Here is a 57,671-nt window from a genome sequence, read left to right as displayed (position 1 = left end):
CCGTTATCGTCGTTATCCACGCCGTTGTCCAAAAGCACCGTCGAAGCACTCGACAACGGATGTGACTGAGGAGGCACGGGCAGACGCACGTAGTATTTGCCTGGAGCCAGGGCCACGAAGTTATAAGCGCCGCCATCCTGAGTGGTGGTGGTGTCCAGTTTCTGGTCATCCGTGCCGCCGATGAGGCTATCTGCACCTGCGCTCCAGACCTCCAGGGCAATGCCATCCAGTCCAGGCTCTCCAACGTCTCGCAGACCATTGTCGTTGGTGTCTTCCCACACGAGATTGCCCAAGCTCAGACCGCGATAGAGACCGAAGTCGATGGTGTAGTCAGTATCGGCATCTGCATCATCTGCGGTCGGCTCACCGCCGGAAGTCAGTTGGATCACCGGACCATAAATCACCGTGCCAGGACCACCCGGCTGGCTGGCGGAGTTATTGTCGGAATCGACGCCGTTGTCTGCATTCACCGGATTTCCGCCCGGGATCGCCAGTTCCGACGGAGGAATCACACGCACATAGTAGTAACCAGGCAGGAGACTGGAGAAAGCATATTTGCCCTGCGCATTCGTGGTGATGTCCGCCCCGATCTGCACATCCGCATTGGGCCCAGAGCCGCCGATCGCATGATCCGCACCCGGATCCCAAAGCTGAACCGTCACGTTCTGGACGCCAGGCTCACCCGCATCACGCAAGCCATTGAAATTCGCATCTTCATAAACGGTATCACCAATGGCTAGGCCCTTCACCGTCAGAGAGTAATTCTTGGTCACCGAACAGCCGTAGATATCGGTAGCTCGAGCGCTGAAAGTGGCGGCGCCAAAAGCAGTCGATGTGCCGCTCAGCACACCGGCTGAAGACAGGCTGATGCCCGCTGGAGGCGATCCAGCCACCACCGTCCACACATAAGGCCCGGTGCCACCCGAAGCGGTGAGTGAGCGTGAATAGGCAACCCCGTAATAGGCATTCTCCAGCGTATCTGGAGTGATCGTGAGCGTTGGACACACGGTGGTCAGAGAATAACTGCGCGTTCCCACACAGCCATACACGTCTTCAGATCTCACGGTGAAAGCCGTCGTGGTGGCCACGGTGGCGGTGCCGGAAATCAAGCCTGAACTTGAAAGCGTGAGCCCTGCGGGCAAGGCACCTGCCGAGATCGAGTACGTAAAGGGTGCCGTGCCGGAGGAGGAAGTCAGGCCGCGTGAATAGGCCGTGCCCACGGTGGCATTCGTCAGAGATGATGGGCTGAGCGTGATGGTGGGGCAGGTCACGGTCAGCGTGTAAGTATAGCTTCCGGAGCAACTCAAGCTCGAGTCAGTGGCCCTAACCGTAAAGGTGTAAACTCCAGGTGCCGATGTGGGTGCTCCTGAGATCACACCTCCCGAGGAAAGGCTCATGCCCGATGGCAAAGAACCATCGATCCGTGACCACGTGTAAGGGGCTGTGCCACCGCTGGCGGTGAGCGTCTGGCTGTAGTCCACATTGTTCTGAGCCTCAGGCAACGAGGCGGGTGTGATGGTGATGACCGGGCAGCCGATATTCAAGGTGTACGAACGTGAGCCTGTGCATCCACTGGAATCTTGTGCCGTGAATGTCAGGCTGAAGTTACCGATTTGCAGCGGAGTGCCGCTGAGAACACCACTGGATGAGAAGGTCATGCCCAAAGGCAGTGTGCCTGCTGTGCGTGTCCACGTGTAGGGGCTGCTGCCTCCGCTAGCCGTCAAGGTCTGGCTGTAACTGGCGAACTGGCTTCCACTCGGCAAGCTGGTGGGAGAAACCGTGATGGTGGGGCAGTTCACGACCAAGGCGTAAGCCTTGGTGGATTGGCAGTTGTAGGCATCGGTGGCGCGCACCGTGATGTTGTAGGTGCCCGGGGTCCCGGTCGGTGTGCCAGAGAGCACCCCACCCGTGGATAGGCTCATGCCGGTCGGAAGGGAGCCCGCGCTGATGGCCCAAACGTAAGGCTGTGTGCCGCCCGTTGCCGTCAAGGTTTGGGCCGAGTAAGCGACGTTCTGTGTCGCTGCAGGCAGCGAGGCTGGTGACAGCGTGAAGGTTCCGCAATTAACCGTGACGGTATAACCACGATTGGCGGAGCAACCGTTGGCATCGGTGACCACAGCGGCAAAGCTGTAGCTACCGGGAGCACCCCCAGGTGTACCCGAGATCACGCCAGCCGAAGACAGCCCTAAACCAGACGGCAGCGTGCCTGTAGCAGACCAGGAATAAGGTGCGGTGCCGCCCGTTGCCGTCAGCGTCACTGGACCGTAGGCGCTGTTAAGTGTGGGTGAGGAGAGGGTCGTCGGCGTGATGCTGATGGCTGGACATTGAATCGACACTGTGTAAGCACGCTCCGCCTGACAGCTACGCGCATCAGTGGCACGAATGGTGAAGCTGTAATTGCCCGGTGCCGTTGGTGAGCCGCTCAGCACACCTGCTGTGGAAAGATTCAGTCCTGTGGGCAGGGCTCCAACCACCACGGACCAAGTGTAAGCAGCCGTGCCGCCGGTGGCCGAAAGAGTCTGGGAATACGCCGCCCCTTGTGTGCCAGCCGGTAAGGTCGTTGGGTTGATCGTGATCGTTGGGCAAACGACCGTCAATGTGTAACTCCGTGTGGTGATACAACCTGAGGCATCCACAGCGCGGGCTGTGAACGTGTAAATCCCCGTAGCCGCAGAGGATGTGCCGCTCAGCACGCCGCTGGAACTCAATGTGATGCTCGAAGGCAAGCTGCCGCTTGTCACTTTCCAGGTATAAGGTGAATTGCCCCCACTGGCGGTCAATGTGGCGCTATAGGCGACCTGCTGTGTCACCAGAGGTAGTGACGTCGGTGAAATCGTAATGGCAGGGCAGCCACGCAAACCAAAGTCAATCGTCGTTTCGGTATTGGTGGCTCCGGTGCTACCAGGTTCAGCTCCTGCGGTTAAGGCAAAAACCATGCTGTTGATCGAGCTTCCGGCCCCCTCGGGCTGACTGCCGTTGTTATCGTTGTTCACTCCATTGTCAGTGGTCACCACCACGCTGCTCGCCAGGGATAGTGAAGCGGTGGGGGTGAGACGGACATAGTAGTTCCCAGGCGTGTAGATGCGGAAGCTGTAGATACCGCTGCTATTCGTCGTGGTGGTTTGAAGAACCGTATCTGCGTCGCCACCACTGCCACCAACGGCGTTGTCGGCACCTGGATTCATCAACTCAACCGTGACACCACTCACCCCCGATTCACCGGTATCCCTGAGGCCGTTGTTATTGAGATCACTCCAAACCAGATCCCCAAGGCTAAATCCAGACCACAGACCGAAGTCTATCGTGGCGTCGCCACTGGTGCCGTCGGCATCGATGGTGGCATTCGGTTCGGCATTGACAGCCAGATCAATCACCGGGCTGTAAAGTGGCGTTCCCACCCCGTCAGGCTGACTGCCGTTGTTGTCATTGTTCACGCCATTGTCTAGGGTGACTACCACACCGCCAGTAAGTGGGAAAGACGCGAGCGGGGTCACTTTCACATAATACTTCCCAGGGATTAAGTTGGTAAAGCTGTAGGCACCGGAGCTGGACGTAACAACAGAGGTTCCGACCTGGACATCTGCATTCGTATCCGTGCCACCGATGGCGTTATCGGCCCCAGGGCTGAAGAGCTGCACGGTGGCGCCGCTGACGCCAATCTCATTGCTATCCTTCAGACCGTTGTTGTTGGTGTCACTCCAAACGAGGTTCCCCACACTAACCCAAGGTGAAACCGAGCATGGTTCCGTAATGATGGTGGCGACACCTGAAGGATCCGTTTCAAAACTTCCCTCGGTGGTGCTTCCTGGCGTGTAGTTGAAAGCGGAGAGAGCTCCGGTTTCCGAATACGTCGGTGCGGATGTCAGATCCACCGTGCGGAGCACCATTCCCGCGCCGCCGCCCATGAGCAGGCCTTCCCAGGAACCGCTGCCGATCCCCATTCCCGACCAATTGGCGGCGTTATTCACCCGGCTTACATCCAGCACGAACTGGAAGCGCACCGTCGAGCCATCTTCAGTGACTTTATTTTGCAGGAAATCCCCAGCGGTGGCACTGCCACTGGCGGTGCTTACCATGAGGTTGGATGCTGTCTGCCAACTCTGATGGCCGAGGGATGGATCATAACGATAGATGGTGCAGACAGGAGAAGCCCGGTTGAACCCATCCATGTAAATGACTGCATGCTCACGACTTGCGGGATCAGCCCCGGTGCTCACCAGGAGCCATAGCGCATCCACCTTGCGACCCGAAATCTGAGTCAACGAAGCATCGAAGACGAGGCGCTTCAGAGCCGCGTCATAGATCATATCCAACTGATCCACATAAGCCACATTGGCGGCATAGTTGAAATCATAAGGCTGATCCGGCACCCACTCCGAGACTTGGGCTAAAACACCGTCGTGGTTCGCATCCGTGAAGGCAAAGTGGTAGCAGCCGGTCGCGCTCGGCCCGGCAGCTTTGAAACCAAAGTCCACGGTCATGTTCCCGTTATCGTCATCGCTGTCATCGAGCGTGTTTCGGAAGCCGGTTTCGCCAGTGCTGTTGGTCGGCAAAGCATTATCCGCCAGCGTGATGAGAGGACTGGTGATGCCGTAGATTGCAGGGTTGGCATTATCCACCCCGCTGTCGCCGCCAGCATCATCGTCATCACGTGCATCATCGGCAGGGGATGCCGGTGTCAGGGACAGCGTATTGGCCAGCGCCTTGCTGCCAGCAAACTCAGTAGCAGGAATGCGCACATAGTAGTTCCCTGGCAAGACATCCGTGAATTGGTAAGTTCCCCGGGTGCTGCCGCTGTTGTTCGTCGTGGTGGTGCGCAGGAAGATGCCATTCGCATCGAGGAGATCCACTCGCACATTGCCCACCCCTTCCCCGCTATCATAGACGTTGTTGTTGTTCCCGTCTTTGAACACAAGGTTACCGACCTGCGTGAAGATCGGCCGCAAACCGAAGTCGATCGTTGTTTCGGCATTGGTTCCGAACGGAGCGATCAGATTCCCTGGCTCTGTCAAGGTGGACAGATTGACCATCATCGAATAGATCGGCGCTCCGGCGGCAGCTTGAGTGACACCATTGTTGTCATTGTCCACGCCATTGTCTTGGCTACTGCTGACTGAGCTGCGCTGTGGATGACTCGGCGGAGGCGTCAGTTTGATGTAGTATTTACCACTGGTTAGGCCGCTAAAGAGATAAGCCCCTGAATCATTGGTCACGATGGTGTCACCGACTTTGACATCGTCGTCATCGTTCACCACGGTGTTCGAGGAGAAGTAGAGTTCCACCCGAGCCCCGGCGACACCATTTTCCCCCACATCCACCTGACCATCGTTATCGTTATCGCTCCAAACAAGATTGCCGATGGAGAGAGACGCGCAGAAGCCGAAATCCACGGTCATCTCCTGGTTGGTTCCGCCAGTGGTTTTCTGGCCAGGCTCAGCCCCGAGTGCCAGGTCAATGACCGGACTATGAACGGCAGTGCTGGAGCCTCCAGGCTGGATACCATTGCTATCCCCATCCTCACCATTGTCCTGCGTATCCGAAGGGCTAGCCAAGGGCCATGCAGCATCCGGTGTGGGGATTTTGATGAAATACTTTCCGGCCGTTAGTCCTGAGAACAGGTAGAAGCCATTGACATCCGTTACGGTGGAAGCCTGAGAGATGTCATCTCCGGTATTGGCCAAGCCATCGTTGCCAGCTTTCCAGAGTTGCACCGTCAAGCCCGAGATCCCTGCCTCACCGGCATCTTTGCGACCATCCGCATCCAGGTCTTGCCACACGAGGTCACCGATCGAAAGCGTCTCCGGTGTGCTGGTCGCGTTTCCTTCCAAGATCACGTTATCCACATCCACATAACCGCTGCCGTTGCCTCCCCAGAAATACAGTTCCAGCAAGAATGACTTCCCAGCCAGTTGGGACCCTGTGGGCAGCGCAGTCGCTCCGCCAACAAAGCTTTCCCAATTCAAGGTGATCGAATACCAAGAGGAAGTCGTGTCCAGTGTGAAGGTGCTGGAGACCGCAGTGCGATAGGAGCCTCCGTCATTCCAAGTCAGGAATGCCTTTACCTGGGAAGGGGCCAGGCTGTCCACACGACGCGCATCCAAGTTTAAGTTACCGATGGTTCCGGTCGCTGTCGAAGCCATGTCAAACCGCACCCAAACGCTGTCCTGACGCTGTGTGAGATTGGTGCGTGTCGTCTCCAGAGAGCTGTCATAACTGACATCCCAGTCTTTGACTCGACGGCTCAAAGCGCCACTCAGAATCGGCCCGTTGGCAGTAGGCTCACTGAGATCGAGAAGACCATTCATGCCTTCCTCAATCTGAAGATGAGCACCGTTCACCACACTGCTGTTTTTCAGGCTCGGAGGCACTGGCAGGCCTCCCGTGCTCACATTCATGTCATATTCGAGCAGCCGGGAGGCGGGTGCTGGCACGGCACGGAAGGCGAAGTCCAGGGTGTTATCGACATCACTTCCGCCGCTGATATCGCCAGGTTCACGTCCTACGCCCAATTGAATGACCGGGCTTGTCACCACGGTGCCTTTGCCCCCTGCCTGCACGCCATTGTTGTCGCCGTCCACCCCATTGTCAGCACTCACCTGAGGTCCGGATGAATAAGACTGAGCCGGAGGAGGGGTGGCAATGCGCACATAATAACGCCCAGGAGCCAATCCACCGAAGACATAGCTGCCGTCACCAGCACTGGTGGTGGTGCCGACCGAGGTATCATTGCCATTGTCCGCAATGCTATCGGTGCTGGAGAACAGTTGGAGGGAAACTCCCGCAATCCCTGTTTCACCAGCATCCAACTGCCCGTTCTGATTGACATCATTCCAGACCAGATTTCCCAGAGACAAGCCTTGCATCACGACCGTAAACTCTTTGGTGGTTTGGCAGCCGTAAGTATCGGTGGAGCGCACCGTGAAGGTCGATGTCCCAGATGCGGATGGGGTGCCACTGAGAACACCAGCGGTGCTGAGGTTCAGCCCTGCAGGCAAAGCCCCGGTCTGAACGGTGTAGATGTAAGGCGATGTGCCACCCGTGCTGCCGAGCGTTTGGCTGTAGGCGACTCCTCGGTAACCTGAGTTCAGAGAGGCTGTCGTGATCGACAAGGTCGGGCAGACGGTGGTTAACGTAAACTCCTTGGTCCCTGCGCAAGAGTAAGCATCGCGAGCCTGAACGGTAAAAGTGCGTGTGGTGGCCTGAGTCGGCACACCACTCAGCACCCCGCTGGGACTCAACGATAAACCGGAGGGCAGCGAGCCACTGGTGATCGACCACGTGTAAGGGCTGGTGCCAGATGCAGCCGCTAAGGTCTGACTGTAAGCTGCCCCTACCGTGCCATTCGGCACAGAAGCCGTCGTCACTGTTACCACGGGGCATGTCACCGCCATGGTATAAGCCCGCGTCACTTCACAAGCATTGGAATCCGTTGCAGCGACAGTGAAAGTGTAGCTTCCCTGAGCCCCCGTAATAGTTCCGCTGAGGACCCCTGCTGTGGAAAGACTCATGCCCGTGGGCATGCTGCCGGTTTTGATCGTCCATTGATAAGGTCCCGTGCCACCGGAAGCCGTCAGCGTCTGATCGTAGGTGCTACCAGCCGTGGCATCAGAGATGGAGACAGGTGCAATGGCGAGAGCCGGGCAAACCATCGTCAGGGTATAACTACGAACGCCGGAGCAACCATTGGCATCAACCACCCGAGCCACAAAGTTAAAGCCGCCCACGGCAGAGGTGGTGCCGCTCAAGACACCGCCTGTGGACAGAGTGATACCAGACGGTAACGAACCGCTCTGCACCGACCAAGTGAATGGAGCTGATCCAGCGGAAACGGTGAGAGTCTGGCTGTAAGCGACCGAGGCCGTGCCTGAGGGCAAAGTGGTGGGAGAGAGAGCGATGGTAGGGCAGACCACCGTGAGAGCATAGCTGCGGGTGGCCGAACAGTTGCGGGCATCCATCACACTGGCTGTAAAGTTGTAGGTGCCGGGAGCCGCAGCCACTGTGCCACTGATCACCCCTGCTCCGCTCAAAGTTAAGCCGGAGGGTAAGGCGCCTGCACTGACCGTCCACACATAACTCCCGTTGCCATTGCTGGCCGAGAGAGACTGAGAATAGATGCTCTGCTGAGTCGCCGAAGGCAAGCTCGCTGGACTGATCGCAATAGCAGGACAAGTCACCACCACGCTATAAGCACGGCTGGCGGAACAGTTGGTCCCGTCCGTTGCCCTAACCGTGAAATTGTAAGTGCCAGGAATCGAAGACGGTGTGCCACTGACCACACCATCACTGCCGACGCTCAACCCAGTGGGGAGCGCACCGCTCTGGAAGGTGAAGGTGTAAGGGGCGTTTCCACCGCTGGCTGTGATCGTCTGCGGGGTGTAAGTCGCGAACTGCTGCGCATTGGCGAAGGTCGTGGCCGACAGCGTGATGACCGGGCAATTCACCGTGAAAGTATAAGCCCGAGTCGTGGTGCAATTGTTCGCATCGCGAGCTTGCAGCGTGAAGTTGTAGGTGCCCGCCTCACTACCTGGAGTGCCGCTCAGCACACCCGCGCTACTGAGGGAGAGTCCCACAGGAAGACTGCCTGAGAAGACCGACCAGGTGTAGGGAGCGGTGCCACCTTCCGCCGTCAAGGTCTGGGAGGCATAAACACTGTATTGCGCACCTGCCGGTAAGGTCGCGGGCGAGATGCTGATCGTCGGACAAGAGATCGACAACGCATAGGATCTGATACCGGGACAGCCATTGGTGTCACTGGCTCGCGCCACAAAGTTATAAGTGCCAGGGAAACTCGTGGGGGAACCCGAGAGCAGTCCCGAACTCGGATTCAGAGTCAGACCCGCAGGCAATCCATTGCTGCCATCTGCCGTGGCAGAATACCGTAACAAGATCTCCGAGGCAGTCAGCGCGCGATTGTAGAGAGCCACTTCATCGACTCCACCTTTCCAAGCATAGCTACTGCCGCCGTTGTTACCGATACGCATCGGCTCCATGCTGTGATTGATTGCCGTGCTGTAGCTGAGGGTGGAGACCATGCCTCCGTTCACATAGAGCTTCAGAGAAGTCCCATCATACGTGCCCACCACGTGAGACCAGACGCCTGGAGTTAACGTGGCCGTCACTCGATTTGTGGCCCGGTCATTGACCCAGAAGCCAAAGGTATTGGAGTTCCCCAGTTGTCCTAAACCGAAACCGTTCGTGCCAGTCGTTCCCGTCGTCTTCGTCACAATGACGCCGTTGTTCGTTAGGCCACTGGTCGCTGGATTCACCCAGGCCTCGACCGTGATGCTGGTCGGCCGCAAGCTGCTTGCATCCGCCACCTCCACCACATCATCCACACCGTCCATGCTGAAAGCGCGCCCCACAGCACCCGCCGTGTAAGCCACTCCATTCAGTGACACACTCGGATGCGTCCCCAATGCATCACCAGGGCCATTTTCTCCCATCCACAGATTGATCACACCAGCAGGCAACTGTGGACCGACTGTCCATGTATAGGGCGAGGTGCCGCCCGTCGCGGTGAGGCTCTGAGAATAGAACGCATACTGCGATCCCGCAGGCAACGTCGTCGGGGAGATCGTGATGACTGGCTGTAAGAGTGCTTGGGTATAAGTCTGCGTTGCCGAGCAACCGGCAGCATCGGTCACCCGCAGCGTGAAGGTATAGTTCCCTGGCAGCGCTGAGGCATTCGGGGTGCCACTCAAGACACCAGCGGTGGATAAGTTCAGACCCGAAGGCAAGCTCCCGCTGCTGACAGCCCAGGTATAAGGAGAGGTTCCCCCGGTGGCACTCAGCGTGACGCTGTAAGGTGCATATTGAGTCGCTGAGGTCAAAGCATTGGGGCTGATGCTCAATACCGGACAGATGCGGAATCCAAAATCGATGGTGTTATCGATGTTCGTGGTTCCCGCTGAGCCGGGTTCGGTCGCGGGAGACAAGGTGATTAACGGGCTGAGCACTGCCGTTCCCAAACCACCCGCCTGGATACCATTGCTGTCATTGTCTTCACCGTTGTCAGCCGTATCATTCACCGCCGTGATGAGGGGGAAGCTGCTAGGAGGAGTCGGAATGCGAATCCGGTAAGTGCCTGCGGCATAGACGGAGAAACTGTAAATGCCCGAGGCGTTGGTCGTCGTGGTGGCCAACACGGCGTTGGTGCCACCGTTGAGAAGCTCCACGGTGACCCCGCTGATGCCACTTTCTGAGGCACTTTGATAAACACCATCCGAGTTGGTGTCGGCCCAGACAAGATTCCCCACCGTAAAGCCGCTCCACAGACCGAAGTCCACGCTCAGTTCGGTATCGGGATTGGTATCCCCATCGTTGACAGGCTCCGTGCCCAGAGCCAGCTCGATGACAGGGCTGAAGAGCGCTGTTCCAGGACCGCCGGGCTGACTCCCGTTGTTATCGTTGTTCACGCCATTGTCCAGCGTGACCGGAGTGCCGCTGGTCATGGGCAAATTGGCCAGAGGGGTGACCTTGACCACATACTTGCCAGGTGCCAATGCCGTGAAGTTGTAAGCTCCCGAGGTCGATGTGGTGGTGGTGGCCACCAGCACATCATCAGCATCACCCGCGATGTTGTCGTCCGAGGTGTAAAGTTGGACCGTGATACCGCCGAGACCGAGTTCGGTGCCATCGCGAACGCCATTGTTGTTGAGGTCGTTCCACACCAAGTTACCGAGAGTTAAGGTATTGGTCGGAGCCACCTGACAGAGAGAGACAAAGTCCACCGCCACAGGCCCGGTGCTGGATCCTCCGCTCAGCACAAAATTGGCGGTATTGATCTGGGCCGCTGTCGCCGATGCCGCAATACGGAAACGCCAGGTGAACTGCTGCCACTCCGGCTGGGTGCCGTTGGTGACCGCTTCAGACCAGTTGTTATACTCCGCCCCCGTGAAGCCGTTGATCGACGTGGTCGGCGTGCTGAAGCCGCAGCACTGAAGGCTGCCTGCGGCCGAGGCCTGCATTTCCGCCATCGGCACGCTGTAGTTTTGATACAATCCAGGACTGTTCCCCGTGATCACTTGGAACACTTGGGTGTTGGCCGTCAGATTCCAAAGAATGGACGCCGCCGCATCACTGGCATTGGCCGCCCAAACGGAAAGCTGATATTCCCGGCCCGCTTGGAGGACAGAACTCCATTCTCCCCCATTGGCCGCACGCAGACTGATGCCTGAACTTGTGCCCTGAAGCAGCACATGACGCCGGCCGTGCCGTGACTTGAAGCTCTCCACCCACGAGACACGGGCACTGCTGCCTGCCTGCACCTGCACACGTTGGATCGGTTCGCCGAGGCCACTGGTCCCATTGACACTGCCCACCCATTGATAGGCATTAACGCCCGTTCCGAAACCCGTCCCGGTGCCGTTGTAGGCCATCACACTCGTTGCTGTGCCAGTGCTATTGGGTAGCTGTTGAAATTCAAAACTTGGATTGTCGAACAAGTTGGTGACGTAGCATCCATCCAGGTTGGCAAAGCCAAAGTCCACGGTCGAATCGATGTCCGTGCTGTCCCCATCCACCCCCGACGCAGGTTCACCACCTGCCGTGAGAACGATCACCGGGCTTACGACCTGGGTGCCGCTGCCTCCAGGTTGCAGGGCGTTGCTATCGTCATTCACCCCGTTATCCAAGCTGACGGCAGTGCCGCTGACTGATGGGAAATAGAGCGGTGGTGTCGGAATCCTTACATAATAGCTACCAGGGATCAGATTCACGAACTGGTAGAGGCCATTGACATCGGTAAACACATCGGTGGCGGCCTTGACATCGTCACCCCCGCCATTCTCGCGGGTGCCATTCGAGCCCACCGTCCAGAGCTCCAGCCTCAGCCCCGAGATCCCACTTTCGGCGGACTGCCGCAGCCCATCATTGTTCATGTCCACCCAGACCTGATTACCAATGCCTAAACTGCGAGCAGACATGGTGTAGCTCCGAGAAGCCACACAGCCGCGGGCGTCAGTGGCACGGATGACGAAGCTGGCCGATGCTGTCGCGGTTGGGGTGCCGCTTATCACACCCGATGAACTCAAGGCCAGGCCAGCAGGCAAGGCCCCCGAGGTGAGTGACCAACTGATCGGGCTCGTGCCGCCATTGATGCTCAGAGTCTGGCTATAGGCGGCACCGATGTAGGCATCAGGCACCGTGGTTGTGCCAATGGAAATGGCCGGGCAGACGGGCTCCAAGGTGTAGGTGCGTGTTCCGGCACAACCGGTGAGATCTGACGCACGGACGGTAAAAGTCGTCCCGATGTTGTTGGAGGGCGTGCCGCTAATCACCCCGCTGGAAGAATTCAAGGATAAGCCCGCTGGCAGACTGCCGCTGGCAAGGCTCCAGGTATAGCCCTTCCACTGCGTGATCGGCTGGCTAGCGAACCCAGGCCCAGACCAGTAAACCATGGCCACCGCCCCACCACCATTTTCATAATACTCCACCTTCACCGGCACCGTTGTGCCTGCCGTAAGATTGACATTGGCCGCATAATTAGTTGGGGCTTGATCCTGCCACTGATCAATGATCAAGACGTTGTTTACCCACACCCGCAAGCCGTCATCACTGGTGGTCCGGATGGTGTAAAGCCCCGTGGACTCCGGCACCAAGTTGCCGGTCCAACGCACGGAAAATCCATTGGAAGGAAGCGCTGCATCCGGAGATCCATTCCCCCAATCAAAATTGATGGCCGCATCCTGCCGTGTCAGAATGAGCGTGTTAAAGTTCACCCCGGAGTAATACTCGCCTGTTAGGCCGATCGCAGGGGAAGCGCTCAATACCTGACTGTAAGCAGACCCCACAGTCGCGGTGGGCAAAGTCTCCGGTGTCACCGTGACGGCGGTGCAACCAGCGGTGATCGTGTAAGAACGGGTGCCTTCGCATCCCTTCCAGTCCCGAGCCCGCACGGTAAAGGTGGCCGACTCCGCCGTGGCCAGGGTGCCACTGATCGCCCCGGTATTGGGGTTGAGAGCAAGACCTACCGGCAGGGCTCCGCTCACCACAGCCCATTCATACGCCGTCCATTCCGTGACGGCTTTCATAGAGAATGAGGGACCAGACCATTCCAATCGGGCCACGGCATCTCCACCGTTTTCATAATACTCCATCCGGATGCTCACCGCCACACCACTGGTCAAACTGACATTGGCCGTGTAGCTCGTTGAGCCTTGATCTTTCCACTGATCGATCACCAAGACATCATTCACCCAAAGACGAACGCCGTCGTCAGACGTTGTCCGGAAGGTGTAGGTCCCAGTCGCCGACGGAATCACCTGCCCCGTCCAACGCACCGAGAACACATCTGTCGGCACGGAACTGTCTGGCGAACCGGTCCCCCAAGCGAAATCAATGGCGGCATCTTGACGGGTCAACAGCGGCGTGTTGAAGCTGGTGCCCTGGAAGTATTCGCCTTTGAGACCGCTGAAGTAATCACTGGTGAGGGTCTGGCTATAGGAGAGACCGGCTTGCCCTGGTGGGAGAGTGGTCGGATAGATGTTAATCGGCGAACAACCGGCGGAGAGCGTGTAGGAGCGAGTCGCCACACATCCATTCACATCGGTGGCTCGAAGGGTGAAAGTCGAAGACGCTCCGGCAGAAGACGTGCCGCTGATCACACCACCCGAGGTCATGCTCAGCCCTGCAGGTAAAGACCCTGTGCTGATGCTGAATGTGTAGGGCGAGGTTCCTCCTGACGCCGTCACGGTCTGCGAATAGGGGGTGCCCGCCGTGAGGTCGGCCAGGATCGAAGGGGCGATGGAGATCGCCGGACAGACCTTTAACGTCGCGGTAACGCTCCCCTGACAGCCGTTGGCATCCGTGGCGCGCAGCGTCAGGGCTACACCTCCGCCATTGCCTGTCGTCGGTGTGCCGCTCAGCAATCCAGAGGTGGGATTCAGCGTCAGCCCGGCTGGCAGAGTGCCACTGCTGACCGACCAGGTATAGGTCCCCGAACCACCCGTAGCGTTCAAGGTTTGACTGTAAACCACCCCGACATTCGCCGCCGGTAAGGTGCCTGGAGTCACGGTGACCGTAGGGCAGACCGGTGTCAGCGTGTAAGCGCGCTCACCTTGGCAGGTGTTCGAATCCGTGGCCCGGATCACAAAACTGGCCGATGACAAACTGGTGGAAGTGCCGCTGATGACCCCGGTGCTGGAATTGAGGCTTAAACCCGCAGGTAGGCTGCCACTGCTGACACTGTAAATGTAGGGTGTGGCACCTCCTGAAGCAGTGATGGTTTGCGTATAACTGGCACCCATGACTGGCGCCGCTGGAGAGGTGGGAGCCAAACTGATCACCGGACAGATGCGCAGCACGATGGCTCTCGAGACCTGACAGCCGTTGGAGTCCGTCGCCCGGAAAGTGATCGAAGTCCCTGCTCCATTGCTAACCGTGGGGGTGCCGCTGATCACGCCGGTCGAAGCCGCGAGAGACATGCCTGAAGGAAGGCTACCCGAGGTCACTACCCAGTTGTAGGGAGAGCTGCCGCCGGAAGCCGTCAAAGTCTGACTGTAGCTGACACCGACACCCCCGGCCGGTAAGGTGCTTTGATTGATCGTGAGGGTGGGGCAAGTCGGCGTGAGAGTATAGCTGCGCGTCCCCGTGCAACCGCTGGCATCGGTGGCCTGAATGGTGAAGGTGGCCGCCGTGGCGCTATTCGGTGCTCCGCTCAAAACACCGGTGCTCGCATTCAGCGTCGCCCATGCAGGGAGGCTTCCAGCACTCACCGAATAGGTATAAGGCGAGGAACCGCCGCTTGCGGTGAATGTCTGCGAATAAGCTGCACCTGTGACGGCTGTCGCCAGAGTCGTGGGACTCACGGTGATGGTCGAGCATTGAAGCGTGACTTGGTAATCTTCCACTTCCCCGAGACCATAAGCCCCGGTGGCAGGAACCGTAGCGAGAGAACTGAGTCTCAGACGGACCCCAATCGGCGCGCCCTTCACGGCCGTCGCCGGCACATTGATGGTAAAGCTGCGCGTCTGCACCGTGCCGCTTGTACTGATGGTCGTTTGCGGGATGACTTGCTCACCCGTCCCATCCAAGGCACCGTCGTTATTCCAGTCCATCCAGCCTGCCAGATAGGCATTGTTGCCGGTGTTGTTGTAGATGCTCAAAGTCAGCGTGCTGCTGGCCCCGAGCGTGAAGGAGGGCATCACCGTATCTTCATCGTCCGTGCCAGTGTTATCGTCTCCAGTCGCACTGCTGTTCGCGGGATTGGAAGTTTCTGCATCCGTCGGGTTGGTGCCGATCCGCAGATTGCTATTCACCACGCTGCTAGCGGCTGCAAAGGGGCCGTGATCACCATAGTCCACCGGAGCGGGCTGAAGCGCGACGAGGTAGTCCTCGACCTCACCGATGCCTGCAGCCCCCGTCGGCCCAGCATTACTCACGGAGGAAAGACGGAAGCGCATCCCCGCCATCCCTGTGGTCGCACCCGCAGGCACCGAAATGGAGATGTTTTGAGTGACCCCATTCGTGCCATTGGCAATCATTCGATTGGCGATCACTTGTTCTCCCGCATCCGTCAGATCGCCATTCAGGTTCGCATCCAACCAGGCACTCAGATAGACGGAGCTGCCTGAAGTGTTGAGCAGCTTCACAGGGATCACCACCGTGCTGCCTGCGGTCATGATTTCCGGCATCGTCACGCCGTCTTCATCATCGATGTCGTCGATATCATCACCATTCGCCGTCATGTTACTGCGCGGCTGGCTTTCGGTATCCACTTCATTGCCCAGGCGGATGGTGGTGCTCCAGGTGCTATTGGCCGACGCAAAACCAGCGTAGTCACCATAGTCCTGAGTGGAGGGCTCACAATCCGAGAACGATACCGCGTGAGGACCGTTTAAGCTGGTGGTCAGTGTGCGAATCAAGCTTCCTGTGCTCGAATACACATCCAATTCACTTTCGCCATAATCCACCACATACAGGTTTCCATCCGGGCCCCACTTGATCCCCGTGTAGGGATTCGAGCCTGAATCCAAGGTCACAAAAGTGCTGCGTGTGCCAGCCGGAAAGGTGATGGCATCCACCCTGCCATTGTTGGAGTTATTGTTCCTGACATTGACATACAGACGGCCATCCGGCCCCCAAGCCAATCCGCGCGGATATTCCCCCGCAGGCCATGTCGCCACCGTGGACTGTAGGGCACCACTGCTGTCGTAGATACGCAACGAGCCGCCCGAGATGTTCTGAGTGATGTAGAGTTTATTCGAAGCATCAAAGACCAACCCGGCAGGACTGCTGGTGCTCAGAACGGTTCCAAAGACATCGCCGGTCTGCTGATTGAAACGAAGCACGTTGCCGGCATTCTGGTTGGCAATGTAGATACTGGAGTCTTGAGCCACCGCCATCTGATACGGAAAGTTCAAACCCTTCCCAGAAGTCACCAGCGTGCTGATCAACTCACCCGTGAATGGGTTGTGCTTCGTGATGGTATTGGCAGATCCGTTGGCAATTAACAAGGTGTTGTCACTGACGCGATATCCATAGTTAGGCGAACTCAAGCCCGAAGGCGTCCACGTCGCTAAATGCGTCCCGGTATCCCCGCTGAAACGGCTGATGGTGTTGTTATTGTAGTTCACCACGACGACGGCAAAGGTGGGACATGCACTGGCCACATTGACCACATAGTCTTCCACTTCACCGACGCCACTCGACCCAGTGCTTCCTGGGCTGGTGCTGGTAGTCAGACGAATACGGCAGCCGATCGGCCCTAGGGTGGCATCCGAAGGAACGGTAAAATTCACCACGCGGTTGGCGTTGTTGGTGCCATTCGCGATCGACAAGTTTGTGGCAATCTGCTCCGTGGAAGACAGGACACCATCATCGTTCCAGTCCATCCACATGTTCAGGCGCGCGGTCGAGCCTCGGGTATTGGTCAGACGAAGGGTGGCGGAAGCACTCTGCCCCTGAACGAGAGATGTGAAGGTCACACCATCTTCATCATCGTCCCCGAAGTCATCGTCGCCCGTCGCGGTGTCATTGGTGATCGCGCCACCTTCGGCATCGATCAAGCTTCCGAGTTTCAACCGGCTATTGACCGTGCTGCTGGCGGTGCCAAACCGGCTGTAATCCCCAAAGTCCGACGAAGCACTGTTGATCCTGAGGGTGTAAGAACGTGTGCCGACACAGCCGTTCACATCCGTCGCACGCAGGGTGAGGGTGGAGTTACCCGATGAAGTCGGCAAACCGGAGATCGTGCCGTCCGATGAATTCAAGGTTAGCCCCGAAGGCAAGCTGCCACTGCTGACATCATAGACATGGGGAGGGGTGCCGCTGGAGGCAGAAACAGTCGCGGTGTAATTGAGGCCGAGCGTGCCGTTGGAAAAGGATGTGGGGCTGAGCGTAATGGTAGGGCAGACCACCAACTTCAAGTCACGGCTGCCCTGACAACCTGCGCTGTCGGTCGCTCGGAAGCTCAGGTTGGCCCCGGCATGGGCGCTTGTGGGTGTGCCACTGATCACGCCTGTCGAAGTATTGAACGACAAGCCAGTCGGCAAGGAGCCGCTGGTGATGCTCCAAGTGTAAGGAGCCTGACCACCCGAGACTGTCAGCGTCTGGCTGTAGCTCGTGCTGATCATCGCATTCGGCAGCGCCGTGGGAGCGATCACAATCGGACTGCAGAAGGGGTCGGTCGTATAACTGCGCGTGCCGTAGCATCCCTTGGCATCCATGACGCGTATGGTGAAAGAGGCAGCGGCGGAGCTGGTGGGCGTGCCGGAAATCACCCCGGTCGTCGCATTCAAGGAAAGCCCCCCGGGAAGACTGCCACTGGCCAATGTGAAAGTGTAAGGTGCCGTGCCGCCCGAGGCGGTGAGTGTTTGAGAATAGGGCGTGCCCAAGCTGCCGGAGGCCACCGTCGCTGGGTTCACCGTGATCGTTGGGCAACTTTGCTGGAACAGCATCGAGTCTTCATAGGTGAAGATGTTCGTCGCATAGATGCTCATCGTCAGACCATCGGCAGAGATACCATCCCCCCCGTTATACAGATTCCAGCCGTAATAGGCCGAGTCGATGGCCACGTGCCCGTCGGTGGTCAGCAGATTGATGAAGCTCGTGTAGGAGCTGTTTGGCGTCAGCCACATCACGGCAAAACTACCGTTGCTGGCCGTGGTATTGATCGAACCCAGAACGCGTCCGGTATTGCTAACGGCTCCCACAATTCCCCCTAGAGTGTCTGAAGGTTGCAGTAGCAAATTGGTTCTCGAGCCTAACAAGGTGTCATACACAAAAGGCGAAGAAACGTAGCTGCTTACAATTTCTGAGGAGCCCGCATAGCGCCCATCTGGACTCACTTTTCCGCCCTGGATCTTTTTGAAGGTCACTTGCGTGTTCCAGCCGGCAGCGATGCTCCCCTTCAGGATGCGGCCATTCCCATCGGTATCGATGACCAACAAGACGCTGCCGTCTGAAGAGGCATCCAACACTTGTTTGACCCCACTGATCACCGTGCGTTGTTTGCTGCTCAGATTCCAATATACCCCTTGGCTGGGGGTCGATCCCAAAGCGCCATCCGTGTCGATGGTGCCGAAGGCATGCGTGCTGCCTGCGGTAATGGCGCAGGGGATGGCGGTGATCGTGGGACTTGTCGCACTGTAAAGCGAGGTCACCGTGCCCGCGCTACGATCATAAAACCATGGGATGATATTGACGGTGCCACCGACGGTCCATTTCTCATAACCAACAACATCCCCCTCATCATTAACGTCTTGCCCAAGGGCATATGCATGCGTGCTATCCACTTTAGCAATGTCCGTCACCACCGGTAGGGTGGTGGTCATCAAGAACCCGCGGGTGGTGCCGCCAAACCTAACCCCTGTTGCATAACGGCCGTCTGGAGAAATGGCCATGATGTCTTGGGACTGATAATAACCCTGGCCGCCTAACACATCTTTGCCGATGCGTGTCACCTTATACTGGCTACCCACCGTTTGGGCCGAAAGCTGAGCGCCAAAGAAAATGCCGACCGCGAAGAGACCTAGAATCCTCCCTATCACACAAGATCTTAAGATAGCATTCTTAAACGACGCCGAAAACGCGTCGCTCCAGAATCCCCAAAGCCCAAAAAGAATGCCCATTTGTAGTAGAATGGGAGCATTCTAGTCACACTCAATATAATTTCAATAATTTTTAACTTTATAATCAGGAGATCTTAAGCTTCAGCAAAACCGTCATATTCCGACTGAGGCACAGGATGCCCCAGCCGAAGTATAAAGTGCCACTCAGCACCCCCTTCAAATCAAGCGCCACGGAGCTTCGACACATCATAGAGGCTCATCATCGCGGACAAGACCTCCTCACGCCGCCCCTCCTTGAGGGCAGCAAAAGTGGTGTGGTTTCCTGGCTGAAATTTAAAATGCCCGCTGCGCGTGCGGCGCAGAGCCGTGAGATGAGCCCCGCAGCCCAGGGTCATGCCGATGTCATGGGCGTAGGTGCGCACGTAGAACCCCTTGCTACAGACCACGCGGAAATCCACGTCTGGCACCGCGATCTTGTTGATCTGATAGTCGTAAACCCGGACGAAGCGCGGCTTCCGCTCCACCTCTTGCCCCTGACGAGCCAACTTGTAGAGGGGCACTCCATCGATCTTGATGGCGCTGACCATGGGCGGAGTCTGATAAAAATCTCCACGATAACAATCGAAGGCGTCACGGATTTGAGCTTCCGTGAAGTCTGGCACCGGCTTTTCTTCCAGGATCTGTCCTTCCCGATCCTGAGTGCTGGTCGTCGCGCCCAGGCGGAAACTGCCTGTGTATTCTTTATCCTCGCTCATCAGGAGGTCCTGCAGTTTCGTGCCATTGCCGATCACCAGGATCAGCATGCCTGTAGCCATGGGGTCCAAGGTGCCACAATGACCGATCTTCTTGGTATTGAGGCAGCGGCGGGCGACCGCCACCACATCGTGGGAGGTCATGTCAGGATCTTTGTCCACTAGGAGGACACCATTAAGCGAGTCGTCGGACTTCATGTTCTAAAGCTGTCAAAAAAGTTTCTGTGGCGGCTTCGATCGGCCCTCTCATACGGGCACCTGCCGCCATCCGGTGGCCACCACCGCCGAATTGGGCACACACGGCGGAGACATCCAATCGCTCATCCTTCGAGCGGGAACTGACGCGGATTTTGCCATCGGGCATTTCTTCGAAGATCACAGCCGCCACCACACTGTCGATCATCCGCAGCGTGTCGATCAGGCCTTCCGTATCCCCCGACTGCACCTGAACTTCGTCCATCAGCCTGCGGGTGAACTTCCAACTGGCGATCCGCCCTTCGGACCGGATATCCATCTCATTCAGCATGGCACGCAGGAGTTGCAGACGCCGCACTGGCTGTGTCTGATAGATTAACCTTGCTAATCTGGCCGTATCCAACCCCGCTTTCAGCATCTCCGCCACGATTTCGTGCGTGCGTGCCGTCGTGCTGGAAAATTGGAACGACCCCGTATCGGTGATGATCGCGGTGTAGAGATGCTGTAAAACCGCATCCGTGAGGGGGAAATCACCCGCTTTGAGCAGCTCGTAAACGATCTGCCCCACCGCAGGCTGAACACCATCCACGTGATTGAGCTGCCCGTAGCCAGGATTGGCTGGATGATGATCAATATCAATGAGCAACGGAGCTCTAGCCAAAGCGGCTTTGGTTTTCTCTCCGAGGCGCTCGTGCGTCGCCGTATCCAGAGCCACGGCCACATCAATCTCAAAATCGGCGTAAGGAGGTGTCAGAATAGTGGCCACCTCCGGAAGAAACGTCAGATTGGAGGGCACCCCATCCTCCAGCAGGGCATAAACGGTCTTACCCGCTGCCTGCAGACTCAGGGCCAGGCCCATCACCGAGCCGACGGCGTCGCCATCCGGCCGGACATGCGCAGCAATAGCCACACTCCGAGCAGAGCGGAGCGCCTCAGCGATCTGGGAAAGCGGTGTAAGCATGGCGAGAAATTGGCGGGGTGTTCACAAAGCACTGACCGGGAAAGCTGCAAGAGAAGATTACACCTCTCCGCGAGAGCTGGTGAGTGTTTAAAGGCTCATATTGAGCTTCGATTTTGCCTCGCGCTCGTCTGCGCCTTGAGATTTTTCAGGTTTGGGTTACCTCTTCCCCACGCATGAATTGGCTGGCTCATTTGTTCCTTTCTGAACCCACGCCTGCCTTCCGCATCGGCAATCTCCTGCCTGATCTGGTTTCATTCACCGCTTTAACGGACCTTCCTTCGGAATATCAACGCGGCATTCGACAGCATCGGAAAATCGACGCTTTCACCGATGCTCACCCCGTCTTCAAGCGCAGCGTGCAGCGATTAGGCCCGAGTTTCAGGCGATTCGGAGGCATCTTGATGGATGTGTTTTATGACCACTTTCTGAGTCGAGCTTGGGCCAGCTACAGTCCCACGCCGTTGGCAGACTTTACGAATGAAGTTTACGCCTCCTTTGAAAGCCGTTGGCAGGAAATCCCCTCTGAAGCCCACGCGCCCCTCCAGGGCATGCGTGAATACAATTGGCTCTGCTCGTATGGAAACATGCGGGACCTTGAGATCACCCTCCAACGAATCGGCCGCCGCTTCCGTAGGCCAGTCGATCTCGCAGCAGCCATGCCCGTTCTACAGGAGCATTACGGCGCCATTCATGCGGACTTTGAGGAGTTTTTCCCCATCCTCATCGAGCACGTGGCGGAGACACCACCCGTCATCCTCACTTAAAGTCAGGCTCTTCCTCGCCTTCTGGTAGGGGATCTGCAGGAGGGGGCAGATTGTCCAGGGCATTGATGATGCGGACGCCTTTTTCCACCGACTTATCCAGGCGGAAGAAAATCTGCGGGGAGTTCTTCATGATCACCCGCTTGTGCACTTCCTTTTGGATGAAGCCACGGTCTTTGTTCAGCTTCTCAATGATGGCCTCTTCGTTCCCTTTGGTGCTGATGATGCCCACGTAGGCAAAGCATTGCTTCAGGTCGGGGGTGGCACGGACCTCGTGCACCGTGAGGATGGCATTATCCATGCGGTAATGCCTCTCCAGCACCATGCTGAGTTCACGTTTCACCAGTTCGCTGACGCGTTCGACTCGTTGGGACATAAGGGTAAAAGAATGGGGAGACGTTCAGGTTAAAGACTGCCAAACAGCGGGTTTCGTTGGAATGAAACCCGCCGGGAGAAACCTTGAACCTCGAACACTTAGAGCGATTGAGCGAACTTCTCGAGCTCGTAGCACTCGATGACATCGCCTTCTTCGTAGTCGCTGAAACCTTGCAGCTTGATACCGCACTCGAGACCGTTGCGGACTTCAGGCACTTCGTCCTGGAAGCGGCGCAGGGTTTCGATGCTGCCATCGTAAACGGCCTGACCATCACGCAGCACACGAGCGCGCTGTTTGCGGTCGATCCGGCCATCGGTGACCAAGGAACCGCCGACATAACCACGGTTCACCTTGAAGACCTGCTTGACCTTGGCATGACCGAGCACTTTCTCGCGGGTCAGCGGGTCGAGGAGACCGGTCATGGCGTCCTTCACCTGATCCACGAGTTCGTAGATGATGGAGTAAAGCTTGATCTGCACGCCTTCACGCTTAGCCACACTGAGGGCCTTGTTTTCCACCTTGGTATTGAAACCGATGATGATGGCGTCAGAACCGGAGGCCAGAAGCACATCAGACTCCGTGATCGGACCCACATCGGAATGGAGGATCCTTTGGTTGATCTTGTCGCTGGTGATATCGCCCAGGCATTTGACGATGGCTTCCACGGAACCCTGCACGTCGGCTTTGAGCACGAGTTTGAGGGTCTTCTTGTTGCCTTCATCAATGCTATTGAAGAGAGATTCCAGAGTGGAGCGGCGGGTCACAGCCAGCTTCTTCTGGCGAGTTTCCTCCAGGCGCTCCTCGCTCAGTTTCTTCACCGAGCGTTCGCTGTCCATCACGACCACCTCGTCACCGACGTGGGGCATGTCGCTGAAACCGACGAGTTCCACCGGCATACCTGGACGCACTTCTTTGATAGGAGCGCCGCGATCATTGATAAGAGCCTTGGATTTACCCCAATGCGGACCGCAAATGAACGGCTGGCCCACTTTCAGAGTGCCCTGACGCACAATCACGGTGGCCACAGGCCCCTTGCCTTCCACCATGGAAGACTCAATGACTGTTGCGCGTGCCGGAGCTTTCGGGTCGGCTTTCAATTCAAGCACTTCGGCCTGGAGGGCCATGGTTTCCAGCAGGCTTTCGATGCCCTGGCCTGACTTGGCGGAAACCTCCATGCACTCGGTGTCGCCACCCCAATCCACCGGTGCAAGACCGATGTCCTGAAGCTGAGACTTCACCCGCATGATGTTGGCGGCCGGTAGATCGCACTTGTTGATGGCCACCATGATGGTCACATCAGCCGCCTTGGCGTGGTTGAGCGCCTCACGGGTCTGAGGCATAATGCCATCGTCTGCCGCCACCACGAGGATGACGATGTCTGTGACATTGGCACCACGGGCACGCATGCCAGAGAAAGCGGCGTGGCCAGGGGTATCGATGAAAGTGATCGGCTTACCATCATGGAAGACGCTGTAGGCACCGATGTGCTGCGTGATCCCCCCCGCTTCACCTGTCACCACATGCGTCTTGCGGATCGCATCCAGCAGAGAGGTCTTACCGTGGTCAACGTGACCCATGAAAGTAATGATCGGAGCACGCAGCTCAAGCTTATCTTCTTCGACCTCTTCCACCACTTGCGGTGCAGGCTCGACGATGACTTCCTCGACCTTGTGAACACCTGCACCTTTTTCGCGTTTTTCGCGCTCGAGGTGGAAGCCATGTTTTTCACAGACTTTTTCTGCGACATCGATCTCGATGGCCTTGTCAGCATTCGCCACGAAGACCTTCAGAGCGATCAAGTCCGCAATGACTTTGAAGGGACGCAGGCCCATCTTCTCCGCCAATTCCTTGACGATGATCGGCGGCTTCAGGTGAATGATTTTTTCACCCGCGTCATTGGTTTCAAATTCTGGAGCCGCAGATTCGGGCTTCGGAGCCGGGGCTGCCACCGGCATTGGCGCTGGTGGCGCAGGCATGGCTGCCACAGGCCCGGGCTCACGGATGGTCGAGATCGGCGGCAGTGAGGTGCTTTGGTCCGCCGGGCGGCGACGCACCTTGGGTTTTTCACCTTCCTCAAACAGGTTCAGCGCCTCACGCTTGTGGTCATCCAGCGTCTTCTTGGGGGCTTCAGCAGCCTTTGCTGGAGATGCCTTCGCTGGCACCGGAGCGGGCTTGGCACCGATGTGTGGCAGAGGTGCCATGTCACGGCGGGGAGTCCGGCTCTTGGGCTTGTCGTCTTCCTCAATCAAATCGAGCACTTTCTTTGCCCCGGGTTTCTTTTGGGCAGTGCTCTCCGCTTGTCCGCTCGCGTCAGCTGGGCTGTCGGGAGTGGTTTTGGCGGGTTTGGATGAGGAGGATCGGCTTGGCATGAGATACGTGAGTCTTGCGAACGGCGGGTCGGGCTGTCGGAGTGAAATTTGAAAAACTGGAGGATGCGTAGATCATAACCTACGCGTTGGGGATGTAAGCTGCAACGCGCTCGTAGACCTGTTCTGCGAGCTGGCGGTCACCGAGAGCGTCGGTAATGGAGTCGATGTCTTCTTGCTGAAGGGTTTCCACAGCCCCCAGACCAACCTGAGCCAGTCGGCGAGCGGTTTCGATATTAATACCAAGGGCGCGTTCCAAATCATGAGCCGCGGTATCAAGCTGGCCTTCGAAGACTTCGGCGGCATGCTCATCACGTTCAATGCTCAGTTCCATCCCGACGAGACGGGACGTCAACCGCGCATTCTGGCCACGACGACCAATCGCCTTGGATAGATCTTCTTCGCTCACCGTCAGGCGTGCGGCTTTGTGATCTGGAGAAACCTGAATGGAAAGCACCTTGATGGGCTTTAGAGCTTCGCGAATGAATTCGGCAGGGTCCGACTTCCAGCGGATGATGTCCACCTTCTCATTGTTCAACTCACGAACGATGTTTTTAACGCGAGCTCCACGCAGACCGACGCAGGCCCCCACGGGGTCCACCTTATCATCAGCGCTGTGCACAGCCACCTTCGTGCGATAACCCGCCTCGCGGGCGATGCTGGCGATCTCGACGGTGCGGTCACCGATTTCGCTGACTTCGAATTCGAAGAGACGACGGACGAAGTTCACGTGAGCACGGCTGAGCACGATCTCAGGGCCACGAGCCCCTTCACGTTCTACCGCCTTCACATAGAAGCGCATGCGATCACCCGGAGTATAGTCCTCTGTGGTGACGCGCTCTTTGGAAGGCATCACGCCCTCAAACTTGCCAAGGTCCACAATCACATCGGACTTATCAAAGCGGCGGATGGTGCCGTTGACGACATCACCGGTGCGATCCTTAAACTCGTCGTAAAGATTTTCCTTTTCGGCCATGCGCAGACGCTGGAGCATGGTCTGCTTGGCCGTCTGAGCCGCGATACGGCCCATGTTCTTGGGGGTCACCTCTAGATCGATCTCGTCGCCCAGCTCGGCGTCTTTTTTAATCAACCGGGCTTTCGCCAGCGGAAGTTCTTCCCAGGGATTGGAAACGGTTTCAACGGCCAGCAGCTTTGCCCAGGCCTTGATGGTGCCCTTGTCAGGATCAATATCAATGCGCAGCTCACGGGCTGGACCGATGCTCTTCTTCGAGGCCGCGAGAAGGGCTTGGGAAAGGGCTTCGACCATCTTATACCGGTCAATCCCCTTCTCTTTCTCGTAGTAATCGAATAGTGCTTTGAGTTCGCTGATCATAAAAATGGTAGCCCTACCAGACAAAAAAGAGCGGGGAAGACCCCACTCTTGCCAAAAAACAGTGCCTTGTTCCGGTAAAGGAATCGCAATTGTAAATCACCGAGACATTTCGGCAAGCCGAAATTCAGATAGACTTTTAGTCACTCAATTAGGGAAGAGCTATCGGGGTTTCTGGGATGCAGGGCACGGTATCCGCCTGAGCCCGCCACTTTCTTCGAGGCTCCATTTGGCACTGGTAGTCTCTGTGATAATGTCCCCACCTCATGGCCCTTCTCCGCGTCGAAAATCTGCAAGTTCACTTCCCCATCCGCAGCGGTTGGTTCGGGAAACGCGATGTGGTGAAAGCGGTGGACGGAGTCAGCTTCGAGGTCACTGAAGGTAAAACCTTGGGACTGGTCGGCGAAAGTGGCAGTGGAAAATCCACCGTTTCCCGGGCGCTCTTGAAGTTGATCCAGCCCACCGGCGGCAGCGCCTATTATAAAGATCAGGAAATTCTAGGCTTAAGCGAAGAAGCGTTCCGCCCTCTCCGGAAGGAGATGCAGATGATTTTCCAAGATCCCATCGGCTCTTTGAATCCGCGAATGACGATTGAATCCATTCTAGCGGAGCCGCTGACCATCCACTTTCCTAGCATGACCCGCAAACAGCGCCGGGATGTCTCAGCAGCGCTCCTGCACCGAGTCGGCCTACCTGTGGACTCGCTCCAGCGTTACCCGCATGAGTTCAGCGGCGGCCAACGGCAGCGTATCGGCATCGCCCGCGCTCTGGCCGTCCAGCCGAAGTTTCTTATCTGTGACGAGCCCGTCAGTGCTCTGGATGTCAGCGTCCAAGCCAGCGTCCTCAACCTCCTGAAGGATCTCCAGGCAGAATTTAAGCTCACTTATCTTTTCATCGCCCATGATCTGGCCGTTGTGCGGCACATGAGCGATGATATTATCGTCATGAATCGCGGCGAGGTCGTCGAAAGCGGCCCCGCTGACGAGGTCTGTGAGCGACCACAGCATGACTACACGCGCAAGCTGCTGGCCTCCATCCCCGCCTAACCTTTAGGCTCAGCCACTTTCGTCCATGACCCCTCTTTTCAAAAAGTTTCTCGGCATCAATTGGATCTTGATCCTGACGATGCTGGGCCTGCTCTCGTTCGGCATTTACGCCATCTACAATGCCTCCTACTTCCGGGATGATTCCGGCGTGCTAAGCCTGCACACCAAGTGGAAAGACCAGATGCGTTGGATTGGCCTCGGTCTCCCCTTCCTTTTCGTCACAGCTCTCATTGATTACAAGTGGGTCCGCTGGGCGTGCATTCCTCTCTATCTGGCCGGTTTGGGTGGATTGATCTACCTCCAGCTTTTCGGGGTCGAGGTGAAAGGAAACCTCGCGTGGGTGACCATTGCCGGCGTCAATGTGCAGCCGTCTCAGTTCGCCATCATGTCTGGCATCGTGATGCTGGCCGTTGTCTTCGGAGAGCTGCCGCGCATCTGGCCCGTCTTCCGGCGCCCGTGGTTGCGCTTGATGGTCGCCGGAGTGGTCGCAGGCATCCCGGCACTCATGGTGATCAAGGAGGACTTCGGCTCAGGTCTTGTCTGGGGCCCCGTCTTCCTCTCCATGATGTTGGTGGGTAGCATCCCTTTCCGCTACATGATCACCCTCATCCTCGGTGCCCTGTGTGTGATTCCGATCATGTATTTCTTTGTGCTGAAACCTTATCAGCAGGCCCGTATCGATACCACGTGGTATATGATCACCAACCAGTTGGATAAGGTGGATAAACGAGGCGACGGTTGGGTGCCGACTTTCGTTCAGATCGCCGTCGCATCCGCTGGTTTTGAGGGTAAAGGCCCCATGTCCGAGAAGGTGCCTGACCATGGCACCATCCACCGCCAGTTTTTCCCTGCGACCGAAGCCCACAGTGACTTCATTTTCGGCGTGATTTGTGAAGAGTTCGGCTTCCGGGGCGCTGTGCTACTGCTCACAGGCATCGCGCTGCTCTTGATCCAAGGAGTCTTTATGGCGTTTTATGCCCGAGACCAAGTGGGTAGGCTCTTGGTCGTGGGGGTGGTGGCCATGTTCTTTGCCCACACTTTCCAGAATGCCGGGATGAATCTGGGCATGCTGCCGGTGATCGGTTTGCCCCTGCCCTTCATCAGTTACGGGGGCACGTTCATGATCGTGACTTTGTTCCTGATGGGAATGATCCAGAGTGTCTGGGTGCATCGTAACATTTCTCCCGTCCGCAAAAAGACCGTCGGCGGCCGGGAACTGCGTGATGTCGATGATGACGATTGATTCGTCGCCAAGCCCCCAGCCCAGAATTCCTTTACCATGTCCATAGCTACCCGTCGCGGAGACCAGGGAGAGACCGATCTGCTTTTCGGCCACCGCACCAGCAAAGCCCACCCGCGCGTGCATGCTCTGGGAGCTGTGGATGAACTCAATGCGGCACTCGGCCCCCTGCGCATTTCAGCCCTCAAGGCCGAGACAAGGCAGGTCGTAGAAAAAGTCCAGCCCCTCCTCATCAGCCTCATGGGTGAGCTCGCCACACCCGTTGGCATGGAAGGGCGCTACGCAGCCACCCACTCCGCTTTCAGCAGCGACCATGTGGCTTGGTTGGATGAATGGGTCGCAAAACTCGAAGCTTCAGGTGCCTTGCAGTTTAAAGGTTGGGCCTTGCCAGGCGAGGCTGGCATCATGAGCGGCGCTTATGCCGATCTCGCCCGCACCGCCTGCCGCCGTGCCGAGAGATCGGTGGTGGACCTCGTTGGTAGCGATCAGGAAGTGGCCAATCCCGAAGTGGTGCGGTTTCTCAATCGCCTCGCCGATGTGCTTTGGCTCTTGGCACGCTGGGAAGAGAGACCTCCCCAGGACTTAGCTTAACTGACTCCGCTACAAACCAATCTTCTGGCCGATCCTCCAGAGATGTCCCTCTGTGCGGATGAGAAAATCATCTTCCACCACCGCATAGGAGGCCAGAGAACGCTCCGCGAGATCATTCTTGGCCAGAATGCGGAAGGTCTTGCCCGGCTGCACCACCACGCCCAGCCCCTTTTCATCCTGGAGATAGAGCCGACCATCGGCCGCTAGAATGGAGGCGCTGATGGGCCCTGTGCAGCGTTCTTGATAATGAATCTGCCCAGTTTTGGCATCGGCACAGGTCAGCACCCCGTTATCGGCGACGAAGTAGATTTCGTCCCCCACGACAACCATGCTGGGATTATGCGGCACCAGTTTCTCGATCTTCCACACCATGTGAGTATCCGTCACGTCCCCCTGCCCATCCGCCCGAATGGCTAGAGCGACAGGCTTGTTATAGCCGGTGCTGAGGTAGATCATTCCGTGGGCATACAGAGGCCGAGGCACCACCGAATAACCTTGATCGTAACGCGCCTTCCAGATCTCGTTGCCTGTCTGCGGATCCAGCGCATTGACCACCCCACTGCCTGCGCTGATCAACTGCCGCTGGCCGTTGACCTCGATCACGAGCGGTGTGCTGAAGGAGAACTTGTTCTTGGCATCACTCACCCGATCAAATTTCCAGCGCTGAGCCCCTGTGTTCTTATCCAGTGCGATCACCGCCGGATTGGCTTCTGCATCGGCGCTGTAGATGAAGAGATCCCCTTCAATCACCGGGCTACCCCCATTCCCGTGCACAGGCTTGTAGGCGAGAGATTGCGTCTTCCAGGCCACACTCCCATCCATGGCATTCAGACAAGCGCTGCCCTGATGTCCAAAGTGGACGTATATCTTCCCGTCATTGTAAACAGGGGTCGGGCTGGCGTGACTGTTCTTCTTATGAACGGATGGAGCATCTTTGCCCTGATGAAATATCTCCACATCCCAGATCACCTTCCCGTCCACCGTCTGTAAACAGAGCGCGCGCAGGCTGCGCTCGGCATCAGGTTTTTCGTCCCCACCCACAGGCACGGCCGTGGTGAGATAAATGCGATCTCCAATCACAACCGGCGAGGACCAGCCGATGCCCTGCAAGGGCACTTTCCACAGGATATTCTTCCGCACGGTCGGGCTCCACTCCACAGGCAACCCCGTGGCAGCCGACTGTCCCTGGTGGGTAGGCCCACGAAATTCGGGCCAATCTTCGGCAGAAGCCATACAGGGAAAAATCAGAGAGAGAAACAGCCAACGCATAAGAGAGAAGGTAAGGGACGAAACAATGACGTTAACCGCTGAGCAGTCCTATCTTCAAAACAGACTGTAAATGAAAGGAGCAATGACACTGCCCTTGGCAAAAACGAGCACCGCCCCTAGCAACAACAACAGCATCACCAGAGGCATCAGCCACCACTTCCCAGACTTTGCCACAAAAGTGAGGAATTGTTGAATGATCTGAAAGCGTTTCATGGTTTGGATCGGTGCAAGGTTAAAAGAGTTGTTCGTGATGCTTGGCGTCCCGGGGAGGTTTTTTTTCCCACAGACTGGTGCGTTCTTTTCCCTGCCGCATTTTCATGAACGACAGCCCGAAAATTCTTCCCAAAAGATGGGTGGGAATAACCACCAACGTAAATAAAAGGATCAAGACCACACGAGACATCACCCACCCCAGGCAGAGGGATAGAAACATCCAACCCAGATAGGGCATGCGCAGGGATTGCGGTCGGACGATCGTGAGGCCGAGCAAAATAAAGGCAGCAGCACCGCAAGCCCAGATCACCCCGGTGAAGTGACCGTGCTTCCACCACGATAAAAAAGCCACCCCAAGTGTGACCGCAGACATCAGCCCGCCGAAGCGCTTCATGGCCGAGGCGCTGTGATCGACTGCCTTGAGTTCTTCGAGTATGACATTGCCCCGCGCCATGATCAGTCGAGTTGAAATTCATCCCTCCAGTTTTCGGTTTCCTCCCAGGGGGGCTGCTCTTCTTTGAAAAGGAGGAAGGGCCCGATCACCAGGACATCCATGTCCGTCCGCATGAAGCAAGTGTAAGCCTGCGCTGGCGACTCCACCACCGGCTCTCCTCGCAGATTGAATGAGGTATTGACCAGCAGAGGGCAGCCGGTCTCTTTTTCAAACTGAGTGATCAATGCATGAAAGACAGGGTGAGTCTGATCATCCACACTCTGAATCCGAGCTGAACCATCCACATGCGTCACGGCAGCGATGGTGGAGCGAGGGATCTTCAACTTACTCAGCCCCGAGTGATTATGGTCCAAATCTGCATCCACTGGCAAACGGTGAGATTCAGCCACCGGAGCCACTAACAACATGTAAGGGCTTGGCCTGTCCAGATCAAACCACTCGGCCTCCCGACCTGCCAAGATGGCCGGAGCAAAGGGACGGAACCCCTCTCGGAACTTGATCTTCAGATTCAGTCGGCTTTGCATATCCGGCTGGCGTGGATCGGCTAAAATGGAGCGAGCCCCCAAGGCACGTGGCCCATACTCCATCCGGCCTTGAAACCATCCCACGATTTTAGCCTGCTTCAAACACTGGGTGGTGCGCTGAGTCAGTTCATCGATAGAGCCGCAGGAGTGAAACGAGGCGTTGAAACCATTGAGCGTCGCTTTGATTTCCGCTTCATTATATTCGCTGCCGAGATAAGTCCCCTGCTGCCAATCTTGGCCGACCGTGATTTGCCGGGGTTGATCCAGGTAATGATGGTGCACGGCCAAAGCAGCGCCTAGTGCTCCGCCTGCATCCCCAGCCGCAGGCTGGATGTAGATGTCTTTAAAAATCCCCTCTCTCAAGAGCTTACCATTCGCCACGCAGTTCAGAGCCACTCCACCCGCTAAGCAGAGGTATTTTTCCCCGGTTTCCTTTTTCACATGCCTCGCCATTCGCAGGATGATTTCTTCTGTTACCACCTGAATCGAGCATGCGATGTCCATCTCTCGTTGCGTCAGAGCCGACTCAGGTTCTCTCGGTGGCCCGCCCATGAGATCGTTCATTTTGGCACTCGTCATTCGCAGGCCTGCCGCATAATCGAAGTAGGCCAAATTCATCGCAAACGAACCATCGGCCTTGAGGTCGATCACATGCTCCAAGATGGTTTGGACGTAACGAGGCTCTCCATACGGGGCTAACCCCATCAGCTTATACTCCCCCGAGTTCACCTTAAAACCAGCGAAATAAGTGAAGGCCGAATACAATAAACCCAGAGAATGCGGAAAGCGCATTTCATGGAGGATCTTCACCCGATTGTCACTGCCCACCCCGAAAGAAGCCGTCGCCCACTCTCCGACTCCATCCAGCGTGAGCACCGCCGCACGCTCAAATGGAGAAGGGAAAAAGGCGGATGCCGCATGCGACTCGTGATGCTCCGCAAACAGGACCTGTTTGTCCCATCCCAGTTCTTTGGCAATCACTTGCGGTAACCACAGCTTCTCTCCCAGCCACGTCGGCATGGCCATCATGAAGGCTTTCAGGCCCCGGGGAGCAAACGCCAAATGGGTCTCCAAAATGCGCTCGAACTTCAGGAACGGCTTCTCATAGTAAGCCACGTAGTCCACTTGATCGATCGAGAGTCCCGCATGCTTCAGGCAAAACTCGACCGCATGATGTGGGAAACGATCATCGTGTTTCTTCCGGCTAAAGCGTTCTTCCTGAGCAGCCGCGAGCACCTGCCCGTCTTCGAGGAGGCAAGCCGCCGAGTCATGGTAGTAAGCAGACAAACCTAGAACTCGTTTCCGGCTAACCATTGATTTAAACGCAGTCGATTGCGTCTTGAACTTTCCATATAAGCATCCAAAATCCCCCCATCAACCTAAAAGCACGATAGGTGAGGCCTGACACTATGTTTGATTTGACTGGCATCGTCCGTTCATTTTCATCCCGTCAGGTCACAGGCTGGAGCGGGCGGCGTGTTCTGATTATTCATGCCATCTTGATGGCTGGTTGTGGTTTCGCATTGCTAGCTATTCTGCGGCCCAGTGCTCAATCCATCCCATTTTGGCTCGGTTGCAGCATCGTGATGACAGCGCTACTGGAAGGCGTGCTAGCGGTCAGACTGCCCCATGGCCCAATCCTGTCAAATCTCCGCCTGATCGCGGGTAACTGCCTGATGTTCGCCGTCATGTTAGGTGCCGCCGAGATCGCCTTCCGCATCATCGGTTTCGACTTCAATCAAACCACTGACTCTCGCGCCGAATACCCTCCCTGCTTTCGCATGGCTGAGCAACCTTTGGGCGATGTTTACTTCCAGAGAGGAGGGCCGTTCACCTGGACTGGCAAGCCCCTCCAATCCTTGCTCCGGCTCAAGCATGGCCTCGATAATGCCTATGCTGAAGAAGCGGCCATCACCCTGAGTTATGATCGGGATGGGTTCCGCAATCCACCTGATCTCAATGACTGGAATATCGTCGTCGCAGGCGACTCGTTTGTCGAATCCGGTTCCTTACCTTTCGATCAGATTTTCACCAGTCAGGCCGCTCGTCTTTTAGGCAAACCCATCCGTAACCTCGGTGTTTGTGAAACAGGACTGCTCTCCCACAGCGAATTTCTGAATCGCTTCGGTAAAAGTGTTTCCACACGCCACGCCGTTCTATCGTTTTATGACGGCAATGATGTGCGCGATACGGAACACGAAATGGAAGATCTGAGGCGGTATCAAACGACTGGGCAACGCCCATCAAGAGAGTCTCCGCCACAGAGTTCCCTCGCAATGGCCGCCTATCAGCTTGCCAAGGCCTATTGGTCACCTTCCCCAGGCCAGCAGTATCAGGACGCTTGGCTCGTTGCGGCCGGAAAAGAACACCCCATCACGCTCAGACCTAGCCCGACCCCGCTAGATCCCGAAAAAATGACGCCACAACAAAAAGCGGCATTGGAAAGTGCGATCGCCAAATGGGCTGCAACCGCAGAGCGGTTGGGACTTAGGCCTTGGTTACTCTACATCCCCGCTAACAATCGCACGTATCACGGATTGATCAGATTTTCGTCTCGCACCGATCCCTCAGCACGGGTTTGGCAACCGGGAACTTTACCCGAGTTTGTCCAGGCACTCTGTCAAAAACACGGTGTCAGTTTCATCAATACCTATCCGACTCTCCGAGAGGCCGCAGAAAAGGGTACGCTCGTTTATAACCCCATTTTAGACACGCATCTGAACCAGGAAGGCTCTCGCCGCATCGGCGAACTTTTGGCCAGCCAACTTTCACAAGCACCACCCCTCGCCTCGAGAAAACCGCGTTCATGAGTTTGCTGCCAAAAATCGTGCAAGGATCAGCCATGCATGTGGTTGAGCAAGCGATTCGTTTGACTTGCGCATTATGGCTGACCCCCCGGATGCTCAACTATCTGGGAGAAACGAATTACGGACTGTGGGGACTGCTGACCTCGATCTTCACCCAATTCGTATTGTTAGATCTAGGGTTATGCACCTCGATGCCACGTTTCCTTTCACGTGCCATCGGTCAAGGCAATACCGAGGAGCTATGTCGCAGTGCTAGCACAGGCACAGCGGGCATGTTCATCATCGGTGTTTTAGCCCAAATCGCCGGCGTCGTCACCTGGTTCGGTCTGCCATGGTTTCTCAAGGAATCACATGAACTCGGTGAAGCCCGGAACGTCGTTATCGCCCTCATGGTCACGTCATTGACATTCTGGTTGGGCCGACCGCTGATGCTACACCTGCAAAGCCAGCTCCGGCGTGATCTTATAGCCCTCGCCTCCATCATGAGGTTGCTGATTACCACCCCCTCGGTTGCATGGGCTTTGTCAAATGGCCGTGGCATCGAGACCGTAGCCTGGATTCATGCCCTAGGGGCGCTCGGTGAATTGATCCTGTTCTTCTTTTTTGATCGGGCTTTTTTTCGTCTTGTTCGTTGGCCCTGGGTCAATCGGGCGAAAGCGCGTGAATTGCTCGTCTTTGCACGGTGGAGCTATGTGCTGACCACCTCGGAGCGCATCCGCAGCGGGTTCAGTGGGGCGGATCTTTTCATCGTCGCCGCCTTTCTCGGCAGCGCGATGTCTGGCATCTATTCGTTAGGCCAAAGATTGGCTTACATTTTCTATGAGGTAGCCTATGCCATCGTCGGCGCACAGCTCTTATCCACCTTCAGCCAACTCGATGGGGCCGGTGATCGAGAAAGGTTAAAACAGAGTTTTGTCGCAGCTTCACGCATTTCAGCACAGTTAGCAGTGATCGGGGGAGGTATCCTTTGGGCCACGGGCCCCGCCTTTCTAAAACGATGGGTGCCAGCTCAAGCCGAGGAAGCAACTCCCGTCCTTCTGTATTTGATCATCCCACATATTCTATGTGCCACCCAGATTCCCTCTCGTCATCTGTTGATTAGCCTCGCTCGGCATCGTCCCTTGGCTCTCACTTGCCTCGCCGGTATCCTTTTAAATCTACTGCTCACCGTTCTCTGGGTGCAAAATTTCGGCATGGTGGGCGCAGCTATTGCCACCTTCGTTGAAATGACCCTTCTCTACGGCATCGCTATCCCGTGGCTGGTGATCACGCAGACCGAGTTCCCCCGCCGTCTGGTGGTGTGGGAAAGTCTTTGGAAACCGCTGCTCAAAAGCTCTCTTTTACTCAGTCCGGCTATTTTATCGACTCATTTGTGGCTGGGAGCAGCCATGGCCACTTACACGGAGATCGCCTCGGCCATCGTGTTATTGGCCGTCGTGTTCTTCACCTTCCTCGCTCTCGGTCTGCTGGGTAAAGAGGAGAAACGTTGGTTTTTGACAGGCTATGAGATCCTTTTCAAAAGGCCGCGGCCTGCCGTCAATGCATAAGGCCATTCGCTCACCCCAGCTTCCAACCCGCTCGTGGAGTCCGGCTCAGGAAACGGTTGGCGGCCTCGTTGTTGGTGATCTTCATGGCCTTGGCATCCCAGAGGATCTTGCCACCCGCGCGGAAGGCGACATTGCCCAGATGGTTTGCTTCGGTCAGCGAACCGGCATAGCTGAAGGGACTGCCAGTCGGTGTGCCATTTCGGATCGCGTTCAGCCACTCGATGTGTTGTCCTGGTGAGTCGGCAATGAAAGGCTTGGGCCGTTGAAAGTCTTTAAAGTCGGCTTCAGGCAGGAGCACATGCTTGTTGTAGTCCGACAGCAGCATGCCTTTGTCGCCAATGAAGAGAACGCCATTCTTCCAGGTGCCGATGAAGGGATCGTTTTTCCACACTTCTGGTTGGGTCGCTCCTTGATGCCAGTGAACCTTGCACGCAGGCATCTCCCCACGTGGGCCATACTCATACACCGCCGACATCGTTGCCGGGGCGATCTCAGGATGAGGTTCAGGCCCTGAGGCCTCGACACTCAACGGTGCATCCAATTTAAGCGCCCAGAATGGCAGATCATTCCAGTGACTGCCGAGATCGGACATCGTGCCATTGCCGAAATCCCACCAGCGATACCATTTGGGCCCAGGGAAATAGACTTCATGATAGGGACGATAGGGCGCAGGGCCCAGCCAGAGATCCCAATCCAAATAGGGGGGCGGTGTCTGTTCTTCTTTCGGCCGTTCCGTGACATGCACGATATCGCCATTGGCCGTGGCTTCCTCCTGGCTTTGCAGCCCCCAAGCCCGGGAGACACAGACATGCACTTCACGCACAGGCCCGATGGCCCCGCTTTGCACGAGTTCCACCACACGGCGATAGTTAGGCAGGCCATGAATCTGCGTGCCCATTTGGGTGGCGACTCCTGCCGCAGCCGCCGCCTGCGTGATGAGCCGAGCTTCAGCCACATCTCGTGTCAGCGGCTTTTCGCAGTAAACCGGTTTCTTCATCCGCAGAGCCGGCAGAGTGGCATAGGCATGCGTGTGCTCTGTAGTGCTAACCACCACGGCATCGAAGTCTTTGCACTCCTCATACAGCTTCCGGAAGTCTCGATAAGGCTTGGCCTTGGTGAAAACCGAGGCAGCTTTGTCCAGGTTCAGGCCATTGACATCGCAGATGGCCACGACGTTTTCCGTTGGCTCTTGAGGCACGGGAACAGGCTCTCCCTCTTTCGGTTTCTTGGGATACAGCGTGGTGCCGACCAAGGCCTGGATATTGGCAGCGCCACGCCCACCGACACCGATAAAGGCGAGGTTCAGCTTGGCATTCGGCGAGCGTGAACTGACGATAGCGGGGAAACCCAAGACGCCAGCCAGGAGTGTACTTTGAGTCAGAAACTGCCGACGAGAGGAACGCGCTGAAGACATGGGCAAAGAACGGCCCCGTTTTAAGATGTCTTGCGCTTCACTTTACCTGGCACTTTTCCCTTTCGGAAAGAGAAGCCCTCGCTTTGATGATTCATGCGTCTCATCCCGCAGCCTCTTTAGCGATCAAGGCCTCGAGTTCTTCCGCCGCCTTTTCCCATTGGGTCGTTTTCGTCGAAATCCGAGGTTCGATTTCCTCAAGTTCTTTGGTGAGGGCCTTAAACTTCGCCGCGTCTGCGTAAGTTGCGCCATCTTGCAGCAAAGCGACCAGTTCCAGTTTGCGGGTGTCCAGAGCCGCGAGTTCTTCCTCAATACGGGTTACGGTTTTCTCCAAGTCCTTTCGACCTTTGGCTCGGGCGTTGCGCGCCTCCGCTTCCAATCGCTTTTGCTCCTTGGATTTGGGAGCGTTGTAACTCTTCTTGGGGGCTTCCCAGGCTCCAGGCTGGCTGTTGGTCAGGCTGGCCGTCAATGCTTCACGGGCCGAGGTGGCCTTGGTCTTATCCAGGAAGTATTGATAATCCCCCGCGTAAGGTGTGAGCACGCCGCCGGCGATGTGGATCACGCTTCGCGCCATGGCTCGGATGAAGTGCACATCGTGACTGATGAATACCAGGGTGCCTTCGAAGTCCTCCAAGGCATTGATCAGAGCGTCGATGCTGCCCATGTCCAAGTGCGTCGTTGGCTCATCCATCAGCAACAGATTCGGCGGGTCTAACAACAAGCGCACTAGAGCGAGTCGAGATTTTTCACCCCCGCTCAGGACGCCCACAGGCTTGAAGACATCATCGCCATGAAACAAAAACGAACCGAGCAAAGTGCGGCAGAGGTTCTCGCCTGGGCGGCTGGGCAGATCCATGGCGGACTGTAGCACCGTGTGGCGCATGTTGAGCACATCACCGCGATATTGAGCGAAGTAACCCAGCTTCACGTTATGCCCGAGATCGCGCTTACCGCCTTGGGGTTGCAAAGCTCCGGCCAAGAGTTTCAAGAGCGTGGATTTACCCGCGCCGTTAGGCCCCACCAAGACAATGCGCTGACCGCGCTCCACCTCGAAGTCCAGACCTTGATAAACCGGTGTCTGACCATACGCGAAGTCCAGGCCTTTCATGGTCAGCACGCGCTGGCCACTACGAGGGGGCTGAGGGAAACGGAACTTCACCGTCTTCGCCGCTGTGGCAGGACCTTCCAGCTTCTCCATGCGGTCGATCATCTTCAGCTTGTCCTGTGCACGGGAGGCAAAGTTGGCCTTGGCTTTGAAGCGATCCGCCCACTGCTGGAGCTTGGCGATCTCTCGCTGCTGGTTTTCAAACGCACCTTGCATCTGCTCCTCACGCGCCGCTTTCTCGCGCAGGTAGTCATCGTAGTTCCCGCGATACCGATTCACCTTACTGTGCGCGATTTCCAGGATCGTGTCAGTCAATGCATTCAGGAATTCACGATCGTGCGAGATCATGAGGATGGCGCCTGGATAACCCTGTAGGTATTCCTGGAACCAGATGAGGGATTCCAAATCCAGGTGGTTGGTCGGCTCATCCAGCAGCAGCAGATCCGGCTCCTGCACCAACAACCGCGCTAGGTGCGCACGCATGACCCAGCCTCCACTCAGGGTGCGGGCATTGCGATCAAAATCGGTCTCACGAAACGCCAACCCTTTGAGGATGCGCTTGGCCTTTGGCTCGGCCTCCCAGCGGCTGTGCTCATGAACGTGGCTCGTGGCCAGTTCCAGCACGGTGACGTCGTCGATGGGGGCGCTCTCCTGGGGGAGGAAACCAAAATCCAGCCCCTTTTCCATGGTCACTAGGCCATCGTCTGGCGTGCTCTCACGCAGGAGGAGAGAAAACAGAGTGGACTTTCCGGCTCCATTGGGCCCAATCAGACCGATTTTTTCCCCACGGTTGATGTGGAACGACACCGCGCTGAAAAGCGTGCGGCCAGCGTAGGTTTTACTGACATTGGAAACAGAGAGCATGAGGGGGCGCACTCTGTGCCTCGACGTGAGGCGGGAGTCAAGACATGACGATGTGTAAGACTGTCCGGGGTCGGGTCGTTACCTTCTACAAGCCGCTTCAGATTCTTGATTCTGAGCAGCCTACTCCCCAACCAAATACGAGCGTCCGGCGTTTATTCTTTAAACCCGAGCGATCCCGTGTCCCAACCAGTTCATGACGGATCTTGGTACTCCCGTGCCGAGGTGCTTCATGCTCTGCTTTTTTCCGTGTTCTCCATGCTTTCCACATTCCGTCTTACCACCACTTGCTGCCTTCTCGCCTTAGCTTTGGGATGGACTGTCCCTAGTGACGCCGCCGTTTTACTCCAAGATAGCTTCGTCAATGGAGACAAGGCCGTGCCAGACAGCACCACGGTGGGTAACTGGACCGGCTACAGCGGCGCTGCAGTCACGGAATCTGGCGGCCTGCTCACCGTCAGCACTACCGCTAGCGGAGGTTCTTCTTCGTCGAATTTTTCTACGCCGGTCAATTCCGCCATCAATCCCTTCACCACGCAGGTGAATGTCTCCGTGCGCGAGTTTGCCCTGTTCGGCACCGAAACCTATGAAAGTGCCAATGTGGGCCGCTTTCGCCTCGGTCTGATTTCGACGTTGGGTTCGTTTTACGGCACCAACGATGCCTTCGCTCTGGAGATCAATGGCAATGGCACGGGCTTCAGGTTGGGCACGAAGTTCAACAATACCGCAGGTGATCCCAACGGCCTAACCGCCTCGGCCAGCAGCTTCTCCAGCGCCATCACCGGTTTTGACCTCTCCGTCACCGACTCCACTTGGGCACTGGTGCTTTATTCAGGTTCGGACGTTCTCTATGATAACTCGGGCACTTGGTCCCTCGGCGATGTCGATACTTGGGGGACGGGCACAGGCAACGATGGATCTTCCGCGCTCCTCATGGCGGTGCAAAACTCTGGAGCCACCGGCACGCCGACAGGTTACAAATCCTTCTCCATCGGCAGCATCGAGATCACCACGGGCACCTCGGTGGTGCCAGAGCCTTCGCGTCTGTTGTTTCTTGGCTTAGCCATGACCGCGCTCGTGTTCAGACGTCAGCGGCCACGACGTGGCTAAAAGCCGAGCCCCGTTGGCTTACATCGGCGGCAGATTGGGGGCTTGAGGTAGCGGAGGGGGCTCTTTTTTTCTTTCCCTCAACGCGAAGATACCCACAACCAAACCACCGACCAGCATCATGAGGCTGCTCATGAGATTGGGTTCATCCCCCTCTTTGATGATGACGAATTCCTTCTCCAAAGCGAGGTCCAGCTTCGCCAGTTTGTCTCTCGTTTTAGAATCTGACTCCATCCCGAACTGAACGAGGCCGCTAATCTGGCGTGCGGGGAAAAGGGATTGCACGAGTTCTGGAGTCATCTCCGCAGGAGACTTCAAGGCGTTCATCTTCGCCGAAGTCTGATTCATCAGATCAATCAATTCCTGATTGTCGGACTCCAGTAGAACCCAAGCGGGTTTGTCTTCGCGATTCCCCATCGCCTCGACCGCGATATAGACCTCCTTCACCTTATCAGACGTTCTGGCGGTGACATACGCACTGTTCGTGAGATTGAGCTGAGCCTCGGAAAGGCTCACCCATTCAGCTGAGGGACGCTGCTCATGGTAGTCCTTGAAGGTCATCCGCAACGGCTCACGGTTTTTCAGCGCGGTGTAGGCACCCTGACCGCCACCTAAAATCAGCGCAATGGCAATGATGTAGCCTAGGCAGCCGAGTTGGATGAATCCGTAGTGAGGAGAGGAGTCGAGCGTAGATTTCATGTAACTTTTCACCCCATCCTAAATCCGCATTTACAAGCAAGCCTTTTTCTGATCTATCTGAGAAAATTTCAGTCCTCATGTCAGCTTTACCACCTGCCCTGCCTACCTCTCAACCTGCCACGGCCTCTGAAATCTGGAGCCGCATGGACGCGGTTCAGGAGCCATCCGTTCCCAGCGACAGCTTCAGCCAAGCGGATCTCGATGCTTACCTCGACCGTCCTCTCGTGTCCGGCCAGAGCGTTTTCCCCGGCACGGAGGGCCTGATGCTGCGTGACATCGAGCAGGACATTCTGAAAGGAGGCCGCTTTGTCATTCATCACTACTGCATCTCCGTCATGATCATGACTTTCACCCGCAGCAGTGACATCTATTACCTGCGCTCCAGCAAATCCGGTGTGAGCCGTGCCGCTGGCTACAGCATCCTGTCGCTGTTGCTAGGGTGGTGGGGTATTCCTTTCGGGTTCATTTTTACCCCATATGTCCTCTGGAAAAATGGGCGTGGAGGCACGGATGTGACCCGCGAGGTGATGGCCCAGATCGTGGGTCCCTCCCGCAGTGAAAGCATCCTGGCCAAGGCCGCTCCCCGTCGGATCAGCGGGCTGCATTGGGCACTCTTCAGTGCCTGTCTGGGGCTGCCAGCCGTGTTGATCTACACCGTGTTCAGCTCAGCCAAGTAAACGAAGTCTCGCGCTCACCTCACGGCACCACCGTCACCGGAGTGCCCATGGGGCAGGCATGGAAAAACTTCTCCGCCATGTGCCCCGGAAGGCGGATGCAGCCATGGCTGGCGGGATACCCCGGCAGATAGCCCTGGTGCATGCCCACGCCGCCGTAGATGCGCATGAAGTAATACATCTTCGCGCCCTCGAATCGCGTGCCTGGAGGACGACGATCTTTGCGATTGTCGATATTGGTCATGATCACATTGCCATACATGTCCTCGTAATCCCCGTAGATGGAGGATTTGTGATCGATATCCTTCTCGATCACCTTGTAACGCCCGGGTCGGGTATCGTAGCCTTCTGAGCCTGAGGAAATGGGCGAACCACCCGCCAATTGCCCCCCTTTGTAGAGGTAAACCATTTGTTCACCTAGATTGATCATGATGGAGGGACGCCCATACATCTCGTCTGCATACCAAAAGGAGCCGTCACCTCGTATGGCATTGATAAATCGCCCTGGCAGCCGCCCGACGGTGTGCACGCCCTGCCTGCCATAACGGAAGAGATTCTGCCCATAATAAGAGGGACCATAATACCCCTGGGTGGAGCAACTGGAAACCAGCGTCACGAGCGCCAACAAGCCAGGAAGTATCAAGCGAACAAACATCATAGGTGAAAAGGAATGCTACGAGCAGAGCAGGAAGATAGCCTCTTTTTACGGAGAAGTTTCCATCTGCATCCTGCTCTTGCATCTGAGCTTGCTCCGTGGCTTCATGGGCGTGCATGAAGATCCTCCTTCCCCTGCTTTCACTTTTGGCCTCGGCAGCACTCGCCGGGGAGGCCGTTCCGGCCATCAGCCCCACGGTTCAGCATGAGATGCTGAAGCCTTGGCAGCAAAACAGCATTGATCTGGAGGCCGGTTACCTGTGGAAAATCGGCGGTGATACACCTCTGGATTACGAGATCGCTCCGGTCATCCTGTCTTGGCGCCCAGCCTACCAGCTTCATCATGTCTTTAACAGCGGTGCCGCCATCGTGATGCGCAGCCGTTTCGCCGCCATTGGTCAGGCCATCACACAGGGACCAGAGAACCACTACTTCGGTCTCATGGCCGCCCCTTCCCTGGAGTTCTGGAATCCGGACGGCACCTGGTCCATCTACGGTCAGATCGGCGGTGGCTTGGGCTGGATCGACTCCCAGGGTGTGACCGGTGGCCAAGGTCAAGACCTCACCTACAACTGGTTTGCTGCGGCCGGCGTGTCGTTTGCAGTCACGGAAAAAGTGGATTTCCGTGTCGGTGCCATGTTCCAGCACCTTTCCAACCGGGGTGCGACTGATCCCAACCCTGGCCTGAACTCCGCAGGCTTTACCATGGGTGTGTCCTGGGATTTCTAAGATCGAGACGAAGAATGTTCAGCATTGTCGAAGCCATCCGTGAACGTGCGACGCCCGAGGCGGTCGCGTTGGTCCAGAAAGACCGCACGCTCAATTATCAAGACCTCTTCAAGCAAAGTGATGCCATGGCGGACGCGATCCGCCAGCATGCACCGCGTGATGCGTCCCGGCCTGACCGCTTGCGCATCGGTGTGCACTTCCCCAGCAGCCTAGACTATGTGCCGCTGGCCCTGGCGACCCTGACTGCAGGAGCCTGCTTCGTGCCGATTCCCGATGAATTGGCGGAGGAGGAAAAGCGTGATCTCGCTACCCGCACGGCACTGGATTACGTGCTCGTGTCAGAACCCCTCGCCACTTGGCTGCCCGAAGGCAGTGTGAAAGTCGGCGAATTCACTCTGGCCGAACAAAAAGTGCAAATCCAGCGTCTACCAGCCGCAACAACGAACTTCCCTGTCGCGGACTTCGAAGGCATCAATCCAGCCTTCATCCGATTCAGCTCCGGCACCACGGGCAAATCCAAAGGCGTGCTGCTGTCTCACGAGTCCCTGCTGGAGCGCATCACCTCCGCCAATGAGGGGCTGCAGATCGGTCCGGGAGATCGTGTCCTGTGGGTGCTGCCCATGGCGCATCACTTCGCCGTCTCCATCGTGCTTTACCTGTATCACGGAGCCACGACCATCATTGAGGAAACGCACCTCGGTGAAGATCTCCTGCGTGCAGGTGCCGAGCAGAAGGCCACCGTCATGTATGGCAGCCCCGTGCACTACCGTCAGCTCGTGGAGGCCCCGCCCGTGGGTGAATGGACCGCGCTGCGTCTCGCCGTCGCCACCGCAGCGGCTCTGGATGCGGCCACAGCCGAGAAGTTCCGCACTCGTTTCGGGCGTGACCTCGTGCAGGGCCTGGGCATCATTGAGCTGGGTTTACCCGTGCTCAATCTGACGGGCGCTCAAGAGGCCCCTGAAGCCATTGGCCTTCCCCTCAGTGCCTATGAGTGTCTCCTCAAGGATGATTCGGGCAAGGAACCTCCCCAGGGAGAAGCCGGGGAGATTTGCCTGCGTGGCAAAGGCATGTTCGATGCCTATCTCGACCCCTGGATGCTGCGTGCGCAAGTCGTCGATGCCGAGGGCTGGTTCGCCACGGGTGACCTGGGCAAACGCGACAGCGCAGGCCGGGTGACCATCTGCGGGCGCAAGAAAACACTCATCAATGTGGGCGGCATGAAAGTCTTCCCTGAAGAGGTGGAGCGCATCATCGACTCCCACCCCAAGGTGCAGCGCTCTCTCGTCGAAGCACGTGTGCATGCTCTCTATGGGGAGGTGCCCATTGTCCGCTACATCCCGAGTCCAGAAGGTGCCCCGACGACGATGGAACTGCGCAATCACTGCCGCGCTCATCTGGCCGGGTATAAGATCCCGCTCATCTTTACCGTCACTCAGGAACTGCCGCTGACGGCCAGCGGCAAGCTGAAGCGGGCCTAACCGTGATTTATCCAACGACAATCCCCACGCCTCAGCTTAGACCGAGGACGTGGGGATTGTTGTTTTAGAATCGTAACGCTAACGGCTACGGCTTACTGCTGTTTGGCGTCCACAGCAGCCTTCTGGGCTTCGGCGGCAGCTTCAGCAGCCTTTTTGTCAGCTTCAGCCTGGGCCTGAGCCGCTTCTTTGTTGGCTTCGATGTTAGCCTTCTCGATCTTGGCGTTCACATCGGCTTCTTCTTTAGCCTGCTCAGCAGCTTTCTCCACGGCATCTTTCCGTGCTTCGATAGCTTCTTGAGTGGCTTCTTTGCGATCTTCAATGGCGGCCTTTTCCTTGTTGCAACTGACGGCAAACACGGAAGCAGCGGCGAGGAGAGTAAGAATGGTTGTCTTCATAATGTAAGTGGGGTTGATGGCTCCAGGCTCTCCGTATGAACCGGAGAACCCTGAGCTATTGAAGATTCGCGCCCGACAGGTGATCTGCGTGCACCGAACTTCCTCCTCGCTTGCAAAGACCGCTAAACTCCCACGGTCGCTTGCTGTCCCATCGCTGCTTCCATCAGGCGCTCCTGCGTAGCTTCTGCACGGGTGAAGAAGCCGCCGATCCGACCTTCATTCAGCATCAAGATGCGATCACTCATGCCAATCAATTCAGGAAGCTCGCTGGAGACGAGCAGCACCGCTTTCCCTTCTGCGGTGAGCTTATTGATCAATTCATAAATCTCCAGCTTCGCACCCACATCGATGCCTCGTGTGGGTTCATCCAGCATCACCACCTCTGGCCCGGTCATGAGGGCCTTGCCCAGCACCACCTTCTGCTGATTGCCGCCCGATAGGCGCCCGACAATCGCCTCAAGGCCGGTAGCCTTCACGCGCAAGCTTTTGAAATACTCCTGGTTACGCACCGTCTCCTGATTGCGATTGACAAAACCCAGTCGGCTGAACTGGTCCAGGGATGAAAGGGACATGTTGAAACCGATCTCCTGCTCCAGCACCAAGCCGTAACGCTTGCGATCTTCGCTCACCAGAGCCAACCCCGCTTTGAGGATCTGTGAAGGATTCAATCCATCCAAGCTGCGTCCCCCCAGTGCCACGTGACCCGAAAGACGTTTCCCCCACGCCCCAAAGAGATGCATGAGCAGTTCCGTGCGCCCTGCGCCCATGAGGCCACCGATTCCAAGCACCTCCCCTGCCCGCAGCTCAAAGCTGATGTCGTGCAGTCGACTACCACCCTGCTCATCAGCCACATTCAGCCCCTGCACGGTTAAGACAGGTGATCCCGGCTGACTGGCCCGACGCGGGAAGAGATCTGTGATTTCCCGGCCTACCATGTGCTGAATGACCTCCGCCTTGGTCATGGTCTTGGCCTCCTGAGTGATGATGCTGCTGCCATCCCGAATGACGGTGATGCGATCCGAGATGGCAAAGACCTCATCCAGCTTATGACTGATGTAAACGCAGGCCATGCCACGCGCTTTGAGATCCTTGAGGATATCCAGCAGAATCAGCACCTCATGCTCAGCCAGAGCCGCCGTGGGTTCATCCAGGATGAGAATCTTGGAGTCTTTCGACAGGGCTTTCACAATCTCCACCAACTGCTTCTGACCCACGCCCAAAGACCCAACACGAGCAGCGGGGTCCAGATCCACCTTGAACCGATCCAGCAGGACCTTGGCCTCGCGATAGATCTTGGGCCAGTCCACAAATCCACCCAAGCGGCGGGGTTCACAGCCCAAGAAAATGTTTTCCGCCACCGTCATTTCATTCACCAGGGCCAGCTCCTGGTAAATGACCGCAATGCCCGCCTCCGCCGCATCTGAAATACCACGAAACTGAGCCTCCTGACCGTTCACCTCAAAGCGCCCTTCATAGCTGCCGTAAGGGTGGATCCCTGAGAGCAACTTGATCAGCGTGCTCTTACCGGCACCGTTCTCACCACACAGCGCGTGAATCTCCCCAGCCTTCAGATCAAACGACACATCTTTCAGGGCAATGACACCGGGAAATTTCTTGGTCAGATGCTGAGCGGAGAGGATCATGAGGGCATCCTGCCAAAGTCACTGGTTCCTGCCAAGAGCATAAGTTTATCGTCCCTTCGATTTTCATCGCACCTGCCTTCCGCATTGCCGGAAATTGAATAGCCTTTGCTGGATTTGAAACATGTCCAGCCTTGGCAAACTCCCTAGATTGCTTCTTGTTGTTCCACCAACCCACCATGTCCACTGATCTTCCGCCCCTTCGCAGCCCGCTGGATCTCGAGCGAGTTCTCGAATTCGAATTCGTTCGCGCCACTGAAAACGCCGCTTTGCAATCCATCCACTGGTTAGGCCGGGGAGAGAAGGAACTGGCCGATGCCGCTGCATGCAGTGCCATCTATGGCGTTTTCGATATTCTCGATATCCGTGGTGAGGTCGTCATTGGTGAAGGGATCAAGGACAACGCCCCAGGAATCTTCGTGGGAGAGCATCTCGGCACCTGGAAAAACGGTAGCCCGCGCTTCGACATCGCGCTGGACCCCATTGATGGCACCACCAACATTGCCAAAGGCACGCCCAACAGCATCTCCGTCATCGCCGCCGCTCAGAAGCCGGAAGGTGCGCCGAGCGCCATGAAGAACATCCCCAGCTTTTACAGCCACAAGCTGGCCTATGGACCTGCGGTCAAACGTTCGCTGCAAGAAAAGGGCGATCAATCCTTGCTGGATCGCCCCATGAAGGAAGTGCTCGCCTTTGTCGCAGAGGCTCTGGGGAAAAACGTGCGTGATGTGGTGATCGTCACCATGGACCGCCCACGTCATGCAGGCCTTATCGAGGAAGTGCGCTCCTGCGGGGCCGCCCTGCGCATGATCACCGATGGCGACATCACTGCCGCGGTGGCGCCCTCCCTGCCAGACAGCGGTGTGGATCTCTACATGGGCATGGGCGGCAGCCCTGAAGCCGTGTTGGCCGCAGCCGCGCTGAAATGCCTGGGTGGCGATATGGATGTGCGCATGTGGTTCCATACCGAAGAGCACCGCGCTGAAGTGGCGGCCACGACAAGCCGTGAAGAAATGGAGCAAATCTTCCGCTGCGATGACCTCGTGATGGGTGAAAGCGCCCTGTTCTGCGCCACCGGCATCAGTGACAGTCCCCTGCTCCCTGGCGTAAAACTTATCGGCCACCGAGTGGAGACGCACAGCATCCTCATGCGTGCCCGTAGCGGCACCGTGCGTCATATTCACGCCAGCCATGACCTCACACGCAAGGTGGTGCCTTTGCGGGATGCCTAGACCTATTTCCCAAAAGGTCGTTAACGTCATTCCCGTATCGGTCATCAAACCCAACGGGTTTGTGTCATTAAGCCCAGGGTTCTTAGAACCCTGGGAAATTCGATCAACAAACATCCAACCAGAGGTGCCCCCTCGGGGGTTCCTTCCACGGTTGTTAGGATCACTCACTCCACGCGTCGTCTCTCAGCCATGGACGGAAGCCCTCCAGGCTTCTCACTTCACCCAAATGATGTTCATGCTATACCCCAGGGTTGATCCAACCCTGGGCTGAAAGACACAAGCCCGTTGGGCTTGAAAGACCAAGCCTTGATTCGTCAACGAAGCATCCACTTGGGAAACCAGCATAACCATCCAGTAGATTTTAAAGTAAGTCACTCAACACAAACGGGATGAAGGTCGAAGCCTTCATCCCGCTGATATTTTGAATCCAAAGTAAACAGGGATCATCCCTGCCTAACTCTTAGCGCTTACCTTTCTTCGCAGCTTTCTTCGCCGCTTTTTTCGCAGGAGCCGCTTTCTTAGCTGGGGCCTTTTTTGCGGCAGCCTTTTTCGCAGGAGCAGCCTTCTTGGCTGGAGCTTTCACGGCTTTCTTGGCCGGAGCCTTCTTCGCAGGAGCGGCTTTCTTAGAAGGGGCTTTGGCAGCCTTCTTCGCAGCAGCTTTCTTGGCAGGTGCCTTCTTAGCAGCCGCAGCAGGAGCCGTCTTGGAGGCTTTCGGTGCCTTGGCCTTGACGATACCCGTCACGCCACCTTCACGGGCGAGACGCTGCTTGAGGAGATCTTCACGGAAAGCGATGGCTTCCGCCAGGACCTGATCGTGGGTGTCCTTGGTGTAGCGATACACGCGGGAGACGGTCTTGCCTTTCTCAGCACGCACGGAGACGGCGATCAGACGGGTGACCTTGCCCTTGGCAGTCTTGTATTTGCGGTAGGAGATACCGACATGACCGCTCTTGTTCTTGGCGTTGGAAGTATGCGCGATACGGCTGGCTTCGATCTCAGGCATTTCGCCCAGCAGCTCATCGCGGTATTCACGGGCTTTCTTCAGAGCGCCTTTGGTGCCGCCATAGAGACTGTCGGAGAAATGCTTCGTGTGCAGGGAACCATTGCGTGAGATGCACACCTGGAAGCCGTGAGTCTGCTTGGAAGCATCGCTACGGGTGTCGATGCGTTTGATGTTGCGTTCAGAAAGGGGGTTGGAGCGACGGCGCATAGAAGTGATGAAGAGATCTCAGTTCGAGGAGGGATGAAATTGGAGGCAACAGAAGCCCGTGCAACACGAAATTGATTTTATTATTCATTATAGGTTATTCCTTAGCCCTTGAGTCCATCCAAATTGTGACGGGTCCATCATTGACCAAGGCCACCTTCATATCGGCCCCAAAGACGCCTCGTTGCACGGGCACCTCTCGCTCCAGCACCTGCATGAAGTGCTCATACAGCGGGATCGCCACCTCAGGCCGTGCAGCCCGGATGAAGCTAGGTCGGTTACCTTTTTTCGTGCTCGCATGAAGTGTGAACTGACTCACCACGAGCACACTGCCACCGGCATCCTTGACACTCCGGTTCATCTTTCCCTCTTCGTCTTCAAAGATACGCATCTGATGGATCTTCGCCGCCAGCCACTCCGCATCTTCCACCGTGTCCTCATGCTCCACGCCTAACAGAACCACCAAACCGTGAGAAATGCTGGCGGTGACCAGACCATCAATGGTGACAGAAGCAGCTTGGGAACGTTGGATAAGGGCACGCATGGGAGGGAAATCGAGCTTTTTAGCGTGCTTAAAGCGGGGTGCAAATGGCATCACCACGTCTCGACACACCGTTCTCCGTCATTTGCCTCGTGAAATCCCGTCATAACTGCCCTTCTGACACCAGCTTTCCCTTGCTAAACGGCCGCTCTCGCGCTCCTTACCCGCCCCCTTGCCGATCGTGCCCATCCAGGGTGCTCATTGGCATTCGTCATTCAGTCATTCGTCATCCAACCCTATGTCCACCGACGCCAAGAACAACACCGCTCTCATGGAGAAAATCGTCTCTCTTTGCAAGCGCCGCGGTTTCATCTTCCAAAGCAGCGAGATCTATGGCGGCTGCGGTGGTGTGTGGGACTACGGTCCCCTCGGTGCTGAACTGAAGCGCAACCTGCGCAACGCCTGGTGGACGACCATGACCCGTGAACGTGAAGACGTCCTCGGTCTGGATGCCAGCATCCTCATGAATCCCGCCATCTGGAAGGCCAGCGGTCACGTGGATACCTTCGCCGATCTCATGCGCGAGTGCTCCCTGACCAACAAACGCGTGCGTGCCGACCATGTAGATCCCCAGGAAGGTGTGATCATGAACTACACCGGCGCTGAGGCCCCGACAGGCTGGAAACTGGATCGTGTCATCTCTGTGCTCATGAAGAAAGGCGAGCACATCGAGAGCCTGCGCAAGCGTGTGCGCACCCTCATTGCCTCCAATGCCGGTGAAGCCGCAGGCAAGCCTGAAGAGATCGTCTTGTTAGGCGAAGCCAAAGGCGACACCGTCGAGAAAAGCATCGACTTCCACCCCGAAACCGGTGGTGCACTCGGCCCTGCGCGTCCGTTCAACCTGATGCTGAAGACCTACCTTGGCCCAACCGCCACGGAGGACGATGTCACCTACCTGCGTCCAGAGACGGCCCAAGCCATCTTTGCCCAGTTCAAGAACGTCTTTGATTCCAACCGCATGAAGGTGCCGTTCGGTATCTGCCAGATCGGTAAGGCGTTCCGTAACGAGGTGACACCGAAGAACTTCACCTTCCGCAGCCGCGAGTTCGAACAGATGGAGCTCGAGTTCTTCATCAAGCCCGATGAAGCCGTGGAGATCATCTCCGGTGAAGTGGCTCAGTGGAGTGAAGGTGCTGACCTCAGCGAACCTCAAGCCAACTGGGGCTGGGATCTCTGGCACCGCTACTGGGTCGATCAGCGCACCAAGTTCTACGACAGCATCGGCCTCGGCGGTGTGCTGGAGTATTATTGGCAGACCCCAGAAGATCTGGCTCACTATGCCCGTGCTTGCGTGGACATCCTCTGCGACTTCCCCTTCGGCACCGAGGAGCTGGAAGGTATCGCCGCCCGTGGCGAGTTCGACCTCAGCCAGCACCAGAAGCACAGTGGCAAGACGCAGGAAGTCTTCGACGAAGAACTCAAGAACGCTGCCGCCAAGCTCACCGCCGAACAAAAAGAAGCGTTGATCCAGAAGCGCCTTGCTGCCGAACAGGCCAAGGTCAAAGGCGAACCAATGCCCGAAGCCGACGTTCGCGCTTGGTTCGAGCGTCTCTTCAAAGGCAACTACGTCCCGCACGTCATCGAGCCTTCCGCCGGGCTGGACCGCATGGCCCTAGCCATCATCGCCAATGCCTTCAATGAAACCGAGAAGGTGGATGACAAAGGCAAGAAGGAGATCATCACCGTGCTGCGCTTCCACCCACGCGTAGCCCCGATCAAGGTCGGTGTGTTCCCGCTGCTGAAGAATAAGCCCGAGCTGGTCGCCAAGGCCCGCGAAGTCTATGCCCTGCTGAAGAAGCACATGAACTGCTTCTACGACGAAACCGCCTCCATCGGTCGTCGTTATGCCCGTCAGGACGAAGTCGGCACGCCTTTCGGCATCACCATCGACTTCGAAACCCTCGGTGAAAAAGGCCCTGAGCTTCAAGACACCGTCACCCTGCGTCACCGCGATGGCGGTGAACAGGAGCGCGTGAAAATCAGCGACCTCCTGCCGAAGTTGCTGGCTGCGGTGAGTTAAGTGATGCGGGCACTCTTGCCCGCAATGAAGTTCGAATGCGGTCAAGAGCTATGCACAACTCTTGACCGCAACAAGATTGATGGCGGCCAAGAGTGGCCGCCTCACCTTTTCTTCACTCCGTCTCCATCAGCTTCGCCTTGTTCTTCGCCCACTCGGGATTGAGCTGGGCTTCCCAGACCTTGAAGTGACGGACACTGCCTTCCACGCCCATCACGAACATGATGCTGTGCTTGTCCGTGCCGATGAGCGGATGGGTGCCCGTGAGGCTGTGACCGTCCACGGTGCCCACCATTTCCTCGCCGAGGACTTCGAACACGACGGTGTGCCATTCATCCAGCTTGAGCGGGGTTTTGAACTCGCCCAGCGGCACCGATTTGTCCGGGCCACCGTGGTCGTTATCATCCTTGGTGATGCGAAAGCCGCCTTCATTCATATGGATGCTGCAGACGTAGTCTTTAGCATCCACCGTGCGCACGCTCAGACTGCGATACTTGCGGCCATCCAAAGGCACGTTGTTCATGCGCACCTCACACTGGATCACCACATTCTTGAAAAGCACTCCATAAGAGGCAGTCGCCGGATGCTTCACTTCGGTGGTTTCACGCCCCGTAAAGACCCCGTTTTCCACCGCCCACTTGCCACCACGAGGCACCGCATTCCAGCGCCAGCCCGAGAAACCGCTGGCGAACCCCTTGGAGACTCCATCGAAAGGCTTCAAGGGCTGCGAGAAATCCTGGTCCACCAGCAACTTACCACGCGTGGTCATGAGCGTCGGTAGCTCATCGGCGGATCGAGCGGAGAGAACAGACAGGCAAAGGAACAGACCCAGGGCAGAAGCGAATTTCATCATGATGTGACCTGCATACCAACGTCGCAGAGATCCCGATATGACGGAAAATCATCTTCCAGCAGCCCTCAGGCGAGGTGCTTGACCCATGAAAGGGAGTCCATCCAGGCAAACAAAGCTTTGAGTTTCGCCTCATCAGCCTGAGTCGCCAAAAAGTAAGCTCGATCCCCCGCGCGCCAGGAAGCCAAATGCCAGTCTCCATTCACGGCATAGAGCGGCGTTTCATTTCGGGGAGCCCCTGAGACACCCTGCGCCTGGAAGGTGATCAGATGCGCCGGTTTGCCCGGAGCCAACATGAAGCAGATGACCGAGGCGGGCTGGCCATTGATCTCGATCACTTTACAGCCCAGGGTCGAAAGCGCTGTGAGATCGGTGGGTAGCCCTGCGGGAGTGGGTGCGCCTGTGGGCTGGAGCGCAGCCACCAGTTGGGCATATTCAGGGGAAGTTTGATCCAGCGAGATCGTGCCTGCACTGAGTCCCTTGGCAATCGCCAGTGCTTCCCCCTGCCAGGCGGGAGGCTGCTGTAAAACCCACCACAAGCCCAAAGCGCTGAGGGTAAAGGCTGCCGCTAAGGCAAGCCAAGACATGGAGGCGACAGGCGCCCCCTTCTCTTTCTCTAAAGGTGCTGCGGCAGCGGGGGCCTCTCCAGCCTGCACCTCTGCCATCATGGCCGCCAACAAACGATCATTCAGCCCAGACGGCACCGGCGCCGCATGGAAGGCATCGGCCATCTTTTCATCGGTAGCTGTCCGCTTTTCCACCCAGGCCTGCAGCTGTGGATCGCCACCCGAGAGCGCACGCGCCTCGGCATCTGCATCGCCGGGGCGCAGCGTGCAGGCATCGAGGTGGAGTCTGGCTTCTTCGGGGGTCATACGAGGGGATTCATTCAGTTACGTCCTTGGTTTGCTGGAGTATTCGCCGCAGGGTATCCTTCGCTCGAGACAAGCGGGACATGACGGTGCCAATCGGCAGCCCCAAGGTCTCAGCGATGTCCCGATAGCTTAGCTCACGCAGATAAAAAAGCACCAGCGGAACGCGATAATGCTCATCCAAAGCCCCGAGCGCCCGATGCAGGGTCGCTGAATCCACCGGTGGAGGCTCTTCATCTGGCAGCTCGTCCTGAGTCCCGTGGAGCTCAGGCTCAAACTCCACATGCTCATGCTTCTGCTCCTGGCGTGCGATGGCCAACCATTCCCGATAAAGCGTGGTGAAAAGCCAGGTCTTGGCCTTGCTGACATCACGCAGCGTGTGCCCTTTGCGCGCCCATTGGAGGAAAGTCTGCTGCACGAGGTCCTCCGCCAGCCCCTCCCGACGGCAGAGACTCTGAGCAAAGCGATAGAGGCCCTGGTAGTGGGCATCAATCAATTGCTTGAAGTCAGGCGCGGCTGCCATGCGTGCCTCAGCAGACTGCGGGCGAGCTCTCCGGTCAAACTGTATCTCAGGCACAGAATCGAAGCGGAGAAATTCAAACAGCGGTTGGGCGGCGAAGGAGTGCATCGGCAGAAAACTTTCCGGGACCAAAAACGAAGACGATCACGGCGGCGAAAAGGAAGAGGAACGGCGGTGCCGTCACGAAGGCATCCGAGTCCTCCCAGATCCCCACCACCACCTCCCGATGCGCGGTTAGATACGCCACCGCCATGGTGAAGATGAGAGGCACCGCCGTCAGACGCGAGGCCAGCCCGGCCAGCAGCAACAACCCGCCGAAACACTCCGTGCTCCCAGCTAGCAGGGCCTGAAGCTTGGGGAGGGGCAAACCCAAGTCTGAAAAAAACCCTGCTGTCGCCTCCAGGTTCATCAGCTTTCCCTTCCCCGTCACAAAGAACTGCCAGCCCCAATACAATCGTATGCCCAGCAGCAAGGGGTCCGGCAGGTAGGCCGCGATTTGATCCACCGTGCGATTCAGATTCGTCCAGAGTTGAGGGAGGGTCATCATGAGGAGAGAGGTTTCGTTGGGGTTTGGCAAAACCAGCCCAGAGCCGCCCAGATCTCGAACCAGCTTTGAATCTTTGCGGTCCAGTCCGCCGAGGCATCCGCTTCGGTTAAGGCCGTTTCCAGGGCTTGGCTCACGGGCAGCCCGTCTCTCAAGGCACGCAGAATCAGATAGGCCTCACGCTCGATCCGCTTGAAGTAGATCTGAGCGTCATAACGATACACGACGAGCTGCAAGGACTGGAGCTTGGGCTGAGGCAAACGTGACGCAGACCTACGCTGCGGCGCGGAGCCATGCGCTTGGCTGGCGGTGCCATGCTGCCTTTCCTCGTTCTCCTTCCGCACCGCCATGAAGTATTCATCCACGCCAGAGCTCAGCTCCAGTAACGAGAGGTGGGGCTGCAATCCCAAACAAAGTTGGGAAGGATCACTGCCTAACAAATCATCCACCCGCAAAGGCGGCAGATGAGCTTCATCAAAGGCCAGAACCTGCGCCCACTCAAACCGAACCATATCCAAAGCCAACACCGTGCGCGGAGCGGTCAACTCCGGGGCTTCCTCGATGAATTGGGGCAACTGACGCCCTAGATTTCTCAACGTCCAGGAGCGGCTCGGATAACGCGTCAAATAAGCCCTACACAACCGGTGAAACCGCCGCCAGCCTAACAAGCTCCTCAATCCAGGATAATCATCATAGAGACAATCCAGGAGACGAAACCAATACTGACGATTGTAGATCTCCAGACGCTCCAAGGCGGTCAGGCGGTCATTCGGCTTGATAAAACCTGCCGCCACTTCCTCCGTCGTCCGGCCATCTCCCCAGATCGACTGCATGCGATCCCGCGCCGCGAGGGGACGAAATAATGCCGCTGACATCAGCCGCTGTAGCTGACGCAGATCATCCAGATGATCAATCCTAGCAGGAGACGAGAGCGGGTGTGTCATGGAGATAACGATTGGCTTTCAAAGCTTCATGGTGCACTTCATCGAAGCTGGGGATGCGATCATCCCACTCCAGCAATGTGGCCGTATGACCGCAGCGGCGTATGACTTCCGCATAGAGATCCCACACAGGATCAGGCACCGGATGATCGTGCGTATCTAAAATGAATTTCCGATAGCGGGAATGTCCGGCGATATGGATCTGCCCCACACGCTCCGCCTGCACACCACGAATGTAATCAAAGGGATCAAACCCATGATTCTGAGACGAAACATAGATGTTATTGACGTCCAGGAGGATGCCGCAATCCGCTTGATCCACCACTTCAGCCAGGAACTCCCACTCCGTCATCTCACTCTGATGAAACTCGGCATAGCTGCTCACATTCTCCACACAGATGGGCACCTCCAGAAAGTCCCGAGCCTGCCGAATCTTCTCCGCCGTGTGCTTCGCCACGGCCAATGTATAAGGCATGGGCAGTAGATCATGCGAGTAGCTGCCATCCACGCTCCCCCAGCAAAGATGGTCTGACAGCCATGGCGTGCGGGTGCGCTGCACAAGACGTTTGAGCTTTTTCAGATGCTCACGATTGAGCGGATCGGCACTCCCGAAGTAGAGAGAAACGCCATGCTGGACCACCCGATACTGCTCCAAAATCGCCTCCAGCACCTCCAAAGGTCGCCCACCATCCACCATGAAGTTTTCGGAGATGATTTCAAACCAGTCCACGACCGGCTTCTTCTCCAAGATGTGCCGGTAATGCGGCACACGCAGACCGATACCGACACCGTAATCTGTATATCCGTTGTAGGGGCTAGCAGGCATAACAAAACGTATGGCATGATTCATTCCCAGAGTGATCCCCGGGAACTTATTGGTGAAGCGGGCACGGCAGATGAAGCCCTCAGAGCCTCCTGCCGTGCCGCTCCTTCCGTCAGATTACTTCTTGGGCATGGTGTTGCAGCCACCCTTCCCTTTGCAGGAGTTCTTCCCCTTGCAGCCGTTGTCGCCGGACTTGCAGCCGCCCTGCCCTTTGCACTCATTGTGCCCCTTGCAGGCGTGCTGGCCTTTATCCGCCATCTTCTGGATGGAGGTGCCTGCATTCAAGGTCTTACCAGAGGCCGGGCTGGCGGCCTGGGCGGCGAAGGAACCGGAGAAAAGGCCAGCCAAGGCTGCACCTGCGATGATGTGTTTGTTGCTCATGTCTGTGTCTGTTTTTAAGTTTGCTCCTCGGCAAGCGCCTCGGACACAGACGTGGGAGGGGTTTTGAATGCGTTATTCCAAATTTGCCGAAAAAACTTTTTCGTGATCCGCGGAACCCAAAAAAAAACGCAGAGCCCATCATCAGGCTCTGCATTTTTCGAAACACTTTTTGTTACCGGAACCAACGGTCATTTAGCCAGCAAACCCAACTCTTTCAAAAAGGCATCGCTGCGGGTAAAGGAATCATCCAGCAGAGCCTTATCGCGCATGAGGTAACCGTGCGCACCGCCCTCATTCACCACAAGTTCGCTTTTGTTGCCCGCTTTGAGCATGCCTTCATGGAAGGCCTTGGCACCTGCAAAGGGGGTCACCGTATCGCCCGTGCCATGAAAGGTGATGGTGGGTGGCAGGCCTGCACGCACTTGATGCACGGGAGAGATCTCCTTCCACGAATCGCCAATCTTAGCCTGACCGTAACCTTCCTTGGAGCAATCAATCACCGGGAACAGCAGGACAAGAGCCGCTGGAGTCGTGGAGATAGCCGTATCTTCACCAGCTTCATTCACGTCATCGAACATCGCCGTCGCTGCAGCCAGATGACCTCCTGCAGAGCCCCCGCTGACAATGATCTTCTGCAGGTCAATGCCGAGCTCTTGGGCATGCTGTTTGACATAGCGCACCGCGCTGCGGGCATCCTTCACGCAATCAAAGACACTGACACCGGTTTTCGCTGAATGCAGTCGATAATGCACACTGATGCCCACCAGCCCAAGCTGCTGATAATGGGCTGCGAAAGGATACATGCGCTGAGGGTTGCCCCCGGTCCAACCACCACCGTGGATGGTGATGAAACAAGCCCGTGAGTCACCGGCCTTATGGCCTTCAGGCTCGAAGATGTGCAGGGACAACTCGCGATCTGGCAGCTTCTTGTAAACCAGAGTGCGCGTGGGAGTCAGCTTGGCCGCGAGTTGATCCACGGGGTCCGGTTTTTTCGTTGTCGCGGGTTTGGATGCCGGAGCGGGTGCCTGCCCCTGCACCATGGGCAGGCTGGCAAAACAAAGTGAGGCGAGGACCAGAAGGCGGAAGGGCAAAGTCATCATGGGCTATCATGAACGTGCCGACTTCCTCTAAGATTGCGGAGGATTGTCATGGAGTAACTGTGTTAAAGGCAAGTGTTAGAAGAAGTTTTTTTAAAGTGGCGAGCGAGGATAGCATTGAGATGGATCAGCAACTTGCGGGCCGTCGCCACCAGCGCCACTTTGGACGGCTTGCCGGCTTCCTTCAGACGCTTGTAGAACACCTTCAGTTCTGGATTATGGCGGCTGGCCGCCAACGCTGCCATGTAAAGCACACGCCGCACACAGCTGCGTCCGCCTGAGATAAAACGCCGCCCACGCCATTTGCCACTGTCCCGGTTGTAAGGCGCTAGGCCTGCCAGCGCCGCGATCTGCCCTCGCGATACTTTGCCCAACTCCGGCAGCGCTGCGAGCAACTGGCGACTGGTCTGCGTGCCCACGCCTTTGACGGCTTGCAGCACCGTGTCGAGCTCTT

39 protein-coding genes (1 of these 39 running past the window's edge) are annotated in these 57,671 nt (G+C 57.0%); 12 read left to right on the top strand and 27 right to left on the bottom strand.

Annotated features, from left to right (window positions below):
* The 3 genes from B5D61_RS25915 to B5D61_RS23165 form a co-directional block, all read right to left on the bottom strand.
* Positions 1 to 18,989, bottom strand: partial view of a putative Ig domain-containing protein gene (locus B5D61_RS25915; RefSeq protein WP_176159632.1) — the 5' portion only. It extends 7,306 nt beyond the left edge of the window; the window shows 18,989 of its 26,295 coding nt (coding positions 1-18,989); the start codon lies at positions 18,987 to 18,989; its stop codon lies off the left edge, out of view.
* A 242-nt stretch (positions 18,990 to 19,231) separates the two neighbouring features.
* Complete coding sequence (gene truB, locus B5D61_RS23170; RefSeq protein ID WP_078815824.1) at positions 19,232 to 19,960, bottom strand: tRNA pseudouridine(55) synthase TruB; 729 nt, start codon at positions 19,958 to 19,960, stop codon at positions 19,232 to 19,234.
* The gene (locus tag B5D61_RS23165; RefSeq protein ID WP_078815823.1) at positions 19,938 to 20,918 is read right to left on the bottom strand and encodes a DHH family phosphoesterase; all 981 of its coding nucleotides are present in this window, start codon (positions 20,916 to 20,918) and stop codon (positions 19,938 to 19,940) included. Before B5D61_RS23165 ends, truB begins: the two co-directional genes overlap by 23 nt.
* Positions 20,919 to 21,091: 173 nt before the next feature.
* Here B5D61_RS23165 and B5D61_RS23160 point away from each other — a divergent pair, with 173 nt between their 5' ends.
* Positions 21,092 to 21,682 carry an acyl carrier protein phosphodiesterase gene (locus B5D61_RS23160; protein ID WP_078815822.1) on the top strand — a complete coding sequence of 197 codons (591 nt, stop codon included), beginning with the start codon at positions 21,092 to 21,094 and terminating at the stop codon, positions 21,680 to 21,682.
* Here the strand turns inward: B5D61_RS23160 and rbfA are convergent.
* The 3 genes from rbfA to nusA all read right to left on the bottom strand — a co-directional run bounded on the left by rbfA (position 21,675) and on the right by nusA (position 25,754).
* The gene (gene rbfA, locus B5D61_RS23155) at positions 21,675 to 22,055 is read right to left on the bottom strand and encodes a 30S ribosome-binding factor RbfA (protein ID WP_078815821.1); all 381 of its coding nucleotides are present in this window, start codon (positions 22,053 to 22,055) and stop codon (positions 21,675 to 21,677) included. The two genes, B5D61_RS23160 and rbfA, sit on opposite strands and share 8 nt — an antisense overlap.
* A gap of 98 nt (positions 22,056 to 22,153) precedes the next feature.
* A complete protein-coding gene (gene infB / locus B5D61_RS23150; RefSeq protein ID WP_078815820.1) occupies positions 22,154 to 24,424 on the bottom strand; it encodes a translation initiation factor IF-2 in 2,271 nt (756 codons plus the stop codon).
* Between the two features lie 79 nt (positions 24,425 to 24,503).
* Positions 24,504 to 25,754: a transcription termination factor NusA gene (gene nusA / locus B5D61_RS23145; RefSeq protein WP_078815819.1), complete on the bottom strand. Its 1,251-nt coding sequence runs from the start codon at positions 25,752 to 25,754 to the stop codon at positions 24,504 to 24,506.
* A gap of 263 nt (positions 25,755 to 26,017) precedes the next feature.
* On the opposite strand from nusA, the gene B5D61_RS23140 reads away from it, so the two are divergent.
* The 3 genes from B5D61_RS23140 to B5D61_RS23130 are packed head-to-tail and all read left to right on the top strand — an operon-like array spanning position 26,018 to position 28,628.
* Complete coding sequence (locus tag B5D61_RS23140; protein WP_078815818.1) at positions 26,018 to 26,797, top strand: ABC transporter ATP-binding protein; 780 nt, start codon at positions 26,018 to 26,020, stop codon at positions 26,795 to 26,797.
* Between the two features lie 25 nt (positions 26,798 to 26,822).
* Positions 26,823 to 28,040, top strand: coding sequence for an FtsW/RodA/SpoVE family cell cycle protein (locus tag B5D61_RS23135; RefSeq protein ID WP_078815817.1), 1,218 nt, complete (start codon positions 26,823 to 26,825; stop codon positions 28,038 to 28,040).
* Positions 28,041 to 28,076: 36 nt separating this feature from the next.
* Complete coding sequence (locus B5D61_RS23130; protein ID WP_078815816.1) at positions 28,077 to 28,628, top strand: cob(I)yrinic acid a,c-diamide adenosyltransferase; 552 nt, start codon at positions 28,077 to 28,079, stop codon at positions 28,626 to 28,628.
* Positions 28,629 to 28,637: 9 nt separating this feature from the next.
* Here the strand turns inward: B5D61_RS23130 and B5D61_RS23125 are convergent, their stop codons facing one another.
* The 4 genes from B5D61_RS23125 to B5D61_RS23115 all read right to left on the bottom strand — a co-directional run bounded on the left by B5D61_RS23125 (position 28,638) and on the right by B5D61_RS23115 (position 32,402).
* Entirely contained in the window at positions 28,638 to 29,861 is a 1,224-nt protein-coding gene (locus tag B5D61_RS23125) for an outer membrane protein assembly factor BamB family protein (RefSeq protein WP_078815839.1), read from the bottom strand.
* A gap of 90 nt (positions 29,862 to 29,951) precedes the next feature.
* On the bottom strand, positions 29,952 to 30,110 hold the full coding sequence (locus tag B5D61_RS26495; protein WP_176159631.1) for a DUF5989 family protein: 159 nt from the start codon (positions 30,108 to 30,110) through the stop codon (positions 29,952 to 29,954).
* 19 nt (positions 30,111 to 30,129) lie between these two features.
* On the bottom strand, positions 30,130 to 30,564 hold the full coding sequence (locus tag B5D61_RS23120) for an SxtJ family membrane protein (protein WP_078815815.1): 435 nt from the start codon (positions 30,562 to 30,564) through the stop codon (positions 30,130 to 30,132).
* A gap of 2 nt (positions 30,565 to 30,566) precedes the next feature.
* The gene (locus B5D61_RS23115; RefSeq protein WP_078815814.1) at positions 30,567 to 32,402 is read right to left on the bottom strand and encodes a carbamoyltransferase family protein; all 1,836 of its coding nucleotides are present in this window, start codon (positions 32,400 to 32,402) and stop codon (positions 30,567 to 30,569) included.
* A 95-nt stretch (positions 32,403 to 32,497) separates the two neighbouring features.
* Here B5D61_RS23115 and B5D61_RS23110 point away from each other — a divergent pair, with 95 nt between their 5' ends.
* Complete coding sequence (locus tag B5D61_RS23110) at positions 32,498 to 33,898, top strand: hypothetical protein (RefSeq protein ID WP_078815813.1); 1,401 nt, start codon at positions 32,498 to 32,500, stop codon at positions 33,896 to 33,898.
* A complete protein-coding gene (locus tag B5D61_RS23105) occupies positions 33,895 to 35,442 on the top strand; it encodes a lipopolysaccharide biosynthesis protein (RefSeq protein ID WP_078815812.1) in 1,548 nt (515 codons plus the stop codon). The genes B5D61_RS23110 and B5D61_RS23105 overlap by 4 nt, the downstream gene beginning before the upstream one ends.
* Before the next feature lie 10 nt (positions 35,443 to 35,452).
* Here the strand turns inward: B5D61_RS23105 and B5D61_RS23100 are convergent, their stop codons facing one another.
* Both B5D61_RS23100 and B5D61_RS23095 read right to left on the bottom strand, forming a co-directional pair.
* The gene (locus tag B5D61_RS23100) at positions 35,453 to 36,856 is read right to left on the bottom strand and encodes a Gfo/Idh/MocA family protein (protein ID WP_078815811.1); all 1,404 of its coding nucleotides are present in this window, start codon (positions 36,854 to 36,856) and stop codon (positions 35,453 to 35,455) included.
* Positions 36,857 to 36,956: 100 nt separating this feature from the next.
* Positions 36,957 to 38,822 (bottom strand): ABC-F family ATP-binding cassette domain-containing protein, encoded by a 1,866-nt coding sequence (locus tag B5D61_RS23095; RefSeq protein ID WP_078815810.1) that lies wholly within the window; start codon positions 38,820 to 38,822, stop codon positions 36,957 to 36,959.
* A 255-nt stretch (positions 38,823 to 39,077) separates the two neighbouring features.
* On the opposite strand from B5D61_RS23095, the gene B5D61_RS23090 reads away from it, so the two are divergent.
* Positions 39,078 to 39,929, top strand: coding sequence for a PEP-CTERM sorting domain-containing protein (locus B5D61_RS23090; protein ID WP_139373451.1), 852 nt, complete (start codon positions 39,078 to 39,080; stop codon positions 39,927 to 39,929).
* An 18-nt stretch (positions 39,930 to 39,947) separates the two neighbouring features.
* Here the strand turns inward: B5D61_RS23090 and B5D61_RS23085 are convergent, their stop codons facing one another.
* Positions 39,948 to 40,625 carry a hypothetical protein gene (locus B5D61_RS23085; RefSeq protein ID WP_078815808.1) on the bottom strand — a complete coding sequence of 226 codons (678 nt, stop codon included), beginning with the start codon at positions 40,623 to 40,625 and terminating at the stop codon, positions 39,948 to 39,950.
* Between the two features lie 77 nt (positions 40,626 to 40,702).
* Here B5D61_RS23085 and B5D61_RS23080 point away from each other — a divergent pair, with 77 nt between their 5' ends.
* A complete protein-coding gene (locus tag B5D61_RS23080; protein WP_078815807.1) occupies positions 40,703 to 41,302 on the top strand; it encodes a hypothetical protein in 600 nt (199 codons plus the stop codon).
* 19 nt (positions 41,303 to 41,321) lie between these two features.
* On the opposite strand, the gene B5D61_RS26710 is transcribed toward B5D61_RS23080, so the two are convergent.
* The gene (locus B5D61_RS26710) at positions 41,322 to 41,957 is read right to left on the bottom strand and encodes a L,D-transpeptidase family protein (RefSeq protein ID WP_217699053.1); all 636 of its coding nucleotides are present in this window, start codon (positions 41,955 to 41,957) and stop codon (positions 41,322 to 41,324) included.
* 113 nt (positions 41,958 to 42,070) lie between these two features.
* On the opposite strand from B5D61_RS26710, the gene B5D61_RS23070 reads away from it, so the two are divergent.
* On the top strand, positions 42,071 to 42,682 hold the full coding sequence (locus B5D61_RS23070; protein ID WP_078815806.1) for an acyloxyacyl hydrolase: 612 nt from the start codon (positions 42,071 to 42,073) through the stop codon (positions 42,680 to 42,682).
* A 14-nt stretch (positions 42,683 to 42,696) separates the two neighbouring features.
* Positions 42,697 to 44,160 carry a class I adenylate-forming enzyme family protein gene (locus B5D61_RS23065; protein WP_078815805.1) on the top strand — a complete coding sequence of 488 codons (1,464 nt, stop codon included), beginning with the start codon at positions 42,697 to 42,699 and terminating at the stop codon, positions 44,158 to 44,160.
* Between the two features lie 92 nt (positions 44,161 to 44,252).
* Here B5D61_RS23065 and B5D61_RS23060 read toward each other — a convergent pair whose 3' ends face one another.
* A complete protein-coding gene (locus B5D61_RS23060) occupies positions 44,253 to 44,555 on the bottom strand; it encodes a hypothetical protein (RefSeq protein ID WP_078815804.1) in 303 nt (100 codons plus the stop codon).
* 122 nt (positions 44,556 to 44,677) lie between these two features.
* A complete protein-coding gene (locus B5D61_RS23055) occupies positions 44,678 to 46,198 on the bottom strand; it encodes a sugar ABC transporter ATP-binding protein (protein WP_078815803.1) in 1,521 nt (506 codons plus the stop codon).
* A gap of 176 nt (positions 46,199 to 46,374) precedes the next feature.
* Here B5D61_RS23055 and glpX point away from each other — a divergent pair, with 176 nt between their 5' ends.
* On the top strand, positions 46,375 to 47,427 hold the full coding sequence (gene glpX / locus B5D61_RS23050; protein ID WP_078815837.1) for a class II fructose-bisphosphatase: 1,053 nt from the start codon (positions 46,375 to 46,377) through the stop codon (positions 47,425 to 47,427).
* 460 nt (positions 47,428 to 47,887) lie between these two features.
* Here glpX and B5D61_RS26490 read toward each other — a convergent pair whose 3' ends face one another.
* Positions 47,888 to 48,637 (bottom strand): hypothetical protein, encoded by a 750-nt coding sequence (locus B5D61_RS26490; RefSeq protein WP_176159630.1) that lies wholly within the window; start codon positions 48,635 to 48,637, stop codon positions 47,888 to 47,890.
* A 94-nt stretch (positions 48,638 to 48,731) separates the two neighbouring features.
* Entirely contained in the window at positions 48,732 to 49,178 is a 447-nt protein-coding gene (gene dtd / locus B5D61_RS23040; RefSeq protein ID WP_078815835.1) for a D-aminoacyl-tRNA deacylase, read from the bottom strand.
* A 235-nt stretch (positions 49,179 to 49,413) separates the two neighbouring features.
* On the opposite strand from dtd, the gene B5D61_RS23035 reads away from it, so the two are divergent.
* Positions 49,414 to 51,195 (top strand): glycine--tRNA ligase, encoded by a 1,782-nt coding sequence (locus tag B5D61_RS23035; protein WP_078815802.1) that lies wholly within the window; start codon positions 49,414 to 49,416, stop codon positions 51,193 to 51,195.
* Between the two features lie 112 nt (positions 51,196 to 51,307).
* Here the strand turns inward: B5D61_RS23035 and B5D61_RS23030 are convergent, their stop codons facing one another.
* The 9 genes from B5D61_RS23030 to B5D61_RS22990 all read right to left on the bottom strand — a co-directional run.
* Positions 51,308 to 52,045, bottom strand: coding sequence for a hypothetical protein (locus B5D61_RS23030; RefSeq protein ID WP_078815801.1), 738 nt, complete (start codon positions 52,043 to 52,045; stop codon positions 51,308 to 51,310).
* 65 nt (positions 52,046 to 52,110) lie between these two features.
* Positions 52,111 to 52,914: a hypothetical protein gene (locus B5D61_RS23025; protein ID WP_078815800.1), complete on the bottom strand. Its 804-nt coding sequence runs from the start codon at positions 52,912 to 52,914 to the stop codon at positions 52,111 to 52,113.
* 10 nt (positions 52,915 to 52,924) lie between these two features.
* Positions 52,925 to 53,539 carry an RNA polymerase sigma factor gene (locus B5D61_RS23020; protein WP_078815799.1) on the bottom strand — a complete coding sequence of 205 codons (615 nt, stop codon included), beginning with the start codon at positions 53,537 to 53,539 and terminating at the stop codon, positions 52,925 to 52,927.
* A complete protein-coding gene (locus B5D61_RS23015) occupies positions 53,508 to 53,978 on the bottom strand; it encodes a DoxX family protein (protein ID WP_245846592.1) in 471 nt (156 codons plus the stop codon). The genes B5D61_RS23020 and B5D61_RS23015 overlap by 32 nt, the downstream gene beginning before the upstream one ends.
* Positions 53,975 to 54,919: an HvfC/BufC N-terminal domain-containing protein gene (locus tag B5D61_RS23010; RefSeq protein ID WP_078815798.1), complete on the bottom strand. Its 945-nt coding sequence runs from the start codon at positions 54,917 to 54,919 to the stop codon at positions 53,975 to 53,977. Before B5D61_RS23010 ends, B5D61_RS23015 begins: the two co-directional genes overlap by 4 nt.
* Positions 54,891 to 55,742: an MNIO family bufferin maturase gene (gene bufB / locus B5D61_RS23005; RefSeq protein WP_078815797.1), complete on the bottom strand. Its 852-nt coding sequence runs from the start codon at positions 55,740 to 55,742 to the stop codon at positions 54,891 to 54,893. The genes B5D61_RS23010 and bufB overlap by 29 nt, the downstream gene beginning before the upstream one ends.
* 114 nt (positions 55,743 to 55,856) lie before the next feature.
* A complete protein-coding gene (locus B5D61_RS23000; protein ID WP_078815796.1) occupies positions 55,857 to 56,120 on the bottom strand; it encodes a hypothetical protein in 264 nt (87 codons plus the stop codon).
* A gap of 188 nt (positions 56,121 to 56,308) precedes the next feature.
* Positions 56,309 to 57,220: an alpha/beta hydrolase gene (locus B5D61_RS22995; protein ID WP_078815795.1), complete on the bottom strand. Its 912-nt coding sequence runs from the start codon at positions 57,218 to 57,220 to the stop codon at positions 56,309 to 56,311.
* Positions 57,221 to 57,282: 62 nt separating this feature from the next.
* Positions 57,283 to 57,671, bottom strand: a 389-nt coding sequence (locus tag B5D61_RS22990) for a transposase (protein ID WP_139373450.1), incomplete at its 5' end; no start/stop codon positions are given.

Source organism: Prosthecobacter debontii, assembly GCF_900167535.1.
In the GTDB taxonomy this organism is placed as follows: Bacteria; Verrucomicrobiota; Verrucomicrobiia; order Verrucomicrobiales; family Verrucomicrobiaceae; genus Prosthecobacter; species Prosthecobacter debontii.
Note: the sequence above shows the minus strand (reverse complement) of the source record. Positions and strands in the feature narration are given on the sequence as shown.

Bases quoted from the DNA above. Each gene is read 5' to 3' on its own strand.
- truB (WP_078815824.1), bottom strand. From the start codon at position 19,960: ATGAAGTCCGACGACTCGCTTAATGGTGTCCTCCTAGTGGACAAAGAT.
- B5D61_RS23165 (WP_078815823.1), bottom strand. From the start codon at position 20,918: ATGCTTACACCGCTTTCCCAGATCGCTGAGGCGCTCCGCTCTGCTCGG.
- B5D61_RS23160 (WP_078815822.1), top strand. From the start codon at position 21,092: ATGAATTGGCTGGCTCATTTGTTCCTTTCTGAACCCACGCCTGCCTTC.
- rbfA (WP_078815821.1), bottom strand. From the start codon at position 22,055: ATGTCCCAACGAGTCGAACGCGTCAGCGAACTGGTGAAACGTGAACTC.
- infB (WP_078815820.1), bottom strand. From the start codon at position 24,424: ATGCCAAGCCGATCCTCCTCATCCAAACCCGCCAAAACCACTCCCGAC.
- nusA (WP_078815819.1), bottom strand. From the start codon at position 25,754: ATGATCAGCGAACTCAAAGCACTATTCGATTACTACGAGAAAGAGAAG.
- B5D61_RS23140 (WP_078815818.1), top strand. From the start codon at position 26,018: ATGGCCCTTCTCCGCGTCGAAAATCTGCAAGTTCACTTCCCCATCCGC.
- B5D61_RS23135 (WP_078815817.1), top strand. From the start codon at position 26,823: ATGACCCCTCTTTTCAAAAAGTTTCTCGGCATCAATTGGATCTTGATC.
- B5D61_RS23130 (WP_078815816.1), top strand. From the start codon at position 28,077: ATGTCCATAGCTACCCGTCGCGGAGACCAGGGAGAGACCGATCTGCTT.
- B5D61_RS23125 (WP_078815839.1), bottom strand. From the start codon at position 29,861: ATGGCTTCTGCCGAAGATTGGCCCGAATTTCGTGGGCCTACCCACCAG.
- B5D61_RS26495 (WP_176159631.1), bottom strand. From the start codon at position 30,110: ATGAAACGCTTTCAGATCATTCAACAATTCCTCACTTTTGTGGCAAAG.
- B5D61_RS23120 (WP_078815815.1), bottom strand. From the start codon at position 30,564: ATGGCGCGGGGCAATGTCATACTCGAAGAACTCAAGGCAGTCGATCAC.
- B5D61_RS23115 (WP_078815814.1), bottom strand. From the start codon at position 32,402: ATGGTTAGCCGGAAACGAGTTCTAGGTTTGTCTGCTTACTACCATGAC.
- B5D61_RS23110 (WP_078815813.1), top strand. From the start codon at position 32,498: ATGTTTGATTTGACTGGCATCGTCCGTTCATTTTCATCCCGTCAGGTC.
- B5D61_RS23105 (WP_078815812.1), top strand. From the start codon at position 33,895: ATGAGTTTGCTGCCAAAAATCGTGCAAGGATCAGCCATGCATGTGGTT.
- B5D61_RS23100 (WP_078815811.1), bottom strand. From the start codon at position 36,856: ATGTCTTCAGCGCGTTCCTCTCGTCGGCAGTTTCTGACTCAAAGTACA.
- B5D61_RS23095 (WP_078815810.1), bottom strand. From the start codon at position 38,822: ATGCTCTCTGTTTCCAATGTCAGTAAAACCTACGCTGGCCGCACGCTT.
- B5D61_RS23090 (WP_139373451.1), top strand. From the start codon at position 39,078: ATGCTTTCCACATTCCGTCTTACCACCACTTGCTGCCTTCTCGCCTTA.
- B5D61_RS23085 (WP_078815808.1), bottom strand. From the start codon at position 40,625: ATGAAATCTACGCTCGACTCCTCTCCTCACTACGGATTCATCCAACTC.
- B5D61_RS23080 (WP_078815807.1), top strand. From the start codon at position 40,703: ATGTCAGCTTTACCACCTGCCCTGCCTACCTCTCAACCTGCCACGGCC.
- B5D61_RS26710 (WP_217699053.1), bottom strand. From the start codon at position 41,957: ATGATGTTTGTTCGCTTGATACTTCCTGGCTTGTTGGCGCTCGTGACG.
- B5D61_RS23070 (WP_078815806.1), top strand. From the start codon at position 42,071: ATGAAGATCCTCCTTCCCCTGCTTTCACTTTTGGCCTCGGCAGCACTC.
- B5D61_RS23065 (WP_078815805.1), top strand. From the start codon at position 42,697: ATGTTCAGCATTGTCGAAGCCATCCGTGAACGTGCGACGCCCGAGGCG.
- B5D61_RS23060 (WP_078815804.1), bottom strand. From the start codon at position 44,555: ATGAAGACAACCATTCTTACTCTCCTCGCCGCTGCTTCCGTGTTTGCC.
- B5D61_RS23055 (WP_078815803.1), bottom strand. From the start codon at position 46,198: ATGATCCTCTCCGCTCAGCATCTGACCAAGAAATTTCCCGGTGTCATT.
- glpX (WP_078815837.1), top strand. From the start codon at position 46,375: ATGTCCACTGATCTTCCGCCCCTTCGCAGCCCGCTGGATCTCGAGCGA.
- B5D61_RS26490 (WP_176159630.1), bottom strand. From the start codon at position 48,637: ATGCGCCGTCGCTCCAACCCCCTTTCTGAACGCAACATCAAACGCATC.
- dtd (WP_078815835.1), bottom strand. From the start codon at position 49,178: ATGCGTGCCCTTATCCAACGTTCCCAAGCTGCTTCTGTCACCATTGAT.
- B5D61_RS23035 (WP_078815802.1), top strand. From the start codon at position 49,414: ATGTCCACCGACGCCAAGAACAACACCGCTCTCATGGAGAAAATCGTC.
- B5D61_RS23030 (WP_078815801.1), bottom strand. From the start codon at position 52,045: ATGATGAAATTCGCTTCTGCCCTGGGTCTGTTCCTTTGCCTGTCTGTT.
- B5D61_RS23025 (WP_078815800.1), bottom strand. From the start codon at position 52,914: ATGACCCCCGAAGAAGCCAGACTCCACCTCGATGCCTGCACGCTGCGC.
- B5D61_RS23020 (WP_078815799.1), bottom strand. From the start codon at position 53,539: ATGCACTCCTTCGCCGCCCAACCGCTGTTTGAATTTCTCCGCTTCGAT.
- B5D61_RS23015 (WP_245846592.1), bottom strand. From the start codon at position 53,978: ATGATGACCCTCCCTCAACTCTGGACGAATCTGAATCGCACGGTGGAT.
- B5D61_RS23010 (WP_078815798.1), bottom strand. From the start codon at position 54,919: ATGACACACCCGCTCTCGTCTCCTGCTAGGATTGATCATCTGGATGAT.
- bufB (WP_078815797.1), bottom strand. From the start codon at position 55,742: ATGCCTGCTAGCCCCTACAACGGATATACAGATTACGGTGTCGGTATC.
- B5D61_RS23000 (WP_078815796.1), bottom strand. From the start codon at position 56,120: ATGAGCAACAAACACATCATCGCAGGTGCAGCCTTGGCTGGCCTTTTC.
- B5D61_RS22995 (WP_078815795.1), bottom strand. From the start codon at position 57,220: ATGATGACTTTGCCCTTCCGCCTTCTGGTCCTCGCCTCACTTTGTTTT.